The 57671-nt window shown below is 65.0% G+C and carries 50 protein-coding genes and 1 riboswitch (2 of these 51 only partly in view); of the genes, 22 read left to right on the forward strand and 28 right to left on the reverse strand.

Annotated features, from left to right (window positions below):
* Window positions 1-3433, reverse strand: the 5' portion of a protein-coding gene (locus tag ABNK63_RS00505; RefSeq protein WP_350016361.1) for a glycosyl hydrolase family 65 protein. It extends 446 nt beyond the left edge of the window; only the first 3433 of its 3879 coding nucleotides appear in the window; the start codon lies at window positions 3431-3433; its stop codon lies beyond the left edge, outside the window.
* A gap of 282 nt (window positions 3434-3715) precedes the next feature.
* Here ABNK63_RS00505 and ABNK63_RS00510 point away from each other — a divergent pair, with 282 nt between their 5' ends.
* The 3 genes from ABNK63_RS00510 to gnd all read left to right on the forward strand — a co-directional run bounded on the left by ABNK63_RS00510 (window position 3716) and on the right by gnd (window position 7546).
* Window positions 3716-5041 carry a glucoamylase family protein gene (locus tag ABNK63_RS00510; protein WP_350016362.1) on the forward strand — a complete coding sequence of 442 codons (1326 nt, stop codon included), beginning with the start codon at window positions 3716-3718 and terminating at the stop codon, window positions 5039-5041.
* Entirely contained in the window at window positions 5038-6567 is a 1530-nt protein-coding gene (locus ABNK63_RS00515; protein ID WP_350016363.1) for a mercuric reductase, read from the forward strand. Before ABNK63_RS00510 ends, ABNK63_RS00515 begins: the two co-directional genes overlap by 4 nt.
* A gap of 73 nt (window positions 6568-6640) precedes the next feature.
* Window positions 6641-7546, forward strand: a complete 906-nt coding sequence (gene gnd, locus ABNK63_RS00520) for a phosphogluconate dehydrogenase (NAD(+)-dependent, decarboxylating) (RefSeq protein WP_350016364.1) — start codon at window positions 6641-6643, stop codon at window positions 7544-7546.
* 612 nt (window positions 7547-8158) lie between these two features.
* Here gnd and ABNK63_RS00525 read toward each other — a convergent pair.
* Both ABNK63_RS00525 and ABNK63_RS00530 read right to left on the reverse strand, forming a co-directional pair.
* Window positions 8159-8902, reverse strand: a complete 744-nt coding sequence (locus tag ABNK63_RS00525) for a TIGR02391 family protein (protein WP_350016365.1) — start codon at window positions 8900-8902, stop codon at window positions 8159-8161.
* A gap of 66 nt (window positions 8903-8968) precedes the next feature.
* Window positions 8969-9514, reverse strand: coding sequence for a hypothetical protein (locus tag ABNK63_RS00530; RefSeq protein ID WP_350016366.1), 546 nt, complete (start codon window positions 9512-9514; stop codon window positions 8969-8971).
* A gap of 355 nt (window positions 9515-9869) precedes the next feature.
* Between ABNK63_RS00530 and ABNK63_RS00535 the strand changes: the two genes are divergently transcribed.
* Both ABNK63_RS00535 and ABNK63_RS00540 read left to right on the forward strand, forming a co-directional pair.
* Window positions 9870-10595 carry a hypothetical protein gene (locus tag ABNK63_RS00535; RefSeq protein WP_350016367.1) on the forward strand — a complete coding sequence of 242 codons (726 nt, stop codon included), beginning with the start codon at window positions 9870-9872 and terminating at the stop codon, window positions 10593-10595.
* 141 nt (window positions 10596-10736) lie between these two features.
* Window positions 10737-11609: a nucleotide-binding protein gene (locus ABNK63_RS00540; protein ID WP_350016368.1), complete on the forward strand. Its 873-nt coding sequence runs from the start codon at window positions 10737-10739 to the stop codon at window positions 11607-11609.
* A gap of 162 nt (window positions 11610-11771) precedes the next feature.
* Here the strand turns inward: ABNK63_RS00540 and ABNK63_RS00545 are convergent, their stop codons facing one another.
* From ABNK63_RS00545 to ABNK63_RS00585, 9 genes are all read right to left on the reverse strand, one after another.
* Window positions 11772-12398 (reverse strand): tyrosine-type recombinase/integrase, encoded by a 627-nt coding sequence (locus ABNK63_RS00545; protein ID WP_056766468.1) that lies wholly within the window; start codon window positions 12396-12398, stop codon window positions 11772-11774.
* Window positions 12399-12550: 152 nt separating this feature from the next.
* Window positions 12551-13984: a hypothetical protein gene (locus ABNK63_RS00550; RefSeq protein WP_350016369.1), complete on the reverse strand. Its 1434-nt coding sequence runs from the start codon at window positions 13982-13984 to the stop codon at window positions 12551-12553.
* Window positions 13977-14303 (reverse strand): hypothetical protein, encoded by a 327-nt coding sequence (locus ABNK63_RS00555; RefSeq protein WP_350016370.1) that lies wholly within the window; start codon window positions 14301-14303, stop codon window positions 13977-13979. Before ABNK63_RS00555 ends, ABNK63_RS00550 begins: the two co-directional genes overlap by 8 nt.
* Window positions 14304-14320: 17 nt before the next feature.
* Window positions 14321-15004, reverse strand: a complete 684-nt coding sequence (locus ABNK63_RS00560) for a hypothetical protein (RefSeq protein WP_350016371.1) — start codon at window positions 15002-15004, stop codon at window positions 14321-14323.
* 112 nt (window positions 15005-15116) lie between these two features.
* Window positions 15117-15584 (reverse strand): SHOCT domain-containing protein, encoded by a 468-nt coding sequence (locus tag ABNK63_RS00565; RefSeq protein ID WP_350016372.1) that lies wholly within the window; start codon window positions 15582-15584, stop codon window positions 15117-15119.
* On the reverse strand, window positions 15550-16509 hold the full coding sequence (locus ABNK63_RS00570; RefSeq protein ID WP_350016373.1) for an IS30 family transposase: 960 nt from the start codon (window positions 16507-16509) through the stop codon (window positions 15550-15552). Before ABNK63_RS00570 ends, ABNK63_RS00565 begins: the two co-directional genes overlap by 35 nt.
* A 52-nt stretch (window positions 16510-16561) precedes the next feature.
* A complete protein-coding gene (locus ABNK63_RS00575; RefSeq protein ID WP_350016374.1) occupies window positions 16562-17197 on the reverse strand; it encodes an SPFH domain-containing protein in 636 nt (211 codons plus the stop codon).
* A gap of 607 nt (window positions 17198-17804) precedes the next feature.
* Window positions 17805-18050, reverse strand: a complete 246-nt coding sequence (locus ABNK63_RS00580) for a hypothetical protein (RefSeq protein WP_350016375.1) — start codon at window positions 18048-18050, stop codon at window positions 17805-17807.
* A complete protein-coding gene (locus ABNK63_RS00585) occupies window positions 18034-18672 on the reverse strand; it encodes a nucleotidyltransferase domain-containing protein (RefSeq protein ID WP_350016376.1) in 639 nt (212 codons plus the stop codon). Before ABNK63_RS00585 ends, ABNK63_RS00580 begins: the two co-directional genes overlap by 17 nt.
* A gap of 829 nt (window positions 18673-19501) precedes the next feature.
* Here ABNK63_RS00585 and ABNK63_RS00590 point away from each other — a divergent pair.
* On the forward strand, window positions 19502-19933 hold the full coding sequence (locus ABNK63_RS00590) for a hypothetical protein (RefSeq protein ID WP_007810286.1): 432 nt from the start codon (window positions 19502-19504) through the stop codon (window positions 19931-19933).
* A gap of 10 nt (window positions 19934-19943) precedes the next feature.
* Here the strand turns inward: ABNK63_RS00590 and ABNK63_RS00595 are convergent, their stop codons facing one another.
* From ABNK63_RS00595 to ABNK63_RS00625, 7 genes are all read right to left on the reverse strand, one after another.
* On the reverse strand, window positions 19944-20489 hold the full coding sequence (locus ABNK63_RS00595) for a DUF488 domain-containing protein (RefSeq protein ID WP_007810287.1): 546 nt from the start codon (window positions 20487-20489) through the stop codon (window positions 19944-19946).
* Between the two features lie 4 nt (window positions 20490-20493).
* Complete coding sequence (locus tag ABNK63_RS00600; RefSeq protein WP_007810288.1) at window positions 20494-20706, reverse strand: DUF2945 domain-containing protein; 213 nt, start codon at window positions 20704-20706, stop codon at window positions 20494-20496.
* A 93-nt stretch (window positions 20707-20799) separates the two neighbouring features.
* Window positions 20800-21078 carry a hypothetical protein gene (locus ABNK63_RS00605; RefSeq protein ID WP_007810289.1) on the reverse strand — a complete coding sequence of 93 codons (279 nt, stop codon included), beginning with the start codon at window positions 21076-21078 and terminating at the stop codon, window positions 20800-20802.
* Window positions 21079-21128: 50 nt separating this feature from the next.
* Complete coding sequence (locus ABNK63_RS00610) at window positions 21129-21836, reverse strand: LytTR family DNA-binding domain-containing protein (RefSeq protein WP_350016377.1); 708 nt, start codon at window positions 21834-21836, stop codon at window positions 21129-21131.
* On the reverse strand, window positions 21833-22885 hold the full coding sequence (locus tag ABNK63_RS00615; RefSeq protein WP_007810291.1) for a histidine kinase: 1053 nt from the start codon (window positions 22883-22885) through the stop codon (window positions 21833-21835). The genes ABNK63_RS00610 and ABNK63_RS00615 overlap by 4 nt, the downstream gene beginning before the upstream one ends.
* 207 nt (window positions 22886-23092) lie before the next feature.
* Window positions 23093-23755: a dienelactone hydrolase family protein gene (locus ABNK63_RS00620; protein ID WP_350016378.1), complete on the reverse strand. Its 663-nt coding sequence runs from the start codon at window positions 23753-23755 to the stop codon at window positions 23093-23095.
* Window positions 23756-23770: 15 nt separating this feature from the next.
* Window positions 23771-24538 carry an energy transducer TonB gene (locus tag ABNK63_RS00625; RefSeq protein WP_040673622.1) on the reverse strand — a complete coding sequence of 256 codons (768 nt, stop codon included), beginning with the start codon at window positions 24536-24538 and terminating at the stop codon, window positions 23771-23773.
* 196 nt (window positions 24539-24734) lie between these two features.
* Here ABNK63_RS00625 and ABNK63_RS00630 point away from each other — a divergent pair, with 196 nt between their 5' ends.
* The 4 genes from ABNK63_RS00630 (at window position 24735) to ABNK63_RS00645 (ending at window position 29107) form a co-directional block, all read left to right on the forward strand.
* On the forward strand, window positions 24735-27170 hold the full coding sequence (locus ABNK63_RS00630) for a prolyl oligopeptidase family serine peptidase (RefSeq protein ID WP_007810307.1): 2436 nt from the start codon (window positions 24735-24737) through the stop codon (window positions 27168-27170).
* 95 nt (window positions 27171-27265) lie between these two features.
* Window positions 27266-28075 (forward strand): SPFH domain-containing protein, encoded by an 810-nt coding sequence (locus ABNK63_RS00635; RefSeq protein WP_350016379.1) that lies wholly within the window; start codon window positions 27266-27268, stop codon window positions 28073-28075.
* A 55-nt stretch (window positions 28076-28130) separates the two neighbouring features.
* The gene (locus tag ABNK63_RS00640; RefSeq protein WP_350016380.1) at window positions 28131-28724 is read left to right on the forward strand and encodes an HAD family hydrolase; all 594 of its coding nucleotides are present in this window, start codon (window positions 28131-28133) and stop codon (window positions 28722-28724) included.
* A gap of 38 nt (window positions 28725-28762) precedes the next feature.
* Window positions 28763-29107, forward strand: coding sequence for a hypothetical protein (locus ABNK63_RS00645; RefSeq protein WP_040673623.1), 345 nt, complete (start codon window positions 28763-28765; stop codon window positions 29105-29107).
* 135 nt (window positions 29108-29242) lie between these two features.
* Here ABNK63_RS00645 and ABNK63_RS00650 read toward each other — a convergent pair whose 3' ends face one another.
* A complete protein-coding gene (locus ABNK63_RS00650; RefSeq protein ID WP_238530975.1) occupies window positions 29243-29581 on the reverse strand; it encodes a cupredoxin domain-containing protein in 339 nt (112 codons plus the stop codon).
* 19 nt (window positions 29582-29600) lie between these two features.
* Window positions 29601-30140 (reverse strand): DUF4142 domain-containing protein, encoded by a 540-nt coding sequence (locus ABNK63_RS00655; RefSeq protein ID WP_350016381.1) that lies wholly within the window; start codon window positions 30138-30140, stop codon window positions 29601-29603.
* 155 nt (window positions 30141-30295) lie between these two features.
* Between ABNK63_RS00655 and folE the strand changes: the two genes are divergently transcribed.
* From folE to ABNK63_RS00675, 4 genes are all read left to right on the forward strand, one after another.
* Window positions 30296-30922, forward strand: coding sequence for a GTP cyclohydrolase I FolE (folE, locus tag ABNK63_RS00660; protein ID WP_350016382.1), 627 nt, complete (start codon window positions 30296-30298; stop codon window positions 30920-30922).
* Between the two features lie 53 nt (window positions 30923-30975).
* Window positions 30976-31692 carry an RNA polymerase sigma factor gene (locus tag ABNK63_RS00665; protein WP_350016383.1) on the forward strand — a complete coding sequence of 239 codons (717 nt, stop codon included), beginning with the start codon at window positions 30976-30978 and terminating at the stop codon, window positions 31690-31692.
* A gap of 213 nt (window positions 31693-31905) precedes the next feature.
* Window positions 31906-32340 (forward strand): hypothetical protein, encoded by a 435-nt coding sequence (locus tag ABNK63_RS00670; RefSeq protein ID WP_157582021.1) that lies wholly within the window; start codon window positions 31906-31908, stop codon window positions 32338-32340.
* Window positions 32337-32663: a hypothetical protein gene (locus ABNK63_RS00675; protein ID WP_007807112.1), complete on the forward strand. Its 327-nt coding sequence runs from the start codon at window positions 32337-32339 to the stop codon at window positions 32661-32663. Before ABNK63_RS00670 ends, ABNK63_RS00675 begins: the two co-directional genes overlap by 4 nt.
* A 253-nt stretch (window positions 32664-32916) precedes the next feature.
* On the opposite strand, the gene ABNK63_RS00680 is transcribed toward ABNK63_RS00675, so the two are convergent.
* From ABNK63_RS00680 to zwf, 6 genes are all read right to left on the reverse strand, one after another.
* Entirely contained in the window at window positions 32917-33534 is a 618-nt protein-coding gene (locus ABNK63_RS00680; RefSeq protein ID WP_350016384.1) for a DUF998 domain-containing protein, read from the reverse strand.
* The gene (locus ABNK63_RS00685) at window positions 33534-34361 is read right to left on the reverse strand and encodes a TlpA disulfide reductase family protein (RefSeq protein ID WP_350016385.1); all 828 of its coding nucleotides are present in this window, start codon (window positions 34359-34361) and stop codon (window positions 33534-33536) included. The genes ABNK63_RS00680 and ABNK63_RS00685 overlap by 1 nt, the downstream gene beginning before the upstream one ends.
* A gap of 84 nt (window positions 34362-34445) precedes the next feature.
* Window positions 34446-35093 (reverse strand): bifunctional 4-hydroxy-2-oxoglutarate aldolase/2-dehydro-3-deoxy-phosphogluconate aldolase, encoded by a 648-nt coding sequence (gene eda, locus ABNK63_RS00690; RefSeq protein ID WP_350016386.1) that lies wholly within the window; start codon window positions 35091-35093, stop codon window positions 34446-34448.
* A gap of 135 nt (window positions 35094-35228) precedes the next feature.
* Window positions 35229-37046: a phosphogluconate dehydratase gene (edd, locus tag ABNK63_RS00695; RefSeq protein ID WP_350016387.1), complete on the reverse strand. Its 1818-nt coding sequence runs from the start codon at window positions 37044-37046 to the stop codon at window positions 35229-35231.
* Between the two features lie 85 nt (window positions 37047-37131).
* Complete coding sequence (gene pgl / locus ABNK63_RS00700) at window positions 37132-37845, reverse strand: 6-phosphogluconolactonase (protein WP_350016388.1); 714 nt, start codon at window positions 37843-37845, stop codon at window positions 37132-37134.
* Window positions 37846-37963: 118 nt separating this feature from the next.
* Complete coding sequence (gene zwf, locus ABNK63_RS00705) at window positions 37964-39427, reverse strand: glucose-6-phosphate dehydrogenase (RefSeq protein ID WP_007807123.1); 1464 nt, start codon at window positions 39425-39427, stop codon at window positions 37964-37966.
* Between the two features lie 222 nt (window positions 39428-39649).
* Here zwf and ABNK63_RS00710 point away from each other — a divergent pair, with 222 nt between their 5' ends.
* The 8 genes from ABNK63_RS00710 (at window position 39650) to ABNK63_RS00745 (ending at window position 57225) form a co-directional block, all read left to right on the forward strand.
* Complete coding sequence (locus ABNK63_RS00710) at window positions 39650-40402, forward strand: GntR family transcriptional regulator (RefSeq protein WP_007807125.1); 753 nt, start codon at window positions 39650-39652, stop codon at window positions 40400-40402.
* A gap of 9 nt (window positions 40403-40411) precedes the next feature.
* A complete protein-coding gene (locus ABNK63_RS00715; RefSeq protein WP_350016389.1) occupies window positions 40412-41443 on the forward strand; it encodes an SIS domain-containing protein in 1032 nt (343 codons plus the stop codon).
* A 143-nt stretch (window positions 41444-41586) separates the two neighbouring features.
* Window positions 41587-42729, forward strand: a complete 1143-nt coding sequence (gene nagA, locus ABNK63_RS00720; protein WP_040673085.1) for an N-acetylglucosamine-6-phosphate deacetylase — start codon at window positions 41587-41589, stop codon at window positions 42727-42729.
* Between the two features lie 66 nt (window positions 42730-42795).
* Window positions 42796-43028, forward strand: a riboswitch (cobalamin riboswitch).
* A gap of 132 nt (window positions 43029-43160) precedes the next feature.
* Window positions 43161-45011, forward strand: coding sequence for a TonB-dependent receptor (locus ABNK63_RS00725; RefSeq protein WP_350016390.1), 1851 nt, complete (start codon window positions 43161-43163; stop codon window positions 45009-45011).
* A 221-nt stretch (window positions 45012-45232) separates the two neighbouring features.
* Entirely contained in the window at window positions 45233-48403 is a 3171-nt protein-coding gene (locus tag ABNK63_RS00730) for an efflux RND transporter permease subunit (protein WP_350016391.1), read from the forward strand.
* Window positions 48404-48548: 145 nt separating this feature from the next.
* Window positions 48549-51716, forward strand: coding sequence for an efflux RND transporter permease subunit (locus ABNK63_RS00735; RefSeq protein ID WP_350016392.1), 3168 nt, complete (start codon window positions 48549-48551; stop codon window positions 51714-51716).
* Window positions 51717-51899: 183 nt separating this feature from the next.
* Window positions 51900-56717 carry an RHS repeat-associated core domain-containing protein gene (locus tag ABNK63_RS00740; RefSeq protein WP_350016393.1) on the forward strand — a complete coding sequence of 1606 codons (4818 nt, stop codon included), beginning with the start codon at window positions 51900-51902 and terminating at the stop codon, window positions 56715-56717.
* A complete protein-coding gene (locus ABNK63_RS00745) occupies window positions 56692-57225 on the forward strand; it encodes a hypothetical protein (protein ID WP_157582024.1) in 534 nt (177 codons plus the stop codon). Before ABNK63_RS00740 ends, ABNK63_RS00745 begins: the two co-directional genes overlap by 26 nt.
* A gap of 176 nt (window positions 57226-57401) precedes the next feature.
* Here the strand turns inward: ABNK63_RS00745 and ABNK63_RS00750 are convergent, their stop codons facing one another.
* A protein-coding gene (locus tag ABNK63_RS00750; protein ID WP_007810605.1) for an IS5 family transposase crosses the window boundary here: on the reverse strand, window positions 57402-57671 show its 3' portion. 729 nt of this gene lie beyond the right edge of the window; 270 of the gene's 999 nt are visible here — the last part of the coding sequence; the start codon falls outside the window, past its right edge; it ends in the stop codon at window positions 57402-57404.

Below are 57671 nucleotides of genomic sequence, written 5' to 3' on the forward strand. Positions count from 1 at the left end.
CGCGGTCGCCGTCGCCCAGCCCGGCCCAGGCGAACACCGACCACGTCGCGCCATGCGTGTACTGCCCGCCGTTCTCGCGCACGCCGGGCGGGTAGCCCTTGATGTAGCCGGGGTCTTCCTTGCCGTCCTGGTCGAAGGGTGGCGTGAACAGCCGCGCGAGCTGATGGGGATGATCGACCAGCAGGCGGTCGACCGAGGCCATCGCCTGGGCCGCGTGCGCGCGGTTGCCGGCGCCGGCCAGCACGCTCCATGACTGTGCGATGGTGTCGATCTGGCATTGCGCGTCCTGCGCCGAACCCAGCGGCGCGCCGTCGTCGTAGTAGCCGCGGCGATACCACGCGCCGTCCCACGCCTGCTCCAGCGCCTGGCGCAGCGTCGCGGCGTGGTCGCGCCAGCGCTGCGCCCGTGCGTGCTCCCCGCGTTGTTCGGCGACCGGCGCCAGCTGCGCGATCGTGGCCAGCAGGAACCAGCCCAGCCAGCTGCTCTCGCCGCGGCCCTGGGCGCCCACCGCATTCATGCCGTCGTTCCAGTCACCGGTGCCGATCAGCGGCAGGCCATGGGCGCCACGGGTCAGGCTGGTGTCGATCGCCCGCGCGCAGTGCTCGTACACGGTGGCGGTCTCGTCCGAGACGCCGGGCTGGAAGAACGCGTCGGTGGCGTCGTCGGGAATGGCCTGGCCGCTGAGGAAGGGTAGCACCTCGTCGAGCACCGCGCGGTCGCCGCTGACCTCGACGTAGTGCATCGTGACGTAGCCCAGCCAGACGCGGTCGTCGCGGATCTTCGTGCGGATGCCCTGGCCCTTGGGCGGCAGCCACCAGTGCTGCACGTCGCCTTCGGCAAACTGGCGGCCGGCGGCGCGCAGCAGGTGTTCGCGGGCCAGGTCGGGCCGGCTCACGCACAGCGCCATCACGTCCTGCAGCTGGTCGCGGAAGCCGTAGGCGCCGCTGGCCTGGTAGTACGCGGTGCGCGCCCACAGCCGGCAGGCGGTGACCTGGTACAGCGCCCAGTCGTTGAGCAGCAGGTCCATGCTGCGTTCCGGCGTGCTCACCTGCACGGTGTCGAGCACGCCGCTCCAGCGCGCGGCGACTTCGTCCAGCACCTCATCGATGGCGATGTCGCGATACTTCGCGACCAGCGCCTGCGCCGCCGCGGCATCGGCACCTTCGCCGAGCAGGAAGCGCAGCTCCAGCGACGTGCCCGGCGGCAGTTCGACCCAGGTTTGCAGCGCACCGCACGGGTCCAGGCCGGCGCCCACGCGTCCGTCCAGCGGCGCCTCGTCCTGCAGCGCGGCCGGGGTGGCGAGGCTGCCCAGCGCACCCAGGAAGTGCGCGCGGTCGCCACTGATCGACTGCTGCATTCCGCCCATGTCGAAGAACGCCACGCGCTCGCCGAAATCCGCGCGCCAGCGATTGCGGGCGAACAGCGCGCCGGTGTCGTCGTCGCGCGAGGTCACCACGAACGGGGCCGGCGTGCTGCCGTTGGGGCCCAGCGCCCATTCGACGTAGCCGGTGATCGCCAGCCGCCGCGTGCGGGCGGAGCGGTTGCACAGGCGCAGGCGCGACAGCTTGATCGTGTCGTCGACCGGCACGCACTGGACGAGCTCCAGCGCGATGTCGTGCGCGTCGTTGCGGAAGCGCGTCCAGCCCTTGCCGTGGGTCGTGGTGCAGCGGGCCCCGTCGACGCGGATCGGCAACGCGGTGGCCGTCCACAGCGCACCGTCGTCCGCGTCGCGCAGGTAGATCGCCTCGTGCGGCATGTCGCTGACCGGATCGTTCGGCCACGGCGTCAGCGGATTCTGCTGGCTGTTGCCCGACCACGCGTAGCCGCCGCCCTCGGCGGTGACCAGGAAGCCGAAGGCCGGGTTCGCGATCACGTTGCTCCACGGCGCCGGCGTGCGGCGCGCCGCGTCCAGCTCGATCCGGTAGGCGCGGCCGTTTGCGACGAAGCCGCCGTGGCCGTTGGCGAATTCGGCTGCCGCGTCGTCGTCGTCGAAGTCGATCGCGGCGACGCTGGCGATGATCGGGGAAGGCCGGGAAGCCGTTTCCGGTGGCGGCGAAGGCGACGCCGCGGCGGGGTTGTTCAGCACCAGCCGCGCCACGGTCAGCAGGCCGTCGCGCAAGGCGTCGCCGACCTGGTCGTCGCGCAGGCAGAACAGTTCGGCCTTGGGCGCGTCGCCCGGTTCCTTCAATTGCTGCCGTTGCCGATCGACGCGCTGGCTGAGTTCGTCACGCAGCGTGTCGGCGTCGGCGCCCAGCTGATCGAGCACCACCACGTCCATCGCCAGCTGATGGGCTTGCCACCAGCGCTGGGCCAGCAGCAACTCGTCCAGCTGCGGGACATCCGCGGGAGCGCGCAGGAACAGCAGGGCGATCGGTCGATCGCCCGAGATGCCGGCGCCCCACAGCGTGGGCGGCCCGCCCTGGCCACGCTGGCGCTGGTCGGCATGGGCGCGCTGGCTGGCGTCGCTGACCAGCAAGGCCTGTCGCCATCGCGCAAACTGCCGGGCACGCGTCGCGTCGATGCCGAAGCGCTGGCGTTCCTCCTGCGCGTGCCGGGCCGCGGCGGCGAACAACTGCGTGGCCGCGTCGGCATCGTCCAGGCGCGCGCGCAGGTCCGCGGCGCCGTCGCGGGTATCGGCCAGCCGCGTCCACAGCAACAGGCGGATGCTGCCGCCCGGGGCCAGGGTGAACCCGTGGCGCAGGGCGAACACCGGATCGAGCACGCAGCCGGTGCTGCCGGAAAGCTTCGCGCCGGGCTGCATCGCGCTCGCGTCGCGCAGCGTGCGGCAGCGGCCGAGGAAGCGGGCGCGATCGGTTTCGTGCGTGGTGGCGACATGGGCCGCGCCCTCGACCTGCAGCGCCTGCGCCGCCCACACCTGGGCCTGGCTGTCGCTGCGCCGGCGGCGTGTCGCCAGCAGCAGTCCGCACGCGTCGTCCCATTCGGTCTGCACGAACATCTTGGAAAAGGCGGGGTGGGCGTTGTCGTCGCCGATCGGGCCCAGCACCAGTTCGGCGTAGCTGGTCAGCGACAGGTGCCGGGTTCGATCGCCGTGATGGGTCACCGTGAGCCGGCGCAGTTCGATGTCGGCATCGGGCGCCACCGCGATTTCCAGCGAACTTTCGATGTCGCCGTGTCGATGGCCGAACACGAGGCGTCCGGCGTCGTAACCGGCTGCGCGGTTCGTCGCCGTCTCGCCCAGTGGCTGCGCGGTGGCGCCCCACACCGCGCCGCTTTCCTCGTCGCGGAGCAGCAGGAAGCTGCCCCAGGGATCGGTCACCGCATCCTCGCGCCAGCGGGTCACGGCCAGGCCGTGCCAGCGGACGAAGCCGGCGCCGCTGGCGTCGAGCATGCTGGTCAGCGTGCCGTTGGAGAGCAGCGGCAACGCCGTGCGGTGGCCATCGGCAGCGGAGGAAACGGGGGATTGGGAAGACATGGCGGGCGTGGACTCCTGACGCGATCATCGCGGGCCTTGCGCGCCGCGATCTCCATCCAGCCTACGGCGGCGGCGGGGAAACATCGCGTGAAAGCAGCGCTCGATCAGCGTGGCCTTACACGCCATCCATGCAGTCGCCTGCGCAGACTGGTGGATGGATGGCCGCGCCGCGGCACCGGGCACGAATGCCGGGTGCGGTTGTCCCAAGCCTTGCCCGATGCCGGACGATGCCGTGCGCATGGCGCGCCCGTCCTGCCCTCAACGACTACAGGGACCCGCTGGATGCCACCGATGCCGCTGTGCTCGCTTCCCGACGACGCCCTGCTGGAGCGCCTGCAACGGGCGGCGCTGGGCTACTTCGTGGAGCTGATGAATCCCCGCAACGGACTGGTGCCGGATACCTCGCGCGACAACTCGCCGGTCAGCATCGCGGTGGTCGGCTTCGCGCTGTCGGTGTATCCGCTGGCGGTCGAGCGCGGCTGGATGGATCGCGACGAGGCGGTGCGGCGCTGCCTGCTGGCGCTGCGCTTCTTCCGCGACAGCGACCAGAGCGGCAGCCCCACCGCCACCGGCTACAAGGGTTTCTACTACCACTTCCTCGACATCCACCAGGGTCGGCGCGTGTGGCAGTCGGAGCTGTCGATGATCGACAGCGCCCTGCTGATCGCCGGCATGCTCACCGCGGCCACCTGGTTCCAGGCGGACAACGCCGCCGAAGCCGAACTGCGCGCGCTGGCCGACACGCTGTATCGCCGCGTCGACTGGCGCTGGGCGCAGGACGACGCGGGCACCATCCGCCAGGGCTGGAAGCCGGAGTGCGGCTACCTGCACTACGGCTGGGAAGGCTACAGCGAGGCGATCGTGCTGTACGCGCTGGCGCTGGGCTCGCCCACCCATCCGGTGTCGCCGGAGTGCTACGCGGGGTGGGAGTCCACTTACCAGTGGGAGAACCTGTACGACCAGGATTTCCTGTATGCCGGGCCGTTGTTCGTGCACCAGTTCTCGCACGCCTGGCTCGACCTGCGCGGCATCCGCGACGGCTTCATGCGCGAAAAGCAGTCCGACTATTTCGAGAACACCCGGCGCGCGATCAACGTGCAGCGCTGCTACGCCGAACTCAATCCCCACGAATTCGCCGGCTACGACCGCAACTGCTGGGGCCTGTCCGCCTGCGACGGTCCCACCGACGAACGCCCCGACGTCAACAACGAACGCCGTCGCCTGTTCGGCTACGCGGCGCGCGGCGTGCCCTACGGCCCGGACGACGGCACCCTGTCGCCGCCGGCGGTGCTGGCCTCGGTGCCGTTCGCGCCGGAGCTGGCGCTGTCTGCGCTGCGCAACATGCTGCTGCGCTACCCGGAGGTTCTCGACGGCGACCGCCTGGCCACCAGCTTCAACGCCAGCCTGGTCGACGCAAATGGACGGCCATGGGTGTCGGGCGGTCAGTACGGGCTGGACCAGGGCGTCATCTTCATGATGATCGAAAACCATCGCAGCGGCGGCATCTGGCGCACGTTGCGCCGCTGCCAGCCGCTGGTCGAAGGCCTGCGCAAGGCCGGCTTCAGCGGCGGCTGGCTGGATGCGCCGACAGCGGAGGCCGCGGCATGAGCACGAAATTCGACGCCAGCGTCAGCACGCCGGTGGACGCGTGGGAACGCAAGCGCCTGGCCGCGGTGCGCCCCGCGTCGTGGAACAACCCCGCGCCCGCCGCGCCGTACCAGTTGGTGATCATCGGCGCCGGGCCGGCCGGCCTGGCCGCGGCCCGCGAGGCGGCGGCACTGGGCCTGCGCGTGGCGCTGGTCGAGCGCCACGAGATCGGCGGCACCTGCTTCAACACCGGCTGCGTGCCGTCCAAGGCCTTGCTGCGCACCGCCGCGGTGTACGCGGAAATGCGCGACGCCGCCCGCTACGGCGCCGAAGTGCCGGCCGACATCCGGGTCGACTTCAGCGCCGTGATGGAGCGCCTGCGGCGCATCCGCAGCCATCTCACCAACACCACCTCGGTGCGCCTGCTGGCGGCCAGCGGGGTGGACGTGTTCTTCGGCAGCGCGCAGTTCAGCGGACCGGACAGCCTCACCGTCAACGGCCAGCCGCTGCAGTTCGACAAGGCGCTGATCGCCACCGGCGCGCGCCCGGACATCCCCGACGTGCCGGGACTGAAGCAGGCCGGCTTCCTCACCAACACCACCATCTTCGAGCTGGCCGAACTGCCGCCGCGGCTGCTGGTGATCGGCGGTGGTCCGCTCGGCTGCGAACTGGCGCAGGCGTTCCAGCGGCTGGGCTCGCGGGTCACCATCGTGCAGAAGCTGCCGCTGTTCCTCGAACGCGAGGAACGCGACGCGGCGCAGACGCTGTCCGACGCGTTCGCCCGCGACGGCATCGAGGTGCGCCTGAACACCATGGCGGTCGCCGTCCGCAGCGAGGGCGACGAGAAGGTGGTCGACCTGGTCAGCGACGATTACCACAGCACGATCCGCGTCGACGCCATCCTGACCGGCGTGGGACGCCTGCCCAACGTGCAGGGGCTGGCGCTGGAAAAGGCCGGCGTCGCGTATGACGACGTCGCCGGCATCCGGGTCGACGACCAGCTGCGCACCGCCAATCCGCGCATCCACGCCGCGGGCGACGTCTGCCTCGACGAAAAGTACACCGACACCGCCGAGGAATCCGCGCGCGTCGCGATCCGCAACGCCGTGCTCGGCGGCTGCGAAAAAATGAGCGAGCTGGTGGTGCCGTGGTGCACCTACACCGACCCGGAGATCGCCCACGTCGGCATGTACGTGCGCGAGGCCAATGCGCGGGGCATCCCGGTGAAGACCTTCACCGTGCCGATGCACCAGGTGGATCGGGCGATCACCGACAGCGAGCAGGGCGGCTTCGTGAAGATCCACGTGCGCGACGGCAGCGACCGCATCCTCGGCGCCACCATCGTGGCGCGCGACGCCGGCGACATGATCAGCCAGATCACCCTGGCGATGGTGGCCGGCGTGGGCATGCGCACGCTGGCGAAGGTGATCCACGCCTATCCCACCCGCACCTCGGCGATCCGGCTGGCGGCGAAGGCATACAACCAGACGCGGCTGAGCGCCCGCGTGGTGACGCGCCTCAAGCACTGGCTGGCGCGGCCGCGCTGATGTCGGTCACGCCGGCTTTCCCCGCCAGCACCTACACTGTTTTCCCTTACTCCACTGACGCAAGGACTCTCCCATGCAACTCGGCATGATCGGCCTCGGCAAGATGGGCGCCAACATGGCGCAGCGACTCCTCCAGGGCGGCCACCAGGTGACCGGCTTCGACCCCAGCGCCGAAGCGCGCAAGGGCCTCGAAGGCCACGGCGGCGGCGCGGCCGAGTCGCTGAAGGCGCTGGTGCAGGCGCTGCCCGCGCCCCGCGTGCTGTGGCTGATGGTGCCCTCGGGCAAGATCACCGACGACACCGTCGACGCCCTGCTGGCCCTGCTGGACAAGGGCGACACGATGATCGACGGCGGCAATTCCAACTACAAGGATTCGCTGGGCCACGCAGCGAAGTGCAAGGACAAGGGCGTCAACTACGTCGACTGCGGCACCAGCGGCGGCGTGTGGGGACTGGCCGAGGGCTACAGCATGATGGTCGGCGGCGACGAGCAGGTCGTCGACGGCCTGAAGCCGATCTTCGAGACGCTGGCGCCGGGCAAGGACAAGGGCTGGGGCCGCGTCGGCCCGGTCGGTTCCGGCCACTTCACCAAGATGGTCCACAACGGCATCGAATACGGCCTGATGCAGGCCTACGCCGAAGGCTTCTCGATCCTCAAGCACAAGGAGGAATTCGGCCTGGACCTGGCGCAGATCGGCAACATCTGGCGCGACGGCAGCGTGGTGCGCTCATGGCTGCTGGAGCTGGCCACCGACGCGCTGAGCAAGAACCCGGAAATGGACGGCATCGCGCCCTACGTGGTGGATTCCGGCGAAGGCCGCTGGACGGTGAACGCGGCGCTGGAACTCAACGTGTCCGCCCCGGTGATCACCCTCTCCCTGATGGAACGCTTCCGTTCTCGCGACGACGACTCGTTCAGCGACAAGTTGCTGGCTGCGTTGCGCAATGAATTTGGGGGGCATGCGATCAAGAAGGAGTAGCCGGCCGTGCTCCCTCCTCTGCTCGCCCCTAAAGGGACTTCCTTCGGTCGCAGAAAGGGTTGGGGTGGGGTTAGCTCTTGATCTTTCTTTTGGTTCTTCGCTCCTTGCCGACATCCAGAGCAAAAGCTTTCGTCCTCCTTCGGAGGGCGAGTCCCTTTCTCTTGAGTGGCCAAGAGAAAGGAACCAAAGAGAAGGCCACCCCGCTTCCGCGCTTTCCGGGCATCCTGCCCGGAAAGTTCGCGAGTCGGGGCCGGGCTTTTCGACAGGGCATCCTGCCCTGGCGAAAAGGAGCCGACATCCCTGTCGGCTCCCGCTACGCGGCCTGTCGCCCCCGCCTCGCCGCTGCAGAGGGGTCCCGGGTAGAGCAGCGGGCCATCGTGGCCCGCACACTTCAGAAGAGCTGGAGCAGAGCAAAAGCCGCAGCGCAAAGCCGGAGCTACGAACAGATGCTTCGTCATTTTTCGAAGATGAGGTGATGCAGGATCAGGCTTCGGAAGCCGGCTTTCGACCCGTTGCAGCCTGTCGCGAACGACTGCTTTCGGGCGGGACAGTCTTCAAGGCTGGTTCTAAGCGGCGGCGTAACCGTCCGCATTGAACAAGAACTGTTAGACCTCAAAGCCGCTCATCCAACTTGTGGAAAAGGAGGCTCGCGAGAAAGAAGTGGTGGATTGCTCGTTCTGGCGTAATGACAATGTTCCCATGAGCCTTAGGATTGCGTACTCCGATCATCGCGCCCGCGAACAGATCCATGTGGCCTTGCTGAATGTTGCGACCCGTTTCTGTCGTAAGGTCATCAAGCGTAATAGTGGGCCTGTTGGGCGTAAAAGCCTTGCGCATCAAAGGCGCACCATCGAGCTCCTCATTTGCCGCCGCCCTGTGCAGCAGCTTAACGACAGAATTGAGTTCTTTTAGAATTGCCTCGACAGCATCGGCATAGTGACCGGCTTCAAATCGAGGTTTCGCCAACGCGACTACACTCGGGTGAAGTAGCATCCATACCTGATCTATTTGATTGGCGGGCCTAGTCGGCTGCTGAGCGACCACATCTGGGTTGCGCTTGATGCGAGTAATTGCCGAGCGCAGCACTGAAATGATGTCTTCCACGCTCTTGAACGATGGGGACTGAAAGAAATTACTGACGCCCTCATTGGCAATGGTGGCAATGGAATGTGCGTAGGTGTTTCGGCCCAATGAGTCGTTCAACAGGTCAGCAAGCTCTTGGACGATCTGGCGGTACTTCGGATCGTCATTATGGTCGATGCTTATACGATCTCTGGTCTCAGTGAAGCGAGAGAGAATTCCCAATAGGTCATGCTCATATCGCTCCAGATGCTCGATAAGTTCTGCCGGGCTCACGATAGGGTCCTTGAGGTCGAACGCTGGAATTGAGCGGCGGCGTAGCCGTCCGCCTCGAATGAATTGTCAGGCGCGTGATCTGCGAACCGTCGTGTAGAAAGAGTACATCTCATCAGCGAATCCCTTTGATGAAGATGTCATCCTGAGTGACTTAATGAATTTTTCGTACCACTCCGAGCCGTAGCGTTGCATTGCTTCAATCTCTAGAACGAGACTCAGGCCATGACCACGGCGGATTTTCTGGTGCTCTGAAAGTATTGCGTGCGCAAGCAACTTGGCGTGTGGGGTGTGCCGCGCCACAAGCTCATCTAGCTGTCCCATGGTGGATATGTTCAACGCAGTCACCATATCAAGTAGCCACCTTCCATCCCCAACAAATGGATCAACTGTCGACCTTGTATTAAGTGCGATGTCATTGTCGAGATTTAACGGCTTAACGCTCGAATTGACATACAGGATGATGGCATGTACGGAGGTCGGCTCGTCGTCTGCAAGCGAAGGTCCCGTCGGGTTCGCCTTTTTGCGGCTGAATTGAGTTGCGATCCATTTCCGTGGCGTGTCAAAGACGATCAAGATGCCAAGTAACGCAATGATGAGTCCGACAATTTCCATACGCGCCTAACCATTGAATATGAGGACCCGTGCATCCGGCTTTACATCTCGTGCTTGACTCCGGGAACGGTAGCACAACCCCATGATGCAGAAGGAACTTCGCGGAGCCGCATCGGGCTAACCATAAGCGCTGCGGCGGGACACAGATGTCGCTGGAATCAGGCTTCCGCGCGCCGCCGCAAGCACCAACTGAGCAAGCAGTCCAACGACTGCTATCCGGCAGCTTGGTGGAAGCCGCCTTCGGCAGTTCCTGGCCGATGACAGCCCTTGCGGATCCGATGACGCGCGGGCAAGCGCGATAGGCAGAGATCGACCCGTAGCAGACATTTCGACGGGGCAAACACAGGGGAAGGAAATGAATCGCAACGGAGCATGCTGGATAGCTGGTCTGATACTCGTCACAAGCACCTGTCTTCTCGCCCGAGGAAGCCCGCAGGATGCGACACTGGCCGCGAAGCACGTGTCGGGTTCGTTTCGCGCCGTTTCAGAGTATGTGGCTTCGCTCCGCCTTCCGCGCGATTGGGAGGTACAAACTGCCGACGGCGATCTGAATGGGGACGGGCTACCCGATGCAGTGGTTCTTACGGTTGGGCATGGTCGATGTCTGACGGGTCAAATCCATGTCCTGATGCGCACCACGGATCAGGCGCTGGTTTCGTCTACCTTCACCGATTTGGGGTGCAATGCAAATTTGGTTGCTTCGGTGGCCATCAAATCGGGCAGCATCTTCGTCACCATGGACACGCCCAAAGGGGCGGATGTGCGCTACCAGTTCCGCTGGAACAAGGGGATGTTCGAGCTTATAGGTTTGCAGGCGCAGTTCGCGGAAGGCGGCCTTAACGACGAGCCATTCTTCGCCAGTAGTACAGATTTCAACTTGCGCACAGGGAATGCTGTTTTCAAACGCGACGTCGATATGGGGCTTTCGGACTCACCGGCGCCTGTGGACAAGCGACCAACTCGTGTCCATGCAAAAGGCCCGACTTGTTCGATAGACAGGCTCAAGTTTGAGCTCGACTTTTGCGTCAACAAATGGAAAACAGGCGAAGCGACTGTGTCGAAGCTGATGCTCATTCGCTAGGACCTTTGTGGGTGCGAAAAAGACGGATGTTAGGTCCGCTTCCGACCCATCGCGGACGTTGTTTGTGGCAACGGGGTGTGCACGCCCATCAAACGCTAATTTACGTGCAAAATGGGAAATTACCGCAGAAGGATCAAGCAAGTGGTGAAATCAAGAGCACCGACGACTGAACCCCCCAAAAAACCAACAGTGTTGCAACTGCACCGCGCTGACGTCGCAGAAAAACTGACCCAAAGAATTTTGCTTGGAGAGGAACTGCGGTCTTCGCAGATTCGCAACGAGGCTGAACTAGAGAGTGCGCGCTCAAATCGGACTAAGTGGAATTCATACAACATCGAGCTTCTGAAGAGATGCTTTGAGCCAGACACCATATCCGACGAGTACGATCAAGTTTCGCTATACGGCTCAATGATGATGAACCCATCACTAGGACAGATGATTGAGTCGTTTCGCAGCAGTATGCAGAAAAAGATCACCAACCTGGAGTCGGTTAGGGAACGATTGGATTTGTTTCCTGAGCCTGGAGATTCGTCGGCCCAGATTGCTAAGACACATCTCAATCAACGACCAAATTCTGTTTTTGTCGTTCATGGCAGAGATGAAGCGGCAAAGACGCGCGTAGCTCGCTTCATAGAACGTCTAGGATTGGAAGCAGTCATTCTTCATGAGCAACCGAATAGGGGTCAAACGATAATTGAGAAGTTTGAACAAAACGCTGCGAATGTAGGGTTCGCTGTTGTTCTCCTCACTTCAGATGACATCGGTGCTCCAAAGGAGACGCCTGAAGCTGCTAAACCGCGCGCAAGACAAAATGTCTTGTTGGAGTTGGGCTACTTCTGTGCCTCGCTCGGACGCCATAAAGTTTGCGTTCTATACGAGGAGGGTGTGGAGATCCCGACCGACTACCTAGGGGTCGTGTACACACCCTTCGATGGAGCCGAAGGGTGGCATCTGAAACTTGCCAAAGAAATGAGGGAGGCGGGTCTCAATGTCGATATGAATAATGCCATATAGACATCCTTGCGCTAGTCGGTGTGTAAAGCCCCTAACGAGGCTTTTCTTTCATCTTCCTGCCTTTACCGCGTTAAGCCTACTCTAAGGCAACATCTTGACCGTCAGCTCTTGGCCGGATAGCGACCGTGCATCGTGTCGCCATCCGGCTTGGCGTTGATCTGATCAGACCTCCGTCTGCTCTGCAATCTCAAGAGCATCTTCTACTTCGATGCCGAGGTATCGCACCGTGCTTTCCAGCTTGGTATGTCCAAGGAGCAGTTGCACGGCACGTAGGTTCTTGGTGCGTCGGTAGATCAAAGTAGCCTTTGTACGGCGCATGGTGTGCGTACCGTACGCAGCAACATCCAAACCAATTCCTGCGATCCACTCATCGACGATCCGTGCGTATTGCCGGGTCGAAAGGTGGTCCGAGTTGTGGATCCGGCTCGGAAACAGATAGGCGTTCGATTGAAGCTGAGCCTGCTTGATCCAAACGGAAATTGCCTCTCGCGTCGGCGCGGTAATTTCAAACTGAACGGGGCGCTGCGTCTTCTGTTGAAGGACGATGGTGCGAGCGGAAATGTGATCCGCAGAACCAACATCGCGTACCCGAAGCTTGACCAGGTCACACGCCCTCAGTTTGCTGTCGATCGCCAGATCGAATAAGGCAAGATCCCGAACCTTCCTTGCCAGCTGAAGGCGGATTCGAATTGCCCAGATGTCGCGGAGCCTGAGCGGAGCCTTTTGTCCGGTAAGTTTGCCCTTGTTCCAGGGTTCGTGGCGTTGGGTGGATGTATCGATCGTATTCATGGTGGACTCCTACCGAGGTGGTGGAGCCTGCCAGCGTGCGCCGATATCTCGAATGGGCAATGTTCGACCCAGAGCAGACGTTGGAATAAATGAACCTAATCCTGAGGTTTCCTGCAAAGCAGACATTTCGACTTGATGCAGAAATTGGGTTTCTAATTGATGTGTGACGCTTCTTTTGTCGAGGATGGCCGAATTGGGATGCTACTAATGTCGGCTAAAACGGAGGCACAAACAGCTTCATATTCTGAAGAATGAAATGGGTTGCCCATTTCTTTTGGATCATTGAGGAGACCTTGGGTGGCACGATCACGATTCTTGCTAAACCATATCGCGACCCTCAGCGCAGATATCGATGTTGCCCGATCGTTAGCTGTTGCCCGAGCAGTATCTGCCCATACGGCCGCATCATCAGGCTCTCGCACTAGCGCATAGCTAAGCTGACGTACTGCCTCACCATTATGCTTCGCCATAATCAATAGGACACCAAACTCATATCGCATGCGCAGGTCAGCTGGATCAGCATTGATCGCCTGCGTAAAAGCGTCAATGGCATCTGACAAATGGTCGCCGGCTTTATCTGATTTTAGATCTGTCATTGCCTCTTCGTAAGCAATATGCGCGGCATTTTTATCGCCAACCGGAGCGCTTTGAGCTTCCGCTGTCATTGCAGTAACCTCCTGGTCAACGGCTGTCCAATTGTTGGCGCGGGCAAACTCCATGACATTTCCAAGTCTGGTGGCCCGCAAGTCGCTAATTGCCTGAAGCAGTTGCCGCTGCTCGCCCCGCGATATTTGAGGAGCGCTTGAACTGACAGGGGATGATTGAGTGTCAGAACCGTTCTCAGTCGACTGACTGTTTACTAGAGCTAGACTTTGAGAACTGTGCGAGCTTGAGGATGTATCTACAGATGCGGTGGTGTCATCTTTTGACGACAGTGCTATGTAAATTAGAAATAGAACAACGAGTCCCCCTATAACCCATGGCCATCTCGCCACACTCTTTGTTGCGCTACCCCGTTTCGTCGGAGTCTCTGCGATCGTGGATTGATATGCGAGAGCGTCGTATGAATTATTATAAAACTGTTGGCAGTAATTTTTGAATTGTGCGCACCAGCCAAGATCTGGCTCAATGTATTCAGAGTCCCCCTTGAGTCTTATTTTCAATATCTCAGAATCACATATTTTCTTGATATCATCCTGACTTAGCAAATAATAGCCGGTTTCAAAACAGAACAATTTATCACCGACGTGATCAACGTTGGTTTGTGTCTCGGAGAATTCAAACTTATAATTTTCTTGATCACAATTAAATATTAAATCACCATTGCGTGCATGGTACCAATCATCTAGCGTTGTAAGGCTGCAATCAAGAACGAGAAGATCGGATTCTTTCGTTTTCACACGGCGTAGTTGGAATTCAAAGTTATAGCGTCGCAGCTGACTCAATGCTAAGTCGAAAGTGTTCTCCATGCCCATAGTTGAAACAGTGCCAAATCGCCAAGCAATCTTTGCTCTGTGCTTTATGACTGTTTTGTCGTTAAACTCATCAAATTCTTTAGTTATGAATTTAGCTGAACTATCAAGCATCGTAATCTTCGCTCTGAGGTTGTTCGAGTATAGTTTTCAACTTTCGTCTGGCGTTTTCCAGTTTTTTTATAATACTAGGATTAGAAGTTTCCTCATATTGTTCAGCAAGAAATGCAATTTCCCTCTCCAATGATGCAATGGCGCGATCACTCGGATGCATATGAATGATTTTGAATTTTCCAACGAGACCATCGCCATTGCCGTGTTTAGTGGCTGGATTTACCATCTCTGAAATTGATGAATTTCCGCAATAGGAGCAACGCAACACGTTGGCCGCCGTAGGCGCCCCACAATATGGACACACCGAATGTTTTTTCATACAAATTCTGCAATTGCTTAAGCGTGTGTGCGCAGCGCTTTGAGTGCAGCTTCTCGCTGCATCAAGGTGGTCTCAAGGTGGATTGCCTCGGCATGGGTTTTCTCGCGATCATCGCTCGCGATCGCGGAGGCTAGTCGCGACAAGCTGACGTTGATCGTTTCGTTTTCCGGCACGACAAGACCGCGTGGATTGCTGGCGGCGTATCGAACGCTTTCGGAAAGACGCGCTAGTTGCGCGCGCATATCATCCTTCTTCACAAGAGGCTTCATGGATTCGAGAAGTTGAGTCCAATGTGAGGGTTGTGAGGACGCAGGGGACGCCACCGATGTACCCACGATGGCGCTGGTCGCTTTCATCAGCGAAAAACCAAGAATAAAGACGCCGACCGCAAATATATTTAATGCCCAGCACATTCGATTGTGGCCGTTGAGTCCAACAAACAGAGCGAAACCGGTGATAGTCAGCAATGCGAAGGTCAGCAGAACGGATGTTCCTAGTGAAGCAATAGCCGGGCCGCTATCCCCTCGTGTGACCGTGGAATGGCGGACAAGAACTAGTTGCACAAATCCGGCATATAACAGGACGAGTGAGGTCACAGAGTCCGCGGACCAATGTTGGCCCGGGGCGATGATGAGAATGATCGCGACAACCGTCAGCGAGACTGCAAACGTGGCGACAGTAACCCATGAACGTGCATTCATCTTGTCTCCCCTGTTCAGCACGTCGCGTTGCAAGCGTGCTGGTGTCCATTTCATTGCAAAAATATGGGGGAGCCGTACGGCTCTACCCTTCTGAAAACCGTCGTGCGATCCATCAGCCTTGGATAATTCGGTTCTTTTCCGCCCTGAATTCTTCCTCGCTCAGCACGCCTTGTGCTTTTAGCTCCGCGAGATCCTTGAGGTGCCGGATACGCTCTACGGCGCTCATGGAAGGGTTCGCTGGTGGGGACTGTATGGGTTGAATCTGGCTAGTCACCTGCCCGAAGGCTTGTCCAAACTGCGGCCCCATCGCGACGCCGACTCCGAGACCCAACCCGGTTCCAATCATCGTGCCAGCGCTGCCTTCATTCCCAGCGGCAGCCTCCATGACATCAAAACTGCGCTCCTGCTGGTAGTCAAAGCCGACGATCCCCATCTCTGCGCGGCGTGACAGTGCAGTCTTGAGGCTCTGCATCGCCGCATCGTCATCGGGCACATTGATCGAGTGGATATTGAACTGTGACAGTCCAATTCCGTACTCGGCGGATTCAACTACGAAGTGCACCACGATTGAAGGAAGCATCGAAAACGTATTGTGGTGTACGGAAGTCTAAACGCTTTCGTGGCCGTTGGTTGATCTTGTCTTCAATCGCTTGAATGTCGGCGTCGGAGTAAACACTGAGGTCGCACCCTTTGGGCAGGTACTGCCGTATCAGCCCGTTGGTGTTTTCGTTGGTGCCGCGCTGCCAGGATGAGTACGGCTCGGCGAAATAGCTCTTGGCAACCAAGGCAATATCGACCAAAGCGTGTTCGGCGAACTCGCTGCCGTTGTCCCAGGTCAGGGTATGCACGCGAGCCCGCAGGGGATGCAGGGCATGGACGATGGCGCGCATGACCGTGTCGGCCTCGCCGTTGGGTACGAGCCGCATGCGCAGCAGGCCGGACTTGCGGTCGACCAGCGTCACGACCCGCGCAAGCCCCTTGCCCACGATGGTGTCGCCTTCCCAGTCACCCACCCGCTTGCGGCTCTCCACGATAGCCGGCCGCTCGGCGATGCGCCGCCCGTGGAAGCGTTGACGCTGCCGCGGAGTGCCACAGCGATGACGTCGGCGGCGTTGCTTGCGGCGGCAGCGCAGATGTAGCCACAACTTGCCACCCCGCTGACGATCGACAGCAATGTGCTGATAGATACGTTCGTGGCTGATGGACACCTCGCTGGCAATCTGCGCAGGGCTCCATTGCTCGACTGTCAGCCGTGCCTCCACGGTGGCCCACTGCTCCGGTCCGATCCGAGGTTGCGCGCTCGCCGCACGCCGGCGCTTGGCGCCCTGTCGCTGTGCAGCCCGCGCGTGATACTTGGCCGCCTCGCTCGAGTTGCGTCGAAGCTCGCGACTGATTGTCGTCGCCGCGCGCTTCAACTCCGCGCCGATCTCTCGAGCTGAAAAGCCGCCCCCATGGAAATGCTGAATCTGATAGCGTTCGTCTTGGCTCAGGTGTGTGTAGCTCATGTGCAGTTCCACTTGGCGGTGAAGCTGTGCAGGCTACCGCACCTGCGCCGCTCTACCGCTGGGGGTGGTGCACTTCAGAATTGAACTCGCCCTCCAGCATTTCGGCAGCAAGCGATTGCTTCAGTTTCTCCGAAAGGCTATCCAGCTGCGTTGATATCTCGAGGACGGACTGCCGTTGGCTGATGATGGCATGGGCGATTCCCGTCTTGATGCGGGTAATGAAGGCTCCGCGCAAGTACTCAGATAGTGTTGCGACATCAAATTTGCTTACTGTGCCGACGAGCTTTAGCAAGAATCGTTTTGAATCGATAATGCGTACACCGTACTGCCCGAACGCCCGTACTGAGACCATCACCTTGTACATGGGGTCTAGGAGCTGGATGGGATCCGGCGTGCCCCAACGGACATCGAGATTAGTTACCCGGTTTACGAACCAGACCTCTGCGGAGAACGGCGATTTGCCTCCGAAGGGTAGTCCGATTGCTTTTGTGAGGAGCGGTATGTTCGCCGTGGTCAGGGTATGACGTCCAGCACCGAAGGGGCCGTCATACACGCCTGCACTTACCACAAAGGCTTCTTGCGACTCATTGACGATAAGTTGCGTCCATGTCGATAGTTCATCTGACGGGTAACGCCATGCCAATGTGTCCGGGCTACCTGCCCAGCTGACGCGATCAATCACTGCCATAGTCAGTCCCAGTAGCCAAGATAGTCAGCCTCTCCCAAGCCAAATGTACTCCATAGGCGCCTGATTGGCCGCCACGTGTGATTTTGTCGAACAGCGGATCTGACTGTTGGTTGTTGTTGCAGGTTCCGAGGGTGCCTACCCGAGGCAGTCGCACCGAGTGACGTGGCCGCTTCTGGCCGAACTGAGACATTCGCGGTATTGAATAATCCCGCTCGCAGCGGGTCTTTTGTCCTTGGCTTTTTTGCTTTCGCAACCGCAACGCGGTTGCGCACCGGGTGTGCGCCATGGCGAGGGCATGGATGCCCGAGTTGAGGCAACGCAGGAGCAGTTGCCCGATGCCTGCGAGGCGCGGAAGCGGGGTGGTCGGCAAAAGACCGATCACTTCCAAGGAAGGAAGATCGAGAGTGAACCCCATCCCGGCCAGGGAGTGAATCAAGCCCTTTCAGCCCTGCACAAGCTCATCAGCAACCTTCCCGCACGCCGCAACCAGATCGGCCACGATGCGCTCGTCCACATCGAGAACTCCTTCGTACTCGGCGACGTTGCGCATGTGATGGCACTTGTCCAGCACGCGCCATACCTCCGGTCCCAGCCCGAGGGTATGCGGCTATGCCTGGAACACGATGTAGCGATGACGGGCGCGATAGCCCTGACGGCGCAACGCGGCCAGACACAATGCGTGCGCCGCGTTGTAGGCCAGGTCGAAGCGGCTTTCCAGGGCCAGCGATGCGTTGCGTGCGTCGACCAGTCGCGCCGTGCCGGAGCGGAGCAAGCCCTCGAACTCCGCCGCATCCATCGGTTCGGCTGCCAGCGGTTTGCCGGTGCCGGCCAGGTTCTCAAGCGGCGAGGTCATGCTCACCCCCGATGACCCAGAGCCGCGGCTGTGCCAGCACGCGGGTCACGAAGCTGTTGCCCGCAGCGAGGCGCTTGCGCAGCTCGGCGCGGGTGTAGAGCGTTGGATTGATCTCGCGGCCCAAGTGCTCGATCAGCGGATGCAGGGCGGCCATGACGTCTGCATAGGTCAGCGTATCGGACACCAGCATCAGGTCGATGTCGCTGGCCGCGGTGTCGCTGCCCTTGGCCACCGAGCCGTAGACGAAGGCAACCGCGACGTGCTCGGCCAGGGGTGCCAAGGCTTCGCGCAGGGGAGCGGCCAGGCCGAAGGTCTTGCGCACGAGGGAGATCAGCTCGGCGTGGATCGGCGAGGCGGGATCGGCGCGGTAACGCTTCTGGTTGCCGACCGGTTCCACGGTGAGCAGGCCGCTGCCGGCCAGCCGCGCGACTTCACGTTGCACGGCGCCGCTGCCGGCGCCGGTGGTCTGGATCAGTTCGCTGACCGTGAAGCTGCGCTCCGGCTGGCCGAACAGGCAGCCGAGGACACGTTGCTGGGTGGTGGTGAACAAGGCATCGGACAGGCTGGTGCTGGCGTAGAGCGCCGCTGCCTCGCTGATTCCCTTGCTGGCTTTAGTGCCCATATTGGGCATGTTAATGCCCGAAATGGGCATGTGCAAGATCGCAGGGCCCAGGGCGAAGCTCTCCCGCTTCCGAATGCCGGGTCGATCTCGTCTTATGCAGACGAACGGAGACATGCACGGTATTGAAAAGTCCCGCTCGCAGCGGATTCCCGGCTCTGCGGCTTTCGCAACCGCAACGCGGTTGCGCACCGAGGGTGCGCCATGGCGAGGGCATGGATGCCCGAGTTGAGGCAACGCAGGAGCAGTTGCCCGATGGCGCGCTGCTCTGCCCGGGGCCCCTCTGCAGCGGCGAGCGGGTGGAGGATCAGCCCGCAGGGTGGTCGACATGGATGCCGACCAGTTTGGCGTCAGTCCAGGGATGGGCTGTCGACAAACCCCGTAACCCGCACGCGGACTTTCCGGGCAGGCGACGGCATGGATGCCTGAGTTGAGGCAACGCAGGAGTAGTTGCCCGAAGCCCGGAAAGCGCGGAAGCGGGGTGGCCTTCTCTTTGGTTCCTTTCTCTTGGCCACTCAAGAGAAAGGGACTCGCCCTCCGTCAGGAGGACGAAAGCTTTTGCTCTGAACGCCGCATCGGCAGCAAGTTGCCGCCGTTCTGAAGCGAAGATCAAGAGCGAACCCCTCCCCGGCCCTCCCCTGCATGCAGGGGAGGGAGCAAGGCCTGGATGACTTGTGACGCACGGCGGCAAGACGGCCGGAAACTCCCTGTTAGACTCGCCCGACCGATCCGCGAAGGCGCTGGCGCACGCTGGATCGTCCGGGGTTCTCGACTGTCTTGCTGGGGGTTGGACGTGATGGCCGTGCCGTTGTCTTGGAAGGTGGGAGGTGCGGTGGCGGCGGTCGTCGCTGCCGCGCTGGCGTGGCATGGGGTCTCGCTGTATCTGGCTGCGCGCCACGCCGACGAGCTGACCATGGACGTGGCCCGCAATGCCGAGCTGGAGGCGCAGCAGGCCAGGGCGCAGGCGCAGCAGCGCAGCGCGCAGCTGGCCGCCACCCTGCAGCGCCAGCGCGAGGACCTGGCCAATACCTATCGGCAGGTCAGCGAGGATGCCGCGCAATACCACGCCGAACAGTTGCGGCGCGAGGAACGGCAGCGGCAGGAAGCGCTGCGGATCAAGGCCAGTTATCGGCTGGGGCCGGATCAGCGCTGCGCCGACGGCATCGTGATCAATCGCAAGGGGTCCAGCTTCACCCAGGCGATCGGCAATACCGGCGCGCCGATCAAGTGCAGCGGCGACACCGCGGAAGAGCCGCTGCGCTGACGCGGCGCCGTTACAGCAGTTCGCCTTGCGCGGGCGCGTAGCTGAGCCGGCCGTCGACGATGCGGGCCGGCGACGTGTACGGATGTTCGGTGGCGTGGCTGGCGTCGATGATGTGGATGACCTCGATGCCGCGCAGTTTCAGCACGTCCGACACGATCGAGCGGTGGCAGCGCCACCAGACCACCTCGGCGCACATCATCGCGGTGCGCTTGCCGGCGGCCAGTTGCAGCAGTTCGGCCAGGCCCTCGGCGAATTCCTCGCTGGCGGTGTAGTCGGCGTAGCCCTGGAACGAGGCGTTGCGCCACGCCGTGTTCGGCGAGCCCGGCTGCACCTTGCGGCGGCCGCCGAGTGCGGGAATCCACTGGTAGGCGATGCCGTGCGCGGGCAGCGACCGGGCCAGCGCCTCGCTGGCGAAGTGCGGGTGGCGGCGCGAACCGGGGAAGCGGCGCACGTCGGCGATCGCTTCGATCCGGTATTCGTCGAGCAGGCCGAGGAACTCCTCCAGCGTGCGGGTGGAGTGGCCGATGGACCAGATCGTGGCGGGAACGGCGGGCATCGCCTCAGTCGATTTTGCGCAGGGCCGCGCCCTTGTGCATCGCCACGTGGTCGGTCCTGTCGCTCCTGATCTCGTACTGCGGATCGTCCTCGCTGCAATGACGCGTGTGACCCTTGTAGTCGGTGTCGCGGGTGTGCACCTTGATGATCTTTCCGCTGACGTGGCCGGCTTCGGAATTCCAGCGGACGTGGTCGCCGACCTTGAAGGCATGGCTCATCGCGATGTGCTCCGCAGCGTGGACATGCCGATCATTCCAGCACGAACGCCGTGCACGAAGCGTGGCGACCCGGGGCCGCGCAGCAGCACGAGGTCACCGCGTGCCGACGTCGCGCACGAAGATCAAGAAGAACAGCACGTGCATCGCCACGAGCGCGGCAAGCCAGTAGCCGACGAGGTCACCGCTCCACACCCGGTACAGCGCCAGCGGATGCACCAGCAGCACGAACCACCAGCACAGGCGGGCCAGCTGGCCGGCCAGCCCGGGGTGTGACTCGCGGAAGTGCAGGGTGCCGAAGCCGCCGGGAAAGACCGCCCAGCCGAGGCTGAAGACCAGGAAGAAGGTAAAGGCCAACCGCCCCAACACCCACATGCGCGACTCCTTGCGTTGACGCGTTCCGGTGGGAACGCGTTGTCGTGTGTCTACAGCGGCCGCAGCAGCTTGCGTACCGCGGGCAGGTTGCGCCGGCTGATTTCCGGCGCCAGTTCGGTGCCATCCAGCCGGGCCAGCACGCGGCCGTCGGCGAGGGTCTTCAGGCCCAGCAGCCGCGCCGGCGGCACCAGGCAGTTGCGATGCAGGCGCACCAGCTGTTCGGGGTAGGCCTCTTCCAGCTGGCGCAGCGATTCCTCGATCAGCAGCTCGCCGCGGCGATGATGGACCACCACGTATTTCTCGTCGGCCAGCAGGCAGGTCACTTCGTCCAGCGCGATGCGCACCTGTTCGCTGCCGTGGCGACCGTGCAGCCAGGCGACGGCTTCGCGGGGCGCATCGGCCACGCGTCGCTGCGCGCGCTGCAGCGCTTCGCGCAGGCGTTCCAGCCGCACCGGCTTCAGCAGGTAGTCCGCGGCGCCCAGTTCGAACGCCTTCAGCGCATGCGCTTCATAGGCGGTGCAGAAGATCACCTGGGGGCGGCTGCGGCCGGCCAGGCGCTGCGCCACGCCCACGCCGTCGATGCCGGGCATGTTGATGTCCAGCAGCAACACGTCCGGCTGCAGTTCGCCGATCGCGGCCAGCGCCGCCTCGCCATCGGCCACGTTGCCGACGATCTCGACGCCGCTGCACTCGCCCAGCAGGGCAGCCAGGCGCGCCCGCGCCAGCGGTTCGTCGTCGACGATCAGCACGCGGGTCATGCCGGGCCTCCGGGAAGTTGCAGCAGCACCACGAAGCGATCGCCACGGGGCTCCGCCACCACCCGAGCCTGCGGGCCGTAGCGCCAGCCGACGCGGCGCCGCACGTTGTCCAGGCCATGGCCGTTGCCGCCGACCGCGGGCGTGGCCGGCAACGGATTGATGATCTCGATGCGCACGCCGCGGCCTTCGCGCTGCCCGCGCAGGATCACCTCGCCGCCTTCGCGCAACGGCTGGATGCCGTGGCGCACGGCGTTCTCCACCAGCGGCTGCAGCAGCAGCCGCGGCAGCGGGAAGTCGGCCGGCAGGTCATCGAGTTCGCGCGTCACCCGCAGCCGCGGGCCGAGCCGCAGCTGTTCGATCGCCAGATAGCGCTCGACCAGGGCCAGCTCCTCGCCCAGCGTGCCGTCGGCGCTGTCGTGCTGGCCCAGCGCGGCGCGGAACAGTTCGGACAGATCTTCCACCGTGCGTTCGGCGGCGGCCGGATCGACCCGGATCAGGGCAGCCACGGTATTCATGCTGTTGAACAGGAAGTGCGGCCGGATGCGCGCCTGCAGCGCCTCCACCTGGGCCCGCGTCACCGCGGCCAAGCGCGCCTGCCACTGCGCCAGCACGTAGAAGTAGCGCAGCATCGCGGCGCCGAGCAGGGCCGCGATCACCAGGTTGTCGCGGGTATAGGCGAGCGTGCTGCTCTTGATCAGCCGCATCTGCAGGGCGCCGTCGAACCAGTGCGCGACCAGGCTGGCCAGCAGCACGATCAGCATGATCAGCAACCACACCCCGACATACGGCAGGTGGCCGGGCAGGCGCTGCAGCGCCGGTCGCAACTTGCACAGCAGCACGCCGACCACCAGCACCAGCCAGGTCACGAACAGCATGCTGACGCTGTACGCCGACCACACGCGCGGGTCGTCGCCGGCCAGCCACATCACGGTCACCGTCAGCGCGCCGACCACGAACATCGCGAACAGTGCCGGCAGCCGGCAGAAGTCCGGCAGCGGGCTTTGTTCGGCGGGTCCGCGAGGCGTGCGGCTGGGCGTGGATTCGCGCATGCGGCAAGTATGCCGCAGCCTGAGGCGACGCTGATCAGGTATCGCCTCCTCATTTCAGATTGAAGTTGAGGCCCACTCTCTCTGTCCGCATACCTTCGGTCCGTCGTCTCGACAGACGGCCAGTCTGCCTTCGTCGACGCCCCCGTGGTCTGCGAACAGAGAGGTGGGTGACGGTGGTGATACCTGATCAGCGTTGCCTCAAGCCGCTCAGGCCAGCCGCTGGCCGAGCCAGTGACGCAGGTCGCCGATCTCTTCGGCGCAGACCGCATGGGCCATCGGATAGGTATGCCAGTCCACCGTGTAGCCCAGCGCCTGCAGCGCGTTGCGCGAGTCGCTGCCCCGCTGCAGCACGACCACCGGATCGGCCGTGCCGTGGCCCCAGAAGATCGGCGTGGCGGCGTTCGCCGCGTGGCGCTCGCCAGCCACCGTGGCGGAGATCGGCAGATAGGTGGACAGCGCCACGATGCCGGCCAGTTTCTGTGCATGGCGAACGCCCGCCGAAAGCGCGATCGCGCCACCCTGCGAAAAGCCGACCAGGATGATCCGCTCGCTGGGCACGCCGCGCTCGTGCTCGCGGGCGATCAGCGCCTCGGTTTCGGCGATCGAGGCGCGGATGCCGGCCTCGTCCTGGCGCGAGGTGAGGTCGAAGCCGGTGATGTCGTACCAGGCCCGCATCGACATGCCGTTGTTGATCGTCACCGGCCGCACCGGCGCATGGGGAAACACGAAGCGCAGCGCCGGCCATGCCGGATCGACCAGCTCCGGCACGATCGGCGCGAAGTCATGGCCGTCAGCGCCCAGCCCGTGCAGCCAGATGATGCTGTGGGTGGGATGGGCGGCGGTTTCGTGTTCGACGGCGGGCAGGGTCATGCGGTGCTCGGCGGGTCAGGGGGCGCTGATGATAGTGGCGACGGCATGCGGTTGCAGCGGGCTGTCCAGCGCAATCTCCTGCTCCGATGGCAGCGGGATGCCGAGTTGGTCAGCCTCGGCGTTCGCCACCGCGGCTTCCCTGCTTGCGGCTTCGCGCAGGATCCTGATTTGTTCCGGAGTGAGTATCTGGTCGCGCAAAGTGAAGTTCATTGGCACGCGCACTTGCGTCGCAACCGGCTGGCCGTCGACCTGTTCCGGAGTGAAATGCCAGCTCCTGGCGGCCTTCAGTGCGGCATCCCTGAATGACCGGGCCACCGGCCATTCGGCAAACTGGCTGTCTACCGTGATGTCGGCCAGGCGACCGTCAGGTTGCACGGTAGCGTCGATGAAAACGAACGCAGCCTGGCGCCTTTGCACCGCGTCCCGGGGATATCGCGCTTTCCACCCGGCCCGGTGGAATTTCGGGCCGTTGCCCGCGTAGATGACGTGCAAGCTGTACTGGCCACTTGCGTTTGGCAATGCCAGCAGCCTTGCGGAGATGAACGTGTGTGCAGACACCGCTTGACCATTGCGCCTGGCCGATACGAACTGCCATTGCCTGAGCGCGGAAGTCAGCACACCGGCGATTGATGGCGGCACGTCCGGCTCGATCTGGGTGGCGATGACGTGCCCCGTGGCATCCACGTCGGCGCCAACCTGGTAAGTCTGTTCGCGCCGTTCGGCGGCGTGCACCGCTTGGGCGCAGGCCAGCAGCAAGACTGCACCGATCAAGAAATGTTTCATGCCACGTCCCCCTGTGAGCGCCGCGACCGCGCGCCGGCAGCGGCCATCATCGACTGGCGGCGAGCTTTGTACCAGTACCGCGTTCCCCGACAGGCATGTGCAGTCGGCGCGAGGCCGGCGTCCCTGACCTTTGGCACGGTGCTCCGGCTTCGGCGTGCCGGCTCGGCTATGCTGGCTTTTTGTCCGGGAGGAATCCATGCGTCGACTGCTGCTTGCCGCTCTCGTTGCCTTGACCGTCGCGCCGCTGGCAGTGGCCGCCGCACCGGCGTCGACGCCGCTCGACCTGGAAACCATCATGGCCAACCCCGACTGGATCGGCCAGGCGGTGGAGTCGCCGTACTGGAGCGTGGATGGTCGGCATGTCTACTACTCGCTGAAGCGCGACGGCAGCCAGGTGCGTGACGTGTATCGCATCGATCCGGCGGGCGGCCCGGGCGTGAAACTGGACCCCGCCGCGCTGGCGCAGGCGGACGGCCCGCCGGTGTTCGATCGCGACCACCGGCGGGCGGCGTTCATCCTGCATGGCGATGTCTTCATGGTCGACCTGGCCAGCGGACGGCGCAGCCAGATCACCCGCACGCTGCAGGACGAATCCGCGCCGCGCTTCTCGTCCGACGGCCGCGCATTGCAGTTCCGCGACGGCAACGACTGGTACAGCCACGACCTGGCCAGCGGCGTCACCGCGCCGGCGGCGGTGCTGAAGTTTGTCGATGACCCGCAGGCGAAGCAGCCCGATGCGCTGGGCGCGCGCCAGCTGGAACTGTTCAAGACACTGCGCGACATCCGGGACGACAAGCAGGCCCGGCGCGACCAGGACAAGGCGCTGGATGCCGCCGATGCCGGACGCGCGGCGCAGCCGTTCTACCTCGGTGACCAGGTCAGCCTGGTCGACAGCGAGCTGTCACCCGACGGCCGCTGGCTGCTGCTGATCACCGCGCCGAAAAGCTACGACGCGGGCAAGTCGCCGGAACTCACTCACTACATCACCGACTCCGGCTACCCCGAGCAGCAGGAAGCCCGTGTCTACGTGGGTCGCAACGATCCGGCGCCGCAGTCGCTGCTGCTGCTCGACCTGGCCAGCCACCAATCGTGGCCGCTGGCCAGCGACACGCTGCCGGGCATCAAGGACGATCCGCTGAAGGACCTGCGCGCAAAGGCCATCGCCGCGCTGCAGAAGGCCGGCAAGGATGACCAGGCCAAGGCGCTGAAGGCGCCCGACCTGCGCCCGGTCACCGTGCTCAGCGCCGACAATGGCGGCGGCATCGTGTGGAGCGACGATGGCCGCAACGCCGCCGTGCAGTTGCGTGCGATCGACAACAAGGATCGCTGGATCGCCAGCGTCGATTTTGCGAAACACGCGCTGGTCAACCAGCAGCGGCTCACCGATCCCGCCTGGATCAACTGGAACTTCAACGATTTCGGCTGGCTGAAGGATGGCCGCACGCTGTGGTACCTGAGCGAACAGGACGGCTACTCGCATCTCTACACCAAGGCGCTGGACGGCAAGCCCAGGGCGCTGACCGGCGGCTCGTTCGAAACCAGCCATCCGCAGCTGAGCGAGGACGGCCGCTGGTTCTACCTGCGCACCAACCAGGTTGCGCCGTACAGCTACGACGTCTACCGCGTGCCCTCCGCGGGCGGGAAACTGGAGCGCATCACGAACTACCAGGGCATGGACGACTTCGTGCTGTCCCCCGACGGCAGCCGGCTGGCCGTGCTGCATTCCTCACCGTACGTGCTGTCGCAATTGGCCGTCCAGCCGTCCGCGGGCGGTGCGCCGCACGAACTGACCGACACCATGAAGCCGGCGTTCACCGCACATGACTGGATTGCGCCGAAGGTGGTCGAGGTGCCGTCCAGCCACGGCGCCGGCAATATCTACGCGAAGTATTACGGTCCGGCCGACGAGAGCGCCGCCTCGAAGCCGGCGGTGATCTTCGTGCACGGCGCGGGCTACCTGCAGAACGTCACGCTGTCGTGGTCGAACTACTTCCGCGAGCAGATGTTCCACAACCTGCTGGTGCAGCAGGGCTACGTGGTGCTGGACATGGACTACCGCGCCTCCGAGGGCTACGGCCGCGCGTGGCGCACCGCGATCTACCGCCAGATGGGCCATCCCGAACTGGAAGACCTGCTGGACGGCAAGGCCTGGCTGGTGCAGAACCACCACGTCGATCCCGAACGCGTGGGCATCTACGGCGGCAGCTATGGCGGCTTCATGACCGAGATGGCCCTGCTGCGCGCGCCTGGCGAATTCGCGGCGGGTGCGGCGCTGCGCCCGGTCAGCGACTGGACGCTGTACAACCACGAGTACACCTCGGACATCCTCAACGACCCGCAGCTCGATCCGGAGGCGTTCAAGACCAGCTCGCCGATCGAGTACGCCGACAACCTGCGCGATCCGCTGCTGATCCAGCACGGCCTGATCGACGACAACGTGCTGGCCGAGGACTCGATCCGCCTGTACCAGCGCCTGATCGAACTGCACAAGAAGAACTTCTGGATCTCGCTGTACCCGATGGAGCGCCACGGCTTCGTCCACGCCGATTCGTGGCACGACGAATACCGCCGCATCGACGAATTGTTCGAGACGTATGTGAAGCCGGTGAAGGGCGCTTCCGCCGCGCACTGAAGGCGGGCGCACGAGGGCCGTCGGCATTCCGGTGCCGACGGCCTTGTTGCATGATGGAGCCGGGGCAGCGCCACAATAGGACATCAGGGGAAGACATGAAGAAGTTGGGTTTCGCCGCGATTGCGGCATCGATGCTGTTGGCGTGCACGGGTTGCACGGTGGTGTCGCCGGATGCCGGCCAGCAGGCCGTGCTGATCGACAAGCCGGTCCTGTTCGGTCACGGTGGCGTGCGCGACCAGCCGGTGACCACCGGTCTGACCTATACGTGGTTCTCCACGAAGCGCATCTACGTCAACATGTTTCCGCAGCAGTACGACGGCAACTTCGGCGACCTGATGTCGAGCGACGGCGTGCCGCTGGATTTCCACGCGATCATCCGCCTGCAGGTGACCGATCCGGTGGCGCTGGTGAAGAACTTCGGCCAGGACTGGTACAAGAACAACGTGGAGCAGGAGTTCTTCAACCGGGTGCGTTCGGCGGTGAAGAAGCACGGCATGAACGAGACCGCGATCCAGACCACCGCCATCGACGAGATCGACAGCGAAGTAAGCCGCGAGATGACCGAATACCTCAACCAGAACAAGCTGCCGATCCGCCTGCTCAAGATCACCGTGGGCAAGGCCAATCCGCCCGACGCGGTGCGCAACCAGCGCGTGGAAACCGCGCAGCAGGAACAGCGCGTGCTGACCGAGCAGAAGCGCGACCTGGCCGAACAATCGCGCAAGGCCGCCGAGCAGAGCCGCGCCGAGGCCGACAACGCCTACCGCCTGGCGATGAACCTCAGTCCGGCCCAGTTCGTCGAGATGGAACGCATCAAGATGCAGACCGAAGTGTGTGCGGTGAAGGATGCGAAGTGCACCTTCATCATCGGCAGCGCGGTCGATCCGGTGGTCAACGTGAAATGAGCCGGCCTCCCGCACGCCGACGCGTGCGCGCCGCATGCCAAGGGAATGGTTGCCGATGAATCTCGCCCTGTTCGATTTCGACGGAACGATCACCAGCCGCGAGATGTTTTCCGACTTCATGCACTTCGCGGTGACGCCGCGGCGGCTGGCTGCCGGCAGGGTGCTGCTGGCGCCGGTGGTGATCGGCTACAAGCTGGGGCTGGTCTCCAGCAACGCCATCCGCTCGCAGGTGGTGCGCTTCGGCTTTCGCGACGAACCGCTGGCGCGGCTGGACCAGGCCGGGGAACGGTTTGCGCGCGAAGTGCTGCCGGGCGTGCTGCGCGCACAGGCGATGGAACGCATCGCCTGGCACAAGGCGCAGGGCGACGTGGTCGTGGTGGTCTCCGGCGCGCTCGACGTGTATCTGCAGCATTGGTGCCGGCAGCATGAATTGGAGCTGATCTGCTCGGAGCTGGAAGTGGTCGACGGCCGCTACAGCGGCCGTTATCGTGGCCGCCAGTGCGTGGGTGCGGAGAAGCCGCGGCGGGTGCTGGAGCGGTACAACCGCGGCGATTTCGACCGCGTCTACGCCTACGGCGATACCAGCGAAGACCTTGACCTGCTGCGCATCGCTGACCGAAAGTATTTCAACTGGCGGGAAGTAGCCTGATCACGCAGCGCAGGGGGAATGCCCTGCATGGGGGAAACATGCGCAACAAAGGGATGGGTGTGCTCGTGTCGTGTTGCCTGCTGCTGGCCGCCTGTGCCAAGCCGCTGCCGCCGGAGAAGGCGGCCTACGCGGGCTACTGGAGGGCGCAGAAGATGGCCTTGCTGATCACCGCGGGCGGCAACGTCCAGTACAAGCGCATGCAGGACGGCAGCACTACCTCGGTCAACGGCCCGCTGCAGAAGTTCGAAGGCGACAACTTCGTGGTCGGCGTCGGTCCGGTCAAGACCACCTTCGTGGTGTCCGTGCCGCCGCATCAGGATCAGGGCGCCTGGAAGATGGTGGTCGACGGCGTGGAGCTGACTCGCACCCCGCCGGGCGGCTGAGCCGCAAAAAGAATCCGGCCACGACAGGCCGGGGTGGGGCGCGTCATGGCCGGGAAGCCGGCGACGCCGCAGGTGGCCAGTGCGGGCCTGCAGCCTCGGGGTTGGCGAGTTTGCCGCCGGATTACCTGACCACCACTACCTGACCAGCAGGGTGGCGGTCATGGTGGGGTGGAACTTGCAGAAGTACGTGTGGCTGCCGGCGGTGACGGTGAAGCGTCCGCTGGCGCCCGCCTTCAGGTCGAGATCGACGCTGCCGTCGCGCGCGGTGACGCTGTGTTCGAGGATGTCATGATTGGTCCATTCGATGATGTCGCCGGCGCGCACGCCGGTCGGCATCGGGCCGTACTGCATCTTGTCGATCATGATCACGTGCACCCGCGCGGCATGCGCCGCGGACGCCGGCGCAGCGGCGGCCGGGGCGACCGGCAGCGAGGCGACGGCCAGCAGCCACAGGCCGCACCGCAGTGTCGTCATGCGCAGCATCGCGTTCTCCCTACTTCAGGCTCTGCGCGAGATGCTCGGCATGCATCTGGTGCGACTGGAACAGCTTCAGCCCGGTTTCCAGCAGCGACTTCAGTTCCGCGTTCTGCGCCGACGGGATCAGGTTGTCGGCCAGGGCCGCGTTGACCGCCTTGTGGTAGGCCACTTCGTTGGCGGCGTAGGCCTTGTCGTAGGCGCTGCCACTGAGCGCGGCCAGCTTCTTCTGCTCGGCCGCGGCGTTGCCGGCCAGCGACTGGCTGGTCGGGTTGTCCTGCGGGGTCACCCCCAGTTTCTTCACCAGCGCCAGCGCCTGGTCGTTGACCGCGGTGTGGTCGCGGGCCATTTCCTCGGCGAACGCGCGCACCGCCTTGTTGTGCGACTTCTGCAGCGCCTGCTTCGCCGCGGTGACGTCGATCACGCCGGCGGTATAGGCGATGTGGGCGATCTGCGCGTCGTTGATCGCGGGGGCTGCGGCCGGTGCCTGCGCGGCGCATGCGCTGGCGAAACTGCCCAGGCCGAGAGTGAGGACGAGGGCGAACAGGGACTTGGTCATGACGAATGCTCCGTGAGGAAGGGGACCGGCATCGCTGCCGGCGCCCATGAGATGCAGCAGCGGGGCACAGGTTCCGGCCGGCGAAGCGGGCGCCGCGGGAACCTCGCGCGGGGCGCCTGCATCGGATCAGCTGTCATCCCACCGATACCGCCTGCATGCTCGAACTGGATCAGAACCCCACGCCGGCCGCCGCTGCGCCGTTGTCGCTCGCGGATTGCCGTTGCCCCACCCGCGCCGAGGCCGAGGCCGCCGTCCGCACGCTGATCCGCTGGGCCGGCGACGACCCCGCCCGCGAAGGCCTGCTGGCCACGCCCGCCCGCGTGGTGCGGGCGTACGAGGAATGGTTCGCCGGCTACCGGCAGGACCTGGCCGAACTGCTCAGCCGCACCTTCGGCGAGGTCGGTGGCTACGACGAGGTGGTGATCCTGCGCGACATCCCGCTGCAGTCGACCTGCGAGCATCACATGGCGGCGATCACCGGCATGGTGCACATCGCCTACCTGCCGTGTCGGCGCGTGGTCGGCATTTCCAAGCTGGCGCGGCTGGTCGAGGCGCTGGGTCGCCGTCTGCAGATCCAGGAGCGGCTGACCGCGGAGATCGCCGACACCCTGTCCTGGGTGCTGCAGCCGCGGGGCGTGGCGGTGATCGTCGAGGCCAGCCACGCCTGCCTGTCGTCGCGCGGGGTGCGCGCGCACGGGGTGTCGATGCAGACCCGGCGCCTGCTCGGCGAATTCGCCCGGGAGCCGCGGCGGCGCGAGATCCTGGCCGCGCTGGCCGGCTGAACGGGAACCTCGGAGCGCCCTGCCGCATCGGATCGGTGTAAAAGGAGAAAACCATGTCAGCCCATGCCCATCCCGCATCCCTGGATTACGCCGCGCTGGACGACCACGCGCTGGTGGCCGAGGTCCGCGCCGGCCATCGCGAGGCGTTCCGCCACATCATGCAGCGCTGCAACCAGCGGCTGTTCCGCGTGGCGCGCGCCGTGCTCGGCGAAGACTCGGAAGCGGAAGACGTGCTGCAGGAATCGTATATGCGTGCCTATCACAAGCTGGATTCGTTCCGCGGGGACTCGACCCTGCTGACCTGGCTGACCAGCATCGTGCTGAACGAGGCACGCGGCCGGCTGCGCAAGCGCCACACCATGGTCGGCCTGGAGCAGGTCGACGCGGCGCCGGACGACAGCCACCAGATCATCCAGTTTCCGTCGAAGTTCGGCAGCGAGGACCCGGCCGTGTCCGCCGCCCGCCTGCAGATCCGCCGCCTGCTCGAACACGCCATCGACGCACTGCCGCCGGCGTTCCGCACCGTGTACATGATGCGCGACGTGGAAGAGTGTTCGGTGGAGGAAACCGCAACCCTGCTGGCGATCAAGCCGGAGACCGTGAAGACCCGGCTGCATCGCGCCCGACGCCTGCTGCGCGCCGCGCTGCACGATCAGCTGGCCGCCACCATGGGCGAAGCCTTCCCGTTCATGGGCCAGCGCTGCGCCCGCGTCACCGACGCGGTGATGGCGCGGCTGGACACCGAGTCGACCTCGACTACCCTGGTGTAACCGCGCACTGCCGCGGGTGCGCGCAGCCCGTGCTGTCGCCAAAGAGAGTAGTGCGTGCTGACGATAGACTTTGGCCGCTTGGAAATGACCTGTCTTGTAGTTGCGCTAGAATTCTTTCGCTGGCCCGCCCCTTTCCGTGCGCGATGTACAAGGCGGGGCAGCAAGATTGCAATCGTAATAAAACGGACGTCATTACACTAAACAGAGGGATGTATGTATATACAGATTGATAGGGACGACATCTGGAATGTATACACAAAGGAAAGTGCCGCGGAAGGCCTGTATCGCGGCGGGGGCAATGCAGCGACAGCACGCATGTACAAGGACGAAAACGGAAATGAAACCGTGCGTCCAGCAGACTTCAAGATAATTTTCGACAGCAGCGCTGGCGAATACATGGTGTATCCAGATATAACCAAAGGCCTCTCGTTCTCAAGCTCCCTTCAGCGTCTAAAGGATATTCCGATAAAGGGAAAAGTCTGGTTGCTTCCAAGAAATGCCGAATTACCCAAGGATCTGGTAATAAACTATAAGACGATCGACCACCCTTTGCTTAATGTTGGCAAGAAAATGAGCGTGAAGGATCTTGTTGAAAAACTGAAAGAACTGGAAAAATCCATGAAGGCCACGGGAGTAAAAATTCTATGAGCACGACCGTGGAATTTCCGTCATCCATAAAGGCTGCGCTCAAAGCCGTTGCGATTGAGCGGGACTATCCAGCTGCACTGGACATCCTGGGCCGCGGCGGTGACGACCAGTTGATACTTGCGAACCACGAAGAGGCCCAAGTGCTGATGAACGTGGCAAGGGTCGAAATGCTGAACGCATCGTTGAAGTACCCTTATTGGGACGAAGATGCGCCACGTTATGACCCGGCACATGAGGATGCCTTCCAGGACGTGCAAATGGGATTGTTTGAGAAGGTGGCGATGTATCTCGGTCAGGACTTCGACATCGTGACCAAAGTCTGAGGGATCGTGAGTTCATCGACCTCTCAGCGCTCGTGAAGAAAATCACTTCCTGTGGTTTTCTTCGCTCATGTGAATCAGTTACTTGCGTGACCGATCCGCGACCGGCTGTTCCTGGCCGGGCTGGGAGGTTGAAGAACTCACAACCTCTCAGCGCAGCCATCGGGCATGTGCCGGACACACGTTGAAAAGCAGAGGATTTCTTCACAGGTTCTGAAACGTGAGGCGCAAGAGCAGCAGGTGGACGATGACGGCGCTACGCCAATCGGTAGCGCCGCAGCCAACTTGCCGCCAGCAGCAGCCACGCCAGGATCAGCGCGATCACCAGCCGCTGCTCCAGCCCGCGCGGCATGCCATGCCACAGCGCATCCACCCAGATCGCGGCGAAGCCCGCCAGCGCCAGCCCGAAGGCCGGCGCGAACCGCGGGCGCCAGCGTGGATCGACGCGCAGTCGCCACGACTGCAGCAGCGCGGCCACGGTGACGCACAGGAACGCCGCCTGCGCCGCCACGCCGTGCACGAAACCTTCCAGCGTGGGCGCACGGCCGGGCAGGTTGCTGTGCGCCAGCGCCGTCACGCACAGGCCGAGGCCGGCAGCGGTGAACAGCAGCCACGGCGCCGCGCTGCGCTGGCGCGCGTCGAGCGCCCGGTAATAGCCCGCGCCCAGCACGCACAGCGCGATGGCCAGCACGACGTAGGCGGCCTGCAGCCAGTGGCCGTACGCATCCAGCAGGTAGAAGCTGGGCGGCGCCTCCCGCCAGTCCAGGTCGCCGCGCAGCAGTTGCACCGCCACGGCAACCAGGATGAAGAACAGCAGCCCGGCCTGCGCAATGTGGCCGAGCGTGGCGGGCCTCGGTGCGTGCGGCCGTTCCATCAGCGCCCCGCGGGGGACGGCGGCAGGTCCGCCTCGATGCGTTGCAGGCGATCGGCCAGGGTCGCTCGGGACAGTTCGCCCATGTGCGTGTCGCGCAGCCGGCCGCGGGCATCGATGAACAAGGTGGTCGGATAGCCGCGCACGTTGTAGTAGTTCGACAGCTGCAGGTTCTCGTCGGTCAGCACGTGTTGCAGCGTCAGTTGCTGCGCCTGCAGGAACTGCCTCACCGTGGCCGCGGACTCGCCCTGGTCGGCAAACACGAAACGCACCTGCGGCATCGTGCGTTGCGCCTCGGCCAGCACCGGCATCTCGCGCCGGCAGGGACCGCACCAGGTGGCCCACAGGTTGATCACCGTGGGCTGGCCGCGCAGGCTTTCGACATCCACCGCGCGCCCGTCGAGATCGCCGAGCTGCAGCGTGGGCAGCGGCGCCTGCGCCTGCGCGGTGAGCTTGCAGGCGAGCAGGGCGGCGAAGCCCGTGGCCGCGATGCCGATGACCACGCTGGCGGCCAGCGGACGCCGCAACGATGGCCGGCGCCAGCCGACCAGCAGCGCGGCCACGATCACGCCCAGCGTGCCCGCGAGCGGATCGAAGCCGTGATCGCGGATGTTCAAAATGCTCAGCGGTTGCTGCGCGTACTGTGGCCACCAGCCGGCCACATAGGCCAGCCGCGCGCCGAGCAGGCCGAGGCCGAGGATCAGGAACAGCGGGTTGCCGGTGTCGGCGTAGCCACGCCGATGCAGGAAGCCGGCCGTGGCCAGCGCGGCGATCACGCCGAACAGCAAGGCCAGCAGGCCGGAGGAAAGAGCGAGTGGTCCGAGATTCACGCGATGAAGTCCTGGCCGATCAGGCGCGCGTGGGCCGCGCCGAGTGCGAGCCACCTTAACCGGTTCGGCGCCCGGGACGGGCGTTCAGGACAGCGCGGCGGCCTCGCGGGCCAGCTGCTCGATCCCGGACCAGTCGCCCGCGGCGAGCTTGTCCGCCGGGGTAAGCCAGGAGCCGCCGACGCAGATCACGTTGGGCAGGCGCAGGAATTCCGGCGCGCTGGCCAGGCTGATGCCGCCGGTGGGGCAGAAGCGGATCTGCGGCAGCGGGCTGGCCCAGGCGCCGAGCAACTTGGTGCCGCCGGCGGGTACGGCAGGGAAGAATTTCAGGTGGCGATAACCGCGTTCGAGCAGGGCCATCGCCTCGCTGGCGGTGGCCACGCCGGGCAGCAGCGGCAGCTCGCTGTTGTCGGCCGCATCGAGCAGCCGTGGCGAGGTGCCTGGAGACACGGCGAAGCGGGCGCCGGCCTGCCGCGCAGCCTCGAGGTCACGCGCGGTCAAGGCGGTGCCGCAGCCGACCACCGCCCCTTCCACCTCGGCGGCGATCGCGCGGATCGCGTCCAGTGCAGCGGGCGTGCGCAGGGTGACCTCGATGGTGGGGATGCCGCCGGCGACCAGCGCGCGCGCCATCGGCACGGCCGCCTTCGCGTCGTCGATGATCACCACCGGGATCACCGGCGCCAGCCGCATCAGGGCTTCGACTTGCTGCTGCTTTTGTTCAATGGAGGTGGTCACGGAAAGCTCCGGTTGTCTTGGCTCCTCCCCCTGCGCGCAGGGGGAGGTCGGGAGGGGGTTGTCCGAGGTGGCGGGGAAGATCAAGAGCGACCCCACCCCGACCCTCCCCTGCTTTGCAGGGGAGGGGGCAAAGGTTCACAGCACGCCGGCGCCGAGGTCGGCGTTGGCGGCGGCCTGGCGGAACAGGCCGAACAGCTCGCGGCCCATGCCGCTGTGCTCTCGAGAGAGGTCGGCCACATGCGGCAGGCGTGCGTCCAGTTCATGCGCTTCCATCAGGACGTCCAGACGTCCATTCGCCGCGTCCAGCCGGATCATGTCGCCGTCGCGGATCTTGGCGATGTTGCCGCCGGCCACCGCCTCGGGCGTGACGTGGATCGCCGCCGGCACGCGGCCGGAGGCGCCGGACATGCGGCCGTCGGTGAGCAGGGCGATGCGGTGGCCGCGATCCTGCAGCAGGGCCAGCGTGGGGGTGAGCTTGTGCAGCTCGGGCATGCCGTTCGCGCGCGGACCCTGGAAGCGCACCACCGCCACGAAGTCGCGGTTGAGTTCGCCGCGCTTGAATGCACCGGCCACGTCGTCCTGGTCGTCGAACACGATCGCCGGCGCCTCGATCAGCAGGCGGTCGTCCGGCACCGAGGACACCTTGATCACCGCGCGGCCGAGGTTGCCTTCGAGCATGCGCAGGCCGCCGTCGGCGCGGAACGGTTCGTCGATGCCGCGCAGCACGCCGCGATTGCCGCTCTGTTTGTCGACCGGCTTCCAGTGCAGCGCGCCGGCCTCGTCGAGTTGCGGGATCTGCGCGTAGCCGTCCAGGCCAGTGCCGAAGATGGTCTGCACGTCGGCGTGCAGCAGGCCGGCGCCAAGCAGCTGGTCGATCAGGAAGGCCATGCCGCCGGCGTCGTGGAACTGGTTCACGTCGGCGTAGCCGTTGGGGTACACGCGGGCCAGCAGCGGGACCACGCCGGACAGCGCATCGAAATCGTCCCAGCGCAACTGGATGCCGGCCGCGTGCGCGATCGCCACCAGGTGCAGCAGGTGATTGGTGGAACCGCCGGTGGCGTGCAGGCCGATCACGCCGTTGATGATGGCGCGCTCGTCGACGATGTGGCCCAGCGGCAGGAAGGCGTCGCCCAACGCGCTGTGCGCCGCGACGCGGCGCACGATTTCGGCGGTGAGCGCGTCGCGCAGCGGCGTGTCCGGGGCGGTGAAGCTGGCTCCGGGCAGGTGCAGGCCCATGATCTCCATCAGCATCTGGTTGGAGTTGGCGGTGCCGTAGAAGGTGCAGGTGCCGGCGCTGTGGTACGAGGCGGCCTCGGCTTCCAGCAGTTCGGCCTTGCTCGCCTTGCCGTCGGCGTAGGCCTGGCGCACCTTTGACTTTTCCTCGTTCGGGATGCCGCTGGGCATCGGCCCCGACGGCACGAAGGCGCCGGCCAGGTGGCCGAAGGAGAGCGCGCCGATCAGCAGGCCCGGCACGATCTTGTCGCAGATGCCGAGGAACAGCGCGCCGTCGAACATGTCGTGCGACAGCGCCACCGCGGTGGCCAGCGCCACCACGTCGCGCGAGAACAGCGACAGCTGCATGCCGGGCTGGCCCTGGGTGATGCCGTCGCACATCGCCGGCACGCCGCCGGCGACCTGGGCGGTGAAGCCGGCGTCGCGGGCGATCTGGCGGATCAGCGCGGGGTAGCGTTCATACGGCTGGTGGGCCGAGAGCATGTCGTTGTAGGCGGTGACGATCGCCAGGTTGGCGCGCCGACCGTTGCGCAGCGCGTCCTTGTCATCCGTGCCGCAGGCGGCGAAGCCGTGCGCGAGGTTGCCGCAGGACAGATGCTCGCGCTGCGGCCCGCTGCGGTCGATCGCGTCGATGCGCTTCAGATACGCCGCGCGCGTCTCGCGGCTGCGCTCGCGCAGGCGTTCGGTGACTTCGGCGACAACGGGATGCAGCGTGGTCATGGGAGATCCGGAATCGTTGGGTGGGAAGGCAAGAACGCAAGCAAGGGCGTGCGTTCGATGGATGTCAGCCGCCTTCAGCGGCCGACTACGGGCACCAGTACACCGCCACCGACACGCGCTGCTGGGTCAGCACCGCGCGCACCGGATAGTCCCGCGCCGCGCCGATGCCGAGGCGTGCATCGGCGAGCAGGTCGCGCTTCTTCTCGCCGGTCACCAGCAGGTACAGCGCCCGGGTCTGCAGCAGGGTCGGCAAGGTCAGCGTGATGCGTGGTTCGCCCGCACCTGCGGCATGCATCGGCAGCACCGGCGCCGATCCATCGGGATCGAGCGCCTCGGCCAGGTGGTCGCCGCCGGGGAAGAACGAGGCGGTGTGACCGTCGTCGCCCATGCCCAGCACCACGGCGTCGAACGGCAGCGGCAGCGCCCCGATCCGTGCGCTGGCGGTGGCCAGTCCCGCTTCGGGGCTGGCATCACCGGTGTACAGCGGAACGAAGGACGCCGCGGCGGCGGCGTGCTGCAACAACAGCGACTGCACCAGCCGCGCGTTGGAGCGTTCGTCGGTATCGGGCACCCAGCGCTCGTCGACCAGGGTGACCTGCACCCGGCTCCAGTCGAGCTGCTCGCGTGAAAGCTGTTCGAACAATTGCTTCGGTGTGCTGCCGCCCGATACCGCCAGCACGGCGTGGCCGCGTTCGGCCAGCCCCGCACGCAGGCGCCCGGCGATGCGTTCGGCCAGCGCGGCGGCCTGGATGCGGCAGTCGGTGAAGCTGTGGGTGGTGACGTTGAGTGATGGAGTCATGAGGAATGGTGGCGCCGTGGGCAGTCAGCGGATGCCGGCGCGCGTCGCTTCGGGAAGGAGGCTGCAGTCTGTGTCACGCGTCGGCATGGCGGGGTGAATCGTGCGGCGCGAGGACGACTTACTCACCGTCTTCGTTCCAGGTGCGGCCGTCGCGTTCGATCAGCGCCACCGCAGCGCTCGGCCCCCAGCTGCCCGCGGTGTACGGACGCGGCGGCTCGCCGCTGTCGGCCCAGGCGGCCAGGATCGGACCGGCCCAGTGCCATGCCGCTTCCACTTCGTCGCGGCGCATGAACAGGGTCGGGTTGCCGCGCACCACGTCCAGCAGCAGGCGTTCGTATGCGTCCGGCTGCTGCACGCCGAAGGCCTCGGCGAAGCTCATGTCCAGCGGCACGTGGCGCAGGCGCAGGCCACCGGGCCCGGGGTGCTTGATGGTCAGCCACAGCTTCACGCCTTCGTCCGGCTGCAGCCGCAGCACCAGCCGGTTCTGCGCCAGCGTGCCGGCGTCGCCGCCGAAGATCGAATGCGGCACCGGCTTGAAGGTCACCGCGATTTCCGACACCCGGCTGGGCAGCCGCTTGCCGGTGCGCAGGTAGAACGGCACGCCGGCCCAGCGCCAGTTGGCGATCTCCGCCTTCAGCGCCACGAAGGTCTCGGTGTTGGACTTGTTGTTGCCCAGCTCCTCCGGATAGCCCGGCACGCTGGCGCCGTCGGCCACACCGGCGCGGTACTGGCCGCGCACGGTGAGCTGGCTGACGTTGCTTTCGTCGATGGGTTTCAGCGAATGCAGCACTTTCAGCTTCTCGTCGCGCACCGCATCAGGCGCCAGCGACGAGGGCGGTTCCATCGCCACCATGCACAGCAGCTGCAGCATGTGGTTCTGCACCATGTCGCGCAGCGCGCCGGCGCGGTCGTAGTAGGAACCGCGGTGGCCCACGCCCAGCGTTTCGGCCACGGTGATCTGCACGTGGTCGATGTGCCCGGCGTTCCACAGCGGCTCGAACAGCGCATTGCCGAAGCGCAGCACCAGCAGGTTCTGCACGGTCTCCTTGCCCAGGTAGTGGTCGATGCGGAAGGTCTGCGATTCGCTGAACACCTTGCCGACCGCGTCGTTGATCTGGTTCGCGCTGGCCAGGTCGCGGCCGATCGGCTTTTCCAGCACCACCCGCGAGGCGCCTTCGTTGAGCTTGTAATGGCCGAGCCGGGTGCAGATGTCGACAAAAAGCTCGGGCGAGGTCGACAGGTAGAAAACCCTGACATGTTCCGGTTCGCTGCCGATCAAGGCGGCGAAGTCGTCCCAGCCCTCGTCCTTGCGCGCATCCAGCGGGCGGTAGAACACCTGCTGCAGGAACACGTCGAGCTGGCGCGCATCGCAGATGCCGATCAGCGCCTCGCGCAACTGGGCGCGGTAGCCTGCGTCGTCCAGCGTCTCGCGGGCGATGCCGACGATGCGGCTGCTGCCGGGGATCTGGCCATCGAGGAAGCGGTGGAAAAGTGCAGGCAGCAGCTTGCGCAGGGCGAGGTCGCCGGTGCCGCCGAAGATCACCAGGTCGAACGGATCGACCGATTGGGTAGAAGCAGTCACGCAGTCACCTCGAACGATGCCGGCTGGCGGGCAAGGCCGAATGGCGCGTCTTGCCCGAAGGAGGGTCGATAGTACCAGTGAAATACCAGAACGACTACGGGGTTGCATACGAATTCATTCGGCCCACCCGATAGCTCCATATGGCGCGATCGGTTGCATCTGAAACGATCGGCCACGCCCCCGGCCTTGCGGTCAGTGGTTTGCCATTGGTATCTTTGCCGAATGGAAATTGCCCTGGCCAACGAATATCGCCGGATCTGCCAGGATCCGGCCACGCACCAGCCGCTGGCCTACCTGCGCCTGCGCCGGGCGATCCGCAACATCGTCGAACACCGCGACATCGAACCGGGCCAGGCGCTGCCCAGCGAGCGCGACCTGTCGCAGGTGCTGAAGCTGTCGCGGGTGACCGTGCGCAAGGCGATCGCCGGCCTGGTCGAGGAAGGCCTGCTCACGCAGCGCCACGGCGCCGGCACCTTCATCGCCGAACGCATCGTCAAGCCGATGTCGCGGCTGACCAGTTTCACCGAGGACCTGCGCGAACGCGGCCTGCGCCCGCGTTCGGAATTCTTCGAGCGCGGCATCGGTGAAGTCACCCCGGAAGAGGCGATGGCGATGAACCTGTCGCCCGGTTCGCTGGTGGTGCGCCTGCACCGCGTGCGCTACGGCCAGGACGAGCCGCTGGCGATCGAGCGCAGCGTGGTGCCGGCCAGCGTGCTGCCCGATCCGTTGCTGGTGCACGACTCGCTGTACGAGGCGCTGGAGAAACTCGACGCGCGCCCGCGCCGCGCCCTGCAACGGCTGCGCGCGGTCTCGCTGAATGCGCAACAGGCGCGGCTGCTGCACGTCAGCGTGGGCAGCGCCGGCCTCAGCATCGAACGGCGCAGTTTTCTGGACGACGGCCGCGTGGTCGAGTTCACCTGTTCCTGGTATCGCGGCGACATCTACGACTTCGTCGCCGAACTGCAGACCGACTGAAGGACGCCCATGGCCGCCCGCGACACCTTGATGTACTCCGAAGCGCACGAATCGGCCGACGTGGTCGCGCGCCAGTTCGCCGCCAACGAAGCGGTGGTCGCCGCGCTGGCCGCCGCGCTGCGTGCCGAGCCGCCGCGCTTCATCGTGACCTGCGCGCGCGGCAGTTCCGATCATGCCGCGGCTTATGCCAAGTACGTGTTCGAGACGCGGCTGGGCATCGCCACCGCCTCGGCGTCGCCGTCGGTCACCTCGGTGTACGCGGCCGAGCAGCAGTGGCAGGGCGCGTTGTTCCTGGCCATCTCGCAGTCGGGCAAGAGTCCGGACCTGTTGCGCAACGCCGAGGCCGCGAAACGGGCCGGCGCGCGCGTGGTGGCGCTGGTCAACGTCGAGGATTCGCCGCTGGCGGCGCTGGCCGACACGGTGATCCCGCTGCACGCAGGACCCGAGCGCAGCGTGGCCGCGACCAAGAGCTACATCGCCGCGCTGGCCGCCGTGCTGCACCTGTGCGCGCACTGGCTGGACGACGCGGAACTCGGCGACGCACTGCAGCGGTTGCCGCAGGCCTTGCGCGACAACTGGAGCGCGGACTGGTCGCCGCTGTGCGACGCGCTCGCCGATGCCCACAACCTGTTCGTGGTGGGCCGCGGCTACGGCCTCGGCATCGCGCTGGAGGCGGCGCTGAAGTTCAAGGAAACCTGCGGCCTGCACGCCGAGGCGTTCAGCGCAGCCGAGGTGAAGCACGGGCCGATGGCCCTGGTCGGCCCCGACTTCCCGGTGCTGTGTTTCGCCCAGGACGACGACACGCTGGACAGCACGCTGGCCGTGGCGCGCGAGTTCCGTGGCCGCGGCGCCCAGGTGCTGGTGGCCGCGCCGGGCCTGCACGGCGCGGGGATGCTGCCGGTGGCGACGGGCCTGCCGGCCATGCTCACGCCGCTATTGATCATCCAGAGCTTCTATCGGGCGGCCAGCGAACTGTCGCTGCGCCGCGGCTTCAATCCCGACGTGCCGCCGCACCTCAACAAGGTCACCGAGACGGTCTAGGAGCCAGGAGTGAGTGGGGAGGAGTGAGGAGAGAGAAAGCAGTGGCGAGGCCGAATGAGTGCCTTGGCTCCGCTCCGACCCTTGCTCTGGCTTTGCTCTCTCACTCACTCCTCACTCCTCCCACTCACTCCTCGCCCATGCCCATGACCATCGCCCTCACCAACGCCCGCGTACTCACCCCCGACGGCTGGCGCGACGATCTTGCCGTGCTGCTCGATGGCGAATGCATCGTCGACCTGCTGCCGCCCGCCGATCCCCGCGTGCGCGCGGCGCAGCAGCACGATCTCGACGGCGCGACGCTGCTGCCGGGTTTCATCGACGTACAGGTCAATGGCGGCGGTGGCGTGCTGTTCAACGAGGCACCCACGGTGGAGACCCTGCGCCGGATCGGCGCGGCGCATCGCCGGTTCGGCACCACCGGCTTCCTGCCCACGCTGATCAGCGACCGCGTCGAGGTGATGCGCGCAGCGCTGGCGGCGGTGGAGCAGGCGCTGGCCGAAGGCGTGCCCGGCGTGCTGGGCATCCACCTGGAAGGCCCGTACCTGGCGCCGGCGCGCAAGGGCGTGCACGACGCGAAGTATTTCCACGCGCCCGGCAGCGACGAGATGGCGCTGCTGTGCGCGCCGCATCGGGGCGTGCGGCTGATCACGCTGGCGCCCGACCAGGTGCCGCTGGCCAGCATCGGCGCCCTGGTCGACGCCGGCCTGGTGGTCTGCGCCGGGCACACCGCCGCCGACTACGCCACCACCCGCGCCGCGCTGGATGCGGGCGTGCGCGGCTTCACCCACCTGTTCAACGCGATGACCCCGTTCGGCAGCCGCGAGCCCGGCGTGGTCGGCGCGGCGCTGGATGACGCGGACAGCTGGTGCGGCATCATCGTCGACGGCCACCACGTGCATCCGGCCAGCCTGCGCGTGGCGATCGCCGCCAAGCCGCGCGGCAAGATGCTGCTGGTCACCGACGCGATGCCGCCGGTGGGCGCCGACAGCCCGGAATACATGCTCAACGGCGAAACCATCATCGTGAAGGACGGCATCTGCCAGACCGCCCAGGGCGTGCTGGCCGGCTCCGCGCTGGACATGGCCACGGCCGTGCGCAACGCCGTGCACCTGCTCGGCCTGCCACTGGACGAGGCGGCGCGCATGGCCAGCACCTATCCGGCCGATTTCCTCGGCCTCGGCGAAAGCCACGGCCGCATCGCGGCGGGCCATCGCGCCGACCTGGTCGTGCTCGACGACGAGTGCCGCGTGCGCCAAAGCTGGATCGGCGGGATGCCCTCCCAGTAGCTACGCGTGAGGCCTGCACCGCTGCGCACATGGTCCGAGGCGCATTGCCCAAATGGACGTCCGCCGCTACAGTGGCGCGGTTCAGGTGTCCCGCCGGCGTACAAGCCAAGGGATGAAACGGGAAGCCGGTGCGTGGTGTGCGATCACACTGCAAGGCCGGCGCTGCCCCCGCAACGGTAAGCGAGATCCACGAGCGGCGAATGCCACTGTGCAAGGCACGGGAAGGCGTCGTTCGGGGCATGCGCATCACGGCATGCCGCTCGCCAGCCCGGAGACCGGCCCGAACGATTCCTGGTGGCTCGCGGTGGGCGAGGCCGAACCACGTGTCGGTCGTTCCTGCCTGCCCGTCGTTCCGTCTTCCTCTTGCGCGCTTCCGGCCCATGACATTGATGGCGGCGCGCGGGTGTGTCGCCTTGAGGAAACGATCCGACATGAAGAAGACCTTGCTGGCAGCGGCGCTGCTTGGCTGCACCCTGGCGGCGCACGCCGCCGACCAGAACGAAGCGGCCCATCCGGGCGCCGTGGTGGTCACCGCCACGCGCACCGCGATCACCGTGGACGACGCGCTGTCGTCGGTCAGCGTGATCACCCGCGCCGACATCGAGCGGCTGCAGCCGCTGTCGCTGGCGGACCTGTTGACCGGCCTGCCCGGGGTGAGCTTCGCCAACGCCGGCGGCTATGGCCAGCAGACCTCGCTGTTCCTGCGCGGCACCAATTCGGCGCATACGCTGGTACTGATCGACGGCGTGCGGATCGGCGGCATCGGCAGCGGCCTGGCTGCGTTCGAGCAGATCCCGGTGGAACAGATCGAGCGGATCGAAGTGGTGCGTGGCCCGCGTTCGAGCCTGTACGGCGCCGATGCGATCGGCGGCGTGATCCAGATCTTCACCCGGCGCGGCTCGCAGGACGGTGCCCTGCGGCCCTCGTTCAGCGTGACCACGGGCAGCCAGAACCTGCTGCGCGGCCAGTTCGGCCTGTCCGGCGGCAACGAGCACGCCTGGTACAACCTTGCGGTGGGTGCGCAGCACACCCGCGGCATCAACTCCTGCCGCGTCGGCGCCGGCACCGTGTTCGCCGGCTGCTACACCGACGAGCCCGACAACGATCCCTACCGCAACGAGAACCTGGTGGCCAATGGCGGCTACCGCTGGGACAACGGTGCCGAACTGCGCGGCAGCTGGCTGCGCAGCCTGGGCGAGATCCATTTCGACGGCAGCTACCAGAACCGCAGCCGCACCGTGCAGCAGACCGCCGGCGCCGCCTTCAGCTTCAATCCGCTGCAGGCGTGGAAGACCACCTTGAGCGCGGGCCAGAACATCGACCGCTACGACAACTACGAGAACGAGAGCTTCGTCGGCTACATCTGGTCGAAGCGCAACCAGGCCTCGTGGCAGAACGACGTCAGCCTTGCCGACAACCAGCTGCTGACGCTGGGCGTGGACTGGCAGGGCGAGAAGATCGAGAGCGACACCGGCTTCCTGGCCACCCGCCGTCACGACACCGGCAGCTACCTGCAGTACCAGGGCACGTTCGGCCGCAACGAGGTGCAGCTGTCCGCGCGGCGCGACCACAACAGCCAGTACGGCGACCACGACACCGGCGCGGCGGCCTGGGGCTATCGATTCGATGGTGGGCTGAAGCTGTCGGCCAGCTATGGCAGCGCGTTCCACGCGCCGACCTTCAACGACCTGTATTACCCCTATGGCAGCGGCAATCCCGACCTGAAGCCGGAGCAGTCGCGCAGCGCCGAGCTGGGCCTCGGCCGGCAGCTGGGCTCGTGGAACTGGGCGGTGAACGCGTATCAGACCCGCATCGACCAGTTGATCGCGCTGGACAGCAACTACTTCCCGATGAACGTCAGCAAGGCGCGCATCCGCGGTGTCGAAGGCCAGCTCGGCGTGAACCTCGGTGGCTGGCAAGCGCAGGGTTATGCCAGCTGGCTGCAGCCGCGCAACGACGACGGCGGGGTGAACGACGGCAAGGTGCTGCAGCGGCGCCCGGGACGCACGGCGCGGATCGACCTGGATCGCCGCGTCGGCGAGTGGGCCATCGGCGCCACCGTCAACGGCGCCGGGCGGACCTTCGACGATGCCGCCAACCGTCATGCGCTTGGCGGCTACTCGACCACCGACCTGCGCGCCAGCTGGCACTTCGCACCGGGCTGGCAGCTGGAGGCACGCATCGCCAACGTGTTCGACCGCGAGTACGAAACCGTCTGGTACTACAACCAGCCCGGGCGCAGCGGCTTCCTGACCCTGCGTTACAGCCCCGCGACACGCTGAGTCGGCCGGCGAAGTTCGAGCCGGCAGGGAAGCCGGCGCTTAGACGCCATCGACGGAACGGAGGCGGAACGAACAGGGATGTTCGCGTCCTTGCCGTGTGCATTGCCGGCACCGGGACGCCATCGCGATCGGTTCTCGCCGATCGCCTTGCTCCGCTTGGGCCACCGCTGTTGTCGATCGGCGGCGCGCTCCCGTTATGCTTGCGCATCAGGGAGGGCCATTTGAATATTTTCGCACCGTTGATCCGCCGCCCCGTCGGCACCTCGTTGCTCGCCATCGGGCTGATGCTGGCCGGCTTGTGGGCGTACCTGCTGCTGGGCGTGGCCGCGTTTCCGTCGATCGAGTTTCCCGGCGTGGCGGTCTTCGCCCAGATGCCCGGCGCCAGCGCGCAGACCATGGCCTCGACCGTGGTGGCGCCGCTGGAGCGGCACCTGGGCCGCATCCCCGGGGTCAAGCAGATGTTCTCCAGCGCCAGCGAAGGCGGCGCCCAGATCCAGGTGCTGTTCGACTTCGGCCGCACCACCGACGCGGCGGCGCGCGACGTGCAGGCGGCGATCAACGCCGCGGCCGCCGACCTGCCGCCCGGCCTGCCCAACCCGCCGGGCTTCTTCAAGTTCGACACGTCCCAGGTGCCGGTGCTGCTGGTTTCGCTGACTTCGACCAGCCTGCCGCCCGACCGCCTGTTCGACCTCACCGACACCTTGCTGAAACCGGCGGTGGCGCAGATACCGGGCGTGGCCCAGGTGCAGGTCAGCGGCGGCACGCCGCACGCCGTGCGCATCGCGCTGAACGCCTCGTCGCTGGCGGTCAAGGGGCTCACCACCAACGATGTCGCCAACGCCTTGCGCGCGGCCAACGTCACCTCGCCGCAGGGCATGCTGAGCAACGGCGTCACCCGCATGACGGTGACCGCCAACGACGCGCTGCACACCCCGCAGGACTTCGCCTCGCTGATCATCTCCAGCCGCAACGGCGTACCGGTGCGGCTGTCCGACGTGGCCACGATCAGCAGCGGCCAGCAGGACCAGTACACCGCGGCATGGTTCAACGGCACCCGCGCGGTGACCATGCAGATCAGCAAGCGGCCGGAAGCGAACGCGGTGGCCACCGTCACCGCGATCCGCGCGCAGTTGCCCGCGCTGCGCAACCTGCTGCCCGCCGACGTGACGATCACCCCGATCTTCGACCTCACCCCGACCACCGAATCGGCGCTGCACGAGGTCGAGGTGGCCCTGCTGATGAGCATCGTGATGGTGGCGCTGGTGATGCTGGTGTTCCTGCGCCGGCTGCGGCCCACCCTGATCGCGATGCTCAGCGTGCCGCTGTCGCTGGCCGGCGCGCTGGTGGTGATGTGGATGATGGGTTTCACCCTGAACATCTTCTCGCTGGTGGCGCTGGTGCTGTGCGTCGGCTTCGTGGTCGACGACGCGATCGTGGTGATCGAAAACATCGTGCGCCACATCGAGCGCGGCATGGCGCCGCTGCAGGCGGCGCTGACCGGCGTGCGCGAGATCGGCTTCACCGTCATTTCGATCACCCTGTCGCTGGTGGCGGTGTTCGGACCGATGGTGTTCGGCAACAACATCTTCACCGTGCTGATGCGCGAATTCGCGGTGACCCTGGTAGCGACCATCGTGATCTCCGCGGTGGTCTCGCTGACGCTGACCCCGGCGCTGTGCGGCCGCAGCCTGCTGCAGGAGCGGCCCGACGAGCACGCGCCGGGCCGGCTGGAGCGATGGGCCGAACGTTTCGACCGCTGGATGCTCGGCGTCTACGAGCGCGCGCTGGACTGGGCCATGCACCACCGCCGGGTGATGCGCTGGCAGCCGCCGATCCTGCTGGTGCTGACCGTGGTGCTGGCGATCGCCGTCGGCATCACCGCCGGCGGCGGGCTGATGCCGAAGGAAGACACCGGCCTGTTGCGGGCGCGGATCAGCGCGGCGGCGAACATCTCGCCCGCCGAGCTGGCCAGCCGCACGCGGGCGATGGCGGCGATCATCCAGGCCGATCCGGCCGTGCTGGACGTCTCGACCATCCTGGGCGGCGGCAACAGCGGCGGTGCGGTCGGCAATCATTCGGTCCTGTTCGTCGACCTCAAGCCGGTGGGCGAGCGCAACGTCAGCGGGCAGCAGGTGGTCGACCGTCTGGCCGTCCACTTCAAGAACGTCAGCGACCTCGACGTGTCGCTGTCCGCCGTGCAGTTCTTCGGCGGCGGCGGTGGCGGCGGGGGTGATGGCGGCGTCGGCCAGTATTCGTTCCAGCTCAACAGCACCGACGGCACGCCGCTGCAGGAGCCCACCCTGCGACTGGCGCGGGTGATGCGCGGAATGACCCAGTTCAAGGATGTCAGCAGCAGCTTCGACGGCATCGGCAAGCAGCAGATGGTGCAGGTCGACCGCGATGCCGCCGCGCGGCTGCAGGTGGGCATGGGCCAGATCGACTCGGCGCTGTACAACGCGTTCGGCCAGAACCAGGTGTCCATCATCTATTCGGACATCAACCAGTACCGGGTCGTGCTCACCGCCGACCAGGCCGGCGAGCTGAGTCCGCAGGCCCTGCTGGGCATCTACGTGCGCAACAGCCAGGGCAAGATGATTCCGCTGTCCGCGCTGGCGAAGATCGAGCCGCACCTGGCGCCGGTCACGGTCAGCCACTTCGACCAGCTGGAGTCCGCCTCGATCAGCTACAACCTGGGCAAGGGCATCAGCCAGGCCGACGGCCTGAAGCTGGTCGACCAGGCGATCTTCGCCGCCCAGCTGCCGCCCGGCGTGCAGAAGAAGTACACCGGCGACAACCAGAACCTGCTGGACGCCCTGAACAACGCGCTGCTGATGCTGCTGGCAGTGATCCTGGTGATGTACGTGGTGCTGGGCGTGCTGTACGAAAGCCTGATCCATCCGCTGACCATCCTGTCCACCCTGCCGGCGGCGGGCATGGGCGCCTTCCTGGCCATGCTGGTCACCCACACCCAGCTGACCCTGATGTCGATCATCGCGGTGCTGATGCTGATCGGCATCGTCAAGAAGAACGCGATCCTGATGGTCGACTTCGCCCTGGTCGCCGAACGCGAGCGCGGGTTGTCGCCGCCCGCGGCGATCCGCGAGGCGGCGCTGGTGCGCTTCCGCCCGATCACCATGACCACCCTGGTGGCGATGGGCGCGGCGCTGCCGCTGGCGATCGGCTTCGGCTACGGCTCGGAGCTGCGCCAGCCGCTGGGCATCGCCATCCTCGGCGGCCTGCTGGTGTCGCAGCTGCTGACCCTGCTGAGCACGCCGGCAATCTACCTGTGGCAGCACGACCGCCGCGAGCGCAAGGCGGCGCGACAGAAACTGCGCGCCGAAATCCGGCGCCAGCGGGCGCTGCAGCAGCAGATGCCAGCCCTGCCACGATGATCCCCGCCACCCCTGCCTTCCGGCAGGGTGTGGACTTCAGGCACATTCGCCGCGCCCCCCCGGGCGGGCATAAAGCCCGCATGAACGGAACTCTCGCCTTGCACGTCGCCACTCTGTTTCGCCGCCGCCTGCGGGTGCCGGCGCGATGAATGTCTTTGCGCCACTGATCCGCCGTCCGGTCGGCACCTCGCTGCTGGCCATCGGCCTGATGCTGGCCGGCCTGTGGGCCTACATGCTGCTCGGCGTGGCCGCGCTGCCGTCGCTGGATTTCCCCGGCGTCTACGTGGTGGCCAACCAGCCCGGCGCCAGCGCCCAGACCATGGCCAACACCGTGCTGGCGCCGCTGGAGCGGCACCTGGGGCGGATTCCCGGCATCGACGAGATGTACGGCAACGCCAGCGAGGGCTCGGCCTCGGTGATGGTGCGCTTCACCATGGACCGCACCGCCGACAGCGCCGCCCGCGACGTGCAGGCGGCGATCAACGCCGCCGCGGTCGACCTGCCCAGCGGGATGCCTTCGCCGCCGCAGTATTTCAAGTTCGACACCTCGCAGATCCCGATCCTGTTCATCACCCTGACCTCCAGCGGGATGCCGCAGGACCAGCTGTTCGACCTGGCCGACACCTTGCTGAAACCGGCGGTGGCGCAGATCGATGGCGTGGCCCAGGTGCAGGTGTTCGGCGGCACCCCGCATGCGGTGCGGATCGAACTGGACACCGCCGCGCTGGCGGCCAAGAACCTCACCGCCAACGACGTGGCCAACGCGCTGCGCGCGGCCAACGTCACCTCGCCGCAGGGCATGCTCAGCGACGGCCGCACCCGGATGACGGTCAGCGCCACCGACGGCCTGCAGTCTCCGGCCGAGTTCGCCCACCTGCTGATCTCGGTGAAGAACGGCACGCCGGTGCGGCTGTCCGACGTGGCGAAGGTGTACAGCGGCCAGCAGGACGAATACCAGGCCGCCTGGTTCAACGACCAGCACACCGTGGGCCTGCAGATCAGCAAGCGGCCGGAAGCGAACGCGGTGGCCACGGTGGAGGCGATCCGCGCCCGCCTGCCGCAGCTGCGCGCGTCGCTGCCCTCGAACATCGAGATGTCGCCGGTGTTCGACCTCACCCAGACCACCAAGTCGGCGCTGCACGAGGTGCAGGTGGCGCTGCTGATCTCGATCGTGATGGTGGTGCTGGTGATGCTGCTGTTCCTGCGCCGGCTGCGGCCCACCCTGATCGCCACGTTGAGCGTGCCGCTGTCGCTGGCCGGCGCCTTCGTGGTGATGTGGACGCTGGGCTACACGCTGAACACCTTGTCGCTGGTGGCGCTGGTGCTGTGCATCGGCTTCGTGGTGGACGACGCGATCGTGGTGATCGAAAACATCGTGCGCCACATGGAACGGGGCGAGCCGCCGATGGCGGCGGCGCTGACCGGCGTGCGCGAGATCGGCTTCACGGTGATCTCGATCACCCTGTCGCTGGTGGCGGTGTTCGCGCCGCTGCTGTTCGGCAACAACATGCTAGTGATGCTGCTGCGCGAGTTCTCGGTGACGCTGACCGCGGCGGTGGTGATCTCGGCGCTGGTCTCGCTGACCCTGACGCCAGCCCTGTGCGCGTGGATGCTGGAACACGAACCGGCGACCCGCAAGCCGCCGGGCCGGATCGAGCGGGCGGTGGAGAGTTTCGATCGCCGCTTGTCGCGCGCCTATGAGGGTGCGCTGGACTGGGCGATGCACCATCGCCGCATCATGCGCTGGCAGCCGCTGCTGCTGCTGTTCCTCACCTTCGCGCTGGGCTTCGCGGTGGCCAAGACCGCCGGCGGCACCTTCATGCCCGACGAGGATACCGGCCAGCTGCAGGTCGACATCAACGCCGACGCCAACATCTCGCCGGCGCAGATGACCGAGCGCACGCTGGCGGTGGCGAAGATCATGCAGGCCGACCCGGCCGTGCTCGACCAGCTGACCATGCTGGGCGGCAACAACGCCGGCGGCGCGGTGGGCAACAGCGCGCAGATGTTCGTCGACCTGAAGCCCCGCGGCCACGGCGCCGGCCATCGCGAGGAAGGCATCAAGCAGGTGGTCGAGCGGCTGTCGAAGCAGTACGACCAGCTCGCCGGCGTGAAGGTCTCGGTCAGCGCGGCGCAGTTCCTGGGTGGCGGTGGCAGCGGCGACGGCGGCGGCCAGTACGAATTCCAGCTGGTCAGCAACAACGGCGAGGACCTGCAGCCGTGGGTGCTGAAGATGGTGCGGCAGATGCGGTCCATCAAGGAGTTCCGCGACGTCGGCAGCAACTTCGACCAGGTCGGCAAGCAGCAGCTGCTGAAGATCGACCGCGAGGCGGCCGCGCGCCTGCACGTGGGCGTGGGCACGATCGACTCGGCGCTGTACAACTCGTTCGGCCAGCGCCAGGTGTCGCAGATCTATTCCGACATCAACCAGTACGCGGTGGTGCTCAGCGCCGCCGCGGCGCAGACGGTGAGCCCGGAGTCGCTGCTGAACATACGCGTGCGCAACGAGCAGGGCCTGATGATCCCGCTGTCCGCGCTGGCCACCATCGCGCCGAACATCGCCCCGCTGCGGGTGCGCCATCACAACCAGCTGGAAGCGTCCACCATCACCTACAACCTGGCCAAGGGCGTGCCGCAGGACCGCGGCGTGAAACTGGTCGAGCAGGCGGCTTTCGCGGTGGGCCTGCCTAACGGCATGAAGGTCGAGTACACCGGGGCCAACGAGCGCCTGCAGAAGTTCCAGTCCAACGGCATGGTGCTGCTGTTCGGCTCGATCCTGGCGATGTACATCGTGCTGGGCATCCTCTACGAAAGCCTCGGCCACCCGCTGACCATCCTGTCCACCTTGCCCGCCGCGGGCGCTGGTGCCTTCCTCGCGATGCTGGTGACCCAGACGCAGATCTCGATGATGGCGATCATCGCGATCCTGATGCTGATAGGCATCGTCAAGAAAAACGCGATCCTGATGGTCGACTTCGCCCTCGTCGCCGAACGCGAACGCGGCCTGTCCGCGCCCGAGGCGATCCGCGAAGCGGCACTGGTGCGCTTCCGCCCGATCACCATGACCACCCTGGTCGCGATGGGCGCCGCGCTGCCGCTGGCGATCGGCTTCGGCATCGGCTCGGAAATGCGCCAGCCGCTGGGCATCGCCATCGTCGGCGGCCTGCTGGTGTCACAGCTGCTGACCTTGCTGAGCACCCCGGCGATCTACCTGTGGAACCACGACCGCAAGATCCGCAAGGCAGCGCGCAAGGCGCGCCGGGCGGAGAAGAAGCGCTTGAAGGCGCTGGGTGGGGCACAGACGGCGGGGTGATTCGCCGCATGCCTTGACCACGCGGAAAGCCGAGATCCCTGCGTACTTCCCGGCCCCGGAGCATGCCGTGTGCAGCGGCATGAACCCCGCTTGTCGCAAGAACCTGCTCATTGACACGGCGCCGGGACGAGGCGGAGTCTTTCCGGGAGCCCGAGCATCAAGCCGGGCACAGGGGAAAACTCGATGCGTATCGTCCGGCAAGGGATCTGCCTGTGGGCAGTTGTGCTGCTTTTGTTGGCCAGTGTGGCCCACGCCCAGACGGCAGTGACGCCGGAGGACGAGTTCAAGCAGAAGATCCGGGTGTCGCAGGACATCCAGCCGCTGGGCGACAAGCCGTTCGGCGAGAACATCAACCTCTACAACGGCAGCGTGTCGTTCACGCAAACCGATGTCGATGCACCGGGCAATGGCCCCGACTTGCTGCTGACGCGCACCTATTCACCCGCCGATCTGCCGGCGACACAGTATTTCGTCGGCATCGAAACCAGTGCGCTCACCGACTGGACGCTCAACGTGCCGCGGATCGAAACCTTGTCGGCGCGCGATCTCACGTCAAGCGGGCAATGGTTCTTCCTGGACAACACGCAGCGCTGCACCAGTTTTCACGCGGCACCCGACATCACGGTGCAGCAAACCCCCAGTTCCACGCCAACGGAATACGAGCCGGGTGACTGGTGGCACGGCTACCAGATGATCACCGCCGACGGCACCAGCCAGGACCTGCTCAAGCGCGATGCCGCCAACACCTTGTCGCCCACGGTGAGTGGCAAGACGTTTCCGATCGTCACCAAGCAGCAGTGGATGATCAGTTGCCTGGCGCAAACCTCCAACGGCCAGCCGGGCGAAGCCTTTCTCGCGGTGGCGCCGGACGGCACCCGCTACTGGTTCGACTGGCTCGCCTACAAGCAGGCGCCCTCCATCATCCAGAAAGCGGGCGCGGCGCTGCAGCGCCGGGTCGCGATGATGCTGGCCTCACACATCGAGGATCGCTTCGGCAACAGCCTCACCTACACCTACGACGCGCAGGGCAATCCCACCCGCATCGAGGCCAGTGATGGTCGTGTGCTGACGCTGGCCTACCAGACATGGACGACGGGCGGCTCCATCACGGGTTCCCGATTGACGTCGGCGACGCTGCAACCCACCAGTGGGACGCCGCGTACCTGGACGTATGCGTACGCCGTTTCCGATGACACACCGGTGCTGAGCCAGGTGCAGTTGCCGGATGGCACGTCCTGGGGGTTCGATTTCCCGGTGATGACCACCTACGCCAGCGAACTGTTCGATTACGTGAGCGGATGCCAGACGATCGTGAAGCGGGTGGGCGACAGTCGCGATTTCGTCGTCCGCCATCCCTCCGGATTGCAGGGCACCTTTACCCTGACCAATCTGGTGCGGGGGCGCTCCGATGTACCGGGGACGTGCAGCAAGGCCAATCCGAATCACTGGAAGACCTTGAGTCCGGATGCCTACTCGGTCCGTGCGGTGACCCAGAAGGTGCTGTCGGGCGCCGGGCTGACTAATCAGACCTGGAACTTTGCCTACTCCCCCGCCAACGAAAGCGCCATCGAGGACTGCACCAGCGGTTGCGCCTCGACCGTGTGGACCGACGTCACCGATCCGGAAGGTCACGCCACCCGGCATACCTTCAGCAATCGCTTCGACGCTTCGGAAAGCCTGTTGCTGCGGACCGACTACTACGCGGGAGCGATCGGTTCTGCAATCCTGCGCAGCGAGGCAAACACCTACGCTGCGCCGGATGCGGGGCCGTGGCCCAGCGTCTACGGCTCGACGCAGCAGATGTACCTGAATGCCGCGCAGACCGAACGGCTATCGCCCGCCAACCAGCGCGTGATCACCCAGGATGGCGACACCTACACGTGGCAGGCGGAGTCGTTCGATGCCTATGCGCAGATCACGAAGACCAAACGCTACAACTCGATCACAGGCCAGGTTCCGATCGAGGAGGCCACCGCCTATCGCAACGACACCAATCTGTGGGTGCTCGGCCTGCCATTGACGGTGACCAACGTCGCCACCGGCGAAGTGGAGTCGAGCAACACCTACGACACCAGCAACGACACCCTGCTGACGCGCTCGCGCTTCGGCCAGACGTTGATGCACTACACCTTCAACAGCGCCGGGCAGCTGGCCGGCTTCACCGATGGCAACACCCATACCACCACGCTGGACAACTACAAGCGCGGCATTCCGCAGGCGATCGGCTACCCGGACGGCACCAGCGAAAGCCTGGCCGTCGACGACTTCGGCCAGATCACCAGCATCACCGACCAGGCTGCACACACCACCAGCTACACCTACGATCCGGTGGGACGCGTCACCCAGGTCACCTATCCGGTCGGTGACGAGGTGGCGTGGTACCCCACGCACTTCGCCTACGCCTTTGTGACCAGCGCCGAACGCGGCATAGCCGCCAACCACTGGCGGCGCACCGTCACCACCGGCAATGCTTCCACCGTCACCTACTTCGACGCGATGCTGCGCCCGTTGCTCAGCGACACCTCGATCATCGGCACGGCCGGCTCGGATACCAGCACGGCCAACGCCTACGACGCCCAGGGCCAGGCCACGTTCGCGTCGTACCCGGTGGCCGGTACACCGGCACTGTCCGCCATCACCAGCGGTACGCACCATAGCTACGACGCCCTGGGCCGCCCCACACAGAGCATCCAGGATTCCGAACTCGGCCCGTTGACCCGCCTGACCGCCTACCTGTCCGGTGCGCGCCGCCAGCTCACCGACCCCAAGGCCAACATCACCACCACCAGCTACCAGGTGTTCGACCAGCCCGGTGGCGATGCCGTCATCAAGGTGCAGGCGCCGCAGGGGATCACCCAGACCATCGCTCGCGACCTCTATGGAGCCCCGCTGTCGATCACCCAATCCGGCCTGTACGGCACCGAGCAGGACAGCCTCACCAGGCACCTCTACTACGACATCTACCATCGCCTGTGCCGCAGCACCGAGCCGGAAAGCGGCAGCACCGTGATGCACTACGACGCGGCCAACAACCTGGACTGGAGCGCCACGGGCCTGGCCATCACTGGCAGCGCGTGCAGCCAGGATCAGGTGGCCGCCTCGGTCAAAACCGCGCGCACCTACGACGCGATGAACCGGGTGCTGACGATCAGTCCGCCGACGGGAACGCAGGGCACGACGTACACGTACGACACCCGAGGCCACGTCGCCAGCGCCAGTTCGGGCATCAGCCTGTGGTGGGCCAACTACGACACGCGTGGAAACATCACCGGCGAAGCTTTGTGGGTGGACGGCCAGAGCGCCTGGGGCATCGGCTACTCCCACGATGCCTATAACCATCTATCGGCTATCGGCTATCCCGGCAGTCCCGGTGAAGGCGTCGCCTACGCACCCGATGCACTGGGCCGGGCTACCCAGGCAGGCAGCTATGCCAGCAGTGCGCACTACTTTCCCGACGGCAGCGAACAGGGCCATCTGTTGGGCAACGGCATCAGCGCCCTGATCCAGAAGAACACGCGCCTGCTGCCATCCGGCCTCAGTTACGCCCTCGGCGGTACGCAGCGCCTGAATGAGGCCTATGTTTACGACAAGGACGCCAACCTCACCAGCGTCACGGATCTGGTCAACGGCCAGAACAACCAGACCCTGGGCTACGACGGGCTGAACCGGCTGACCTCGGCGATCGCGCCGAATGCGTGGGGTACGCAGTCCTACGCCTACGACGCCCTCAACAACCTGCGCCAGAACGTCAACATCGGCTTTCCGATCAACATGCACGTGGACGCCAACAACCGCCTGACCAGCGTGACGTTCGGCACCACTCCGTTCACCACCTACCAGAACGACACCCGCGGCAACCGCACCGCGATGACCTACAACGGCGTCACCACCCAGTACAGCTTCGACGCGAAGAACCAGCTGCTGGCGGTGCCGGGCGTGGCCAGTTACGCCTACGACGCGGCGGGGCGGCGGATCATGAAGACGCCCGCCGTGGGCGGCGCCGCGGCGGCCACCTACAGCTTCTACAACCAGGCCGGCCAGTTGATGTTCGGCTACGACGCGGCCACCGGGCAGGGCACCAACTACATCTACCTCAACGGCAAGCTGATCGCGCGGCACAAGGGCAGCACCGTCACCTACCTGCTGACCGACCGGCTGGGCAGCCCGGTGCGCGAGGCGGATGCCAGCGGCAATGTCACGGCGAGCTTCAGCTACCTGCCATACGGCGGCCTCTCCAGCGGGCCGAACCAGAGCCAGCCGGGGTTTACCGGGCATGTGAATGATCCGGAGACGGCGTTCGTTTATATGCAGGCGAGGTATTACGATGGGTCGACGGGGTACATGCTAAGCGTCGATCCGGTGGGGCCGGTGCCGGGGGATGTGTTTGGGTTTAATCGGTATGCTTATGCCAACAACAACCCAATTATTAATGTCGATCCGGATGGTCGTGCAACCGACCCAGAGGACGATGTAAAAGAAGGTCGTGTAGAGACCCCTGGCGTTGCCCTGCGGGCTGCGATGAATGAGGCAGTAGGAAAGGAGCTGCTTGCGCAAATACGCGACATCGACCCAACATATCAGCTGCCGTCTGTTTCTGGCCCACAGGGTGGGCCGTATTACACCGATACGAGCAACGAAATACTTTCAAGTGATTTATCGAAGCTGCAAAAAGATGGACCACCTCAATGCGTGGCTCCGGCCTTGCCTACTACGCTGGTAGGAGACACAGCTGACCCAAGAGCTGGTAGCAACAGAAGTGGAACAAAATTTACGTCTGGAAACTTACTTCCAAAATTTGGTGGGGTAGGCGATTATCAGTCAGACTTAAAGACCCTTGCTGGAGATACGAGGCTGCAAGTGACGGGAGATAGCGCTCCACCGGGTTCTCAGGTTGGTGCCAACGGAGTTTTTGGACGTAGTCCCAATAGTTCAGGTGGTAAGAGCATTGATATTCCAGCCAATGGAGATAAGCCACATGAAACGTTGCACTACGAGGAGTGATTTAAACCAAGTACGCTTCCGATTTGATTATGAGTGCATTGGCTTCGGTTTAGATGAAATTAAATCAATTATCCGAGAGAACGAAATTGTCTCCTATTCTATCCCGATAGGTCAGTCGCTAACTACAACTTGGAATTTCAGATTGAATTTTCGAAATTTAGTCTGTATTGAATTTTTTTCAAGGGCAAATGCTGTATCAGGATGGGATGAGACGGGTAGCATTGTTTTGAGGCTCGCGGATGTGGCAGCGGACGACGCGAGATCGGGTGTATTCGAGACTCGCCTTATATCCGGCTTTAACGTAGATTCGGTTTCTCTCTTGGTATATCAAGAAGACCAGATCAATTCAGAATGCGGTATGATTTTTCGCGAAAAATATGGGCGTGAAATGATTGTAGCTGCCGGAGTATCGCCAGGTTCTGTTTCAATATGTGCCGATTTTTCTGGAGATATTTTTGCGCCGGAACATTCTCTATCAAAATATTGTGAAAGTCATTTATTTAATTAAATCAGTACTGCCTGGTTAATCCGGCTAACTAAGGATGGTCTGATCAATTAAGTTCGAAACGGCCGTCCAGACGGCCGTGCGAGAGCTCAGGAATTGGCTGCGCCGAACGATGAATTATGGGTTGATTCTTGCCGGCACTCTGCTGCCATACCTCGGTTGATGTCTCATTGCCTGCCTCACAGGCGCACCTCTCCTGCGGTCGCCAACAAGGTTCGTCGGGCCATCCACAGATTGCTCAGCGCAAACAGCGTCAGTACTTGCGCACCGTTCTTGGCCAAGCCACGATAGCGCGCCCTGACATGACCGAATTGCCGTTTGACCACGCGGAACGGGTGCTCGACGGCGGCGCGGATCGACGCCTTGAGGTGTTCGACCTCTTCGGTCAGAGCGCGCAATGCCTCATCCTCGATCGCCTTGACCTTGCTGCGCTTGGCAGCGATATGCCA

It is taken from the genome of Rhodanobacter sp. IGA1.0 (assembly GCF_040208325.1).
In the GTDB taxonomy this organism is placed as follows: Bacteria; Pseudomonadota; Gammaproteobacteria; order Xanthomonadales; family Rhodanobacteraceae; genus Rhodanobacter; species Rhodanobacter spathiphylli.

Bases quoted from the DNA above. Each gene is read 5' to 3' on its own strand.
- ABNK63_RS00575 (WP_350016374.1), bottom strand. From the start codon at position 17,197: ATGGCAGTGATTGATCGCGTCAGCTGGGCAGGTAGCCCGGACACATTG.
- ABNK63_RS00580 (WP_350016375.1), bottom strand. From the start codon at position 18,050: ATGACCTCGCCGCTTGAGAACCTGGCCGGCACCGGCAAACCGCTGGCA.
- ABNK63_RS00670 (WP_157582021.1), top strand. From the start codon at position 31,906: ATGTATATACAGATTGATAGGGACGACATCTGGAATGTATACACAAAG.
- ABNK63_RS00610 (WP_350016377.1), bottom strand. From the start codon at position 21,836: ATGACCCGCGTGCTGATCGTCGACGACGAACCGCTGGCGCGGGCGCGC.
- ABNK63_RS00530 (WP_350016366.1), bottom strand. From the start codon at position 9,514: ATGGAAATTGTCGGACTCATCATTGCGTTACTTGGCATCTTGATCGTC.
- ABNK63_RS00515 (WP_350016363.1), top strand. From the start codon at position 5,038: ATGAGCACGAAATTCGACGCCAGCGTCAGCACGCCGGTGGACGCGTGG.
- ABNK63_RS00545 (WP_056766468.1), bottom strand. From the start codon at position 12,398: ATGAATACGATCGATACATCCACCCAACGCCACGAACCCTGGAACAAG.
- ABNK63_RS00565 (WP_350016372.1), bottom strand. From the start codon at position 15,584: ATGCTTCCTTCAATCGTGGTGCACTTCGTAGTTGAATCCGCCGAGTAC.
- pgl (WP_350016388.1), bottom strand. From the start codon at position 37,845: ATGACTCCATCACTCAACGTCACCACCCACAGCTTCACCGACTGCCGC.
- gnd (WP_350016364.1), top strand. From the start codon at position 6,641: ATGCAACTCGGCATGATCGGCCTCGGCAAGATGGGCGCCAACATGGCG.
- ABNK63_RS00600 (WP_007810288.1), bottom strand. From the start codon at position 20,706: ATGAGCCATGCCTTCAAGGTCGGCGACCACGTCCGCTGGAATTCCGAA.
- ABNK63_RS00655 (WP_350016381.1), bottom strand. From the start codon at position 30,140: ATGACCAAGTCCCTGTTCGCCCTCGTCCTCACTCTCGGCCTGGGCAGT.
- ABNK63_RS00635 (WP_350016379.1), top strand. From the start codon at position 27,266: ATGAAGAAGTTGGGTTTCGCCGCGATTGCGGCATCGATGCTGTTGGCG.
- ABNK63_RS00710 (WP_007807125.1), top strand. From the start codon at position 39,650: ATGGAAATTGCCCTGGCCAACGAATATCGCCGGATCTGCCAGGATCCG.
- ABNK63_RS00740 (WP_350016393.1), top strand. From the start codon at position 51,900: ATGCGTATCGTCCGGCAAGGGATCTGCCTGTGGGCAGTTGTGCTGCTT.
- ABNK63_RS00570 (WP_350016373.1), bottom strand. From the start codon at position 16,509: ATGAGCTACACACACCTGAGCCAAGACGAACGCTATCAGATTCAGCAT.
- ABNK63_RS00605 (WP_007810289.1), bottom strand. From the start codon at position 21,078: ATGTGGGTGTTGGGGCGGTTGGCCTTTACCTTCTTCCTGGTCTTCAGC.
- ABNK63_RS00625 (WP_040673622.1), bottom strand. From the start codon at position 24,538: ATGAAACATTTCTTGATCGGTGCAGTCTTGCTGCTGGCCTGCGCCCAA.
- ABNK63_RS00645 (WP_040673623.1), top strand. From the start codon at position 28,763: ATGCGCAACAAAGGGATGGGTGTGCTCGTGTCGTGTTGCCTGCTGCTG.
- ABNK63_RS00650 (WP_238530975.1), bottom strand. From the start codon at position 29,581: ATGACGACACTGCGGTGCGGCCTGTGGCTGCTGGCCGTCGCCTCGCTG.
- ABNK63_RS00680 (WP_350016384.1), bottom strand. From the start codon at position 33,534: ATGGAACGGCCGCACGCACCGAGGCCCGCCACGCTCGGCCACATTGCG.
- ABNK63_RS00615 (WP_007810291.1), bottom strand. From the start codon at position 22,885: ATGCGCGAATCCACGCCCAGCCGCACGCCTCGCGGACCCGCCGAACAA.
- nagA (WP_040673085.1), top strand. From the start codon at position 41,587: ATGACCATCGCCCTCACCAACGCCCGCGTACTCACCCCCGACGGCTGG.
- ABNK63_RS00665 (WP_350016383.1), top strand. From the start codon at position 30,976: ATGTCAGCCCATGCCCATCCCGCATCCCTGGATTACGCCGCGCTGGAC.
- ABNK63_RS00735 (WP_350016392.1), top strand. From the start codon at position 48,549: ATGAATGTCTTTGCGCCACTGATCCGCCGTCCGGTCGGCACCTCGCTG.
- ABNK63_RS00560 (WP_350016371.1), bottom strand. From the start codon at position 15,004: ATGAATGCACGTTCATGGGTTACTGTCGCCACGTTTGCAGTCTCGCTG.
- ABNK63_RS00675 (WP_007807112.1), top strand. From the start codon at position 32,337: ATGAGCACGACCGTGGAATTTCCGTCATCCATAAAGGCTGCGCTCAAA.
- ABNK63_RS00745 (WP_157582024.1), top strand. From the start codon at position 56,692: ATGAAACGTTGCACTACGAGGAGTGATTTAAACCAAGTACGCTTCCGA.
- ABNK63_RS00535 (WP_350016367.1), top strand. From the start codon at position 9,870: ATGAATCGCAACGGAGCATGCTGGATAGCTGGTCTGATACTCGTCACA.
- ABNK63_RS00555 (WP_350016370.1), bottom strand. From the start codon at position 14,303: ATGAAAAAACATTCGGTGTGTCCATATTGTGGGGCGCCTACGGCGGCC.
- ABNK63_RS00550 (WP_350016369.1), bottom strand. From the start codon at position 13,984: ATGCTTGATAGTTCAGCTAAATTCATAACTAAAGAATTTGATGAGTTT.
- ABNK63_RS00585 (WP_350016376.1), bottom strand. From the start codon at position 18,672: ATGGGCACTAAAGCCAGCAAGGGAATCAGCGAGGCAGCGGCGCTCTAC.
- folE (WP_350016382.1), top strand. From the start codon at position 30,296: ATGCTCGAACTGGATCAGAACCCCACGCCGGCCGCCGCTGCGCCGTTG.
- ABNK63_RS00640 (WP_350016380.1), top strand. From the start codon at position 28,131: ATGAATCTCGCCCTGTTCGATTTCGACGGAACGATCACCAGCCGCGAG.
- ABNK63_RS00510 (WP_350016362.1), top strand. From the start codon at position 3,716: ATGCCACCGATGCCGCTGTGCTCGCTTCCCGACGACGCCCTGCTGGAG.
- ABNK63_RS00630 (WP_007810307.1), top strand. From the start codon at position 24,735: ATGCGTCGACTGCTGCTTGCCGCTCTCGTTGCCTTGACCGTCGCGCCG.
- ABNK63_RS00595 (WP_007810287.1), bottom strand. From the start codon at position 20,489: ATGCCCGCCGTTCCCGCCACGATCTGGTCCATCGGCCACTCCACCCGC.
- ABNK63_RS00725 (WP_350016390.1), top strand. From the start codon at position 43,161: ATGAAGAAGACCTTGCTGGCAGCGGCGCTGCTTGGCTGCACCCTGGCG.
- ABNK63_RS00620 (WP_350016378.1), bottom strand. From the start codon at position 23,755: ATGACCCTGCCCGCCGTCGAACACGAAACCGCCGCCCATCCCACCCAC.
- edd (WP_350016387.1), bottom strand. From the start codon at position 37,046: ATGACCACGCTGCATCCCGTTGTCGCCGAAGTCACCGAACGCCTGCGC.
- ABNK63_RS00715 (WP_350016389.1), top strand. From the start codon at position 40,412: ATGGCCGCCCGCGACACCTTGATGTACTCCGAAGCGCACGAATCGGCC.